Below are 54,827 nucleotides of genomic sequence, written 5' to 3'. Positions count from 1 at the left end.
TCCTGATCCGTCGTCAAAGTGAGGAGTGTCTTGGTCATGCTTGCCCTGCGGGTGATGTGGCGTTGGTAGCTTGACCTATAAGGCGCATGTTTTACAAATTTGTCAAGATGCCGAAAGCCACTCTCGAACGGCAGCCTCCGCCTGGTCCGCGGCATCTTCTTCGGTCTTGGCACGAATGACCGTGACGGGATGCCCTAGCTTCGCAAGCGATGGATGCCGCTCTTTCTGGCTTGCCGTTAACGGCGCGGATCCGACCTTGTTTTCGATCAGGCCAATTCGCCCTTGCGGCAGATAAACGCGCAAGTCCGGCTCGCCTGGCGCCATGCCGGTGGCGACCGCCTGCGCTTGCGCCGTGGCTTTCCGCTTGCCCGCGTTCATGTCGCCGGCGATCAGAAAACGCTTGCCGTATTCCGGCATGGCCTTTAGGCGCCTGACCTGTGCCGCCTGCAGTTCCCACTCGAGCGGGTCGGCTGGAGCGATCATGGTCTTGCCGTTCCTGGTGGTGATCTTGACGCGCCTGCCGTCGATGCGGGTGGTTTGGGTGGTCATCAATAGCACCGAGCCAGATCGCCGGAAAACCACGCCGCCTTGCTGGCGCGGTTGCTGATGCGACGCATCGCTCTGCGGCCAGAGTCGCGCGGGCTTGCCCGCCTCCATGTCGCGCGACCAGAGCCCCAATCGCGCTTGACGAATGCCGCGAATACGCGTTGTCGGCGGTTCATTCCTCGCCCCCATTGCGGGAGGCGCGGGCGGATTTGACCCATTCCGGGTTGGCAGCGCGCCACTCTGCCCAACTTGGGTCATTGAGTTTCCAGTCGGTCCACTCTGGAATGTCGGGCTTTCGTTTGAACGGTCTGGCGGGGATGGCGCACCGCTCACAAACGCCTAGGCTGGCGTCGTCCGGGTAATTAGCCCTGTGCTTTCCGCAGAAGAATAGCCCGCAATTCTCCATCGGGTCGCCACCACAAGCGTAAGACACACCCCTGTGAATGCGTTCGTTGCATCCCGGATGATCGCAGATTGCGGGGACGCCATATCCTTGGTCCCGACCGTTGTGCTCGTAGCACTGATAGCCCATCATACTCTCCTTTCGATTTCGATTTGCGCGAACTTCCTGTCCGCATGATCCAGGGCAATTCCCAGTCCGATCAGGGCAAACCCGAGGATGATGAAGCACCAGACAGGCCAGATGGTCATTGCCGCCTGAGTGCGCGCCTGTTCTTCGGCAAGGTGCTGGCCAACGTGAACCGGGAACGGCTTTGCGCACTCGCAATTGGACGGCTTGCAGGAGCCGTATCGGGGGCAGGTCATTCACTTGCCCCCCTTGTGCTTGGCGAGGGCTGGGGACGGGTCGAGGGTGGCGCGGAGAAGCTGGGCGGCAGATTTGAGGATGGCCTTATTGCCTATCGAGCAGCCCGACCAATCGCACGCTTCAAGCGCATCGGCCACCTTCACCCCATCCTGTGTGGGGCGGGTGGCGGCGATCACATCGCATAACGCTGCGTAGGGTTCTCTGGCTTCTTTCGCCAGCCATTCGCCGTTAGGCTCAGATGAAGGGTCCCGGTACTCCGATGCGATAAACTTGCGGACGAATTCCAGTTTATTCAATTCAGACATATGTTCTCTCCCTCTCGGGTGGTTAGCCGTGTGGATGGCGGCGGAAATGTTCTTCCATCGCGAGTTCTTCGAGGTGCCGCTGTTCCTCCTCGTACTGCTGCTTCTCGTACTCCTCGCGCTCCATCTCTGCGGTGAAGCATTCTTGGCAGTACCCCCAATCGGGATCACCGCCGCTCGCGTAGATGTTCGCCCCACAAGGGCACCGCGCATCCGTCCATCCTGGTTGCAGCCACCAAAGATTGCTCATCTCTCTATCCTCTCAGGCCAGCGGAGCGGGATTGCTCGGGGCGGGTTGGGTGACACCAAGCGACCGCCCCTGTTTCATCCACTCCCCGCACACTAGCATTAACTTTACAAATTTGTCAAGCCGCACAAACGGAATTCCTGCCACATTCTGATTTTTTACCAGATGGTCAGAAAAATAGTTTATGCATTTATCAATGGGGGTCCTTCTATACCCCCTATATACGCGTCAAATTTCTATAACTACTCAATACGATATATAAACTAATAAACTATACTATTATATTGAATTCATTAGATAATTTGGCAATAGTTTATCAATTTCGGAGATTTATAAACGTGTATAAACTCTGCGCCGATCCGAGTTTGTAAATTTTAGGCGGACTTTATCAACGAGTTTATACACGCCGGATGTTGATAAACAGAAGACCCTAATATACTGAATTATGGCGAAACCGTGTCTTTGTTGTGTCGCAGGCAAAGAAAAACCCGCCGAAGCGGGTTGTGTTTTTGGGGCGGATCGGTGTCTGCCCTGCGGTACGCTAGCCTGGAACACCAACGCAACGCGTGTGAAGGTAGCTGCCGCTAGTGTTGCCATCCGATATCTGCGCGGAAATACTCTCACACGTAGGCATGTCGGGGACATCGATTCTCACGGGCTGCGACCCGTGAATCCACACCAGCAATATCACAGATACAAATTCCATGTCCGTCTCTCCTTTGTTGATGACCATTTATCGCACGCTTTACAAATTTGTCAAACACCAAAAAGACAAGAACAAAAAAAGAGGGCCTCAGCCCTCCTTTTCTGTTGCCCCTAAGCCGTCGCCCAAACCAGCCGCCTGGACGGGCGCCCTGTCGGTTTCTGTGGCGCAATGAGCACCTTGCCCGCCTCCATCAAATCCCTGATCAGCTCCTCGCGCTGTCGCGCGTCGATTTGCTTGACGCGGCTGGAAAGCTGCCCGACAGTAATGCCCTTCTTGCCCGCTCCCCGCACCAACGACGCGATGCGCTTGTAATTCGCCTCGCGCTGGTTGTCGGAAAGCCGCTCCGAAACCTGCTCGAGCATCGACGCGGCACACGTCCAAGACAGCGCGGCCGCCCATTCGATATTGGCCTCGGTTACAACGGGCGAATAAGAGTCCTCGCCTACAGCAACGATCAGCGCCAGCTTGATCGCGTTCTCGATAATACGGCGCACGAACGGCCTGTGCTCCGGTTGGTGCATGGCCTCTTGCTGCTTTACAGCCCGCTTGATGCTCTCGAACGTCACAAGCGCGTCGTGCGTCCACGGCACGACGTTCGGCTTGACCACGGCCTTGCCCGGCGGCATTTGCGGCATGTTTCCCATACGCGCCGCCACGACGTTGACGCCCGCAACTGCCGACATGCGCAAAAGCAAGTCCTCCGGCACGTCGTCGATCTTGCGTGACGGCACAACCGCTTCAGGCTCGTCGCCATTGACGCAAAACAGGATAAGCCGCGGCAACAGCCCGTCTTCGGCGCTGGCGCTCGAGAGCGCATTCCAGAACTGGTCCGGCGTCGACGTGCCGTGGATGCAAAGCACAGGGTTGTAAATCCGCTTCGGCGGCGAGCCGCGGTAGGCAGCTCCCTCGAAGAACGTCGAGCTCGCCGAATAGTAATCGCGCAGGTCCGTCGATATTGCTTGCTGGTGCCCGCCCGCGTTGCGGTCTGTGATTGACCGCACGAACCCGCCGAACTCGTCGATCTGGCAGTTGACATACGGGTGGTGCTCAAGCACTTCGCGCAACGCCGAAGCCGACATGATGCGCGCCGGGCCGCTGTATTTCGCAAGCACGTCCTGGTCAGCCATGAACAGCCGCTTGATCTGCGATCGCGCGTGTTCCTTGCCGAAGCCGGATTCGGCAAGCGACACCGTGTATATGTTCGGACGCGTGTCGCGCGTGCCTGTCGAATAGCGTGCGCCCATCAACGCCCCGACAAGCGGCAAGACGGCGGCAAGCGCAAGCGTGCGACTCGGCTGTTCGGCGCTCGAGACAATCCAGTCGATCAGGTCTTCGACGAGCCCGCCAGGGAAGGTCAGGTTTTCGATGTCGTCGACAACCGACAAGCGGTATTCAGCTGCGTCGTCGAGCTCTTCGACCGTCGGCGCGTTCTCGGCTGCCCTTGGCTTGAGCATGCCGGAAAAATCGACTGGCTGCGTGCCGTCGTCTTCGAACTCCGGCGCCGGGATATCGCGCGGCTGCTTAATGCCGGCATCAAGACCGCGGCGGATCTTGGCTTTGATCTCGCGCTCGCCGTCTTTCGCCACGACGCCGTTTGAGCGCGCCGCAGCCAGCAAGCCGGCTTCGGCTTCGTTGCGGCTTAGCGCCCCTGCCCCGACGATCGTGCCAAGCGAGAACGCCGAGCGGTTGACGGCTTCCCCGCGCCCGCCTTGCGCTGTTGCGGCAAGGGCGTCCAGCTCGTCATGAACGGCGCGCTCGACATAGGTGTTGTTTTGGGTGGTCGAGGTGTGGGTGTACGGCGTTGTGCCCTGCGGCTGCTGCGGGAGGACGAGCGACAGAAGCCATTCCGGCGCATTGGCGATCGGCGGAAATCCTTCGCCGTCGTGGTCGACCCAGGTGTATTCGCGGCCGTCGGCGGTGACGCTGCCTGGTGCAATGACATAGCCGCCACTTGAGCGGACGTCGATGCCCGGACCTAATGCGCCGCGGTTACGGACGCCAGGGACATGCTTGAAGTAATAGTGCATGCCTCCGCCAGCCGTCGTGGCGCGCGCCGTGTCTGGCATGTCTCCGTGCTTTTCACAAAGCGCCTCGAGCGTTTCGTAGCCATTGATGACGTTGCCGTCATCGTCCTTGTGTACGTCAACATCAAGAACCCATGCGCCGATTTGCTCGCCAGTCGGTATTCCAACCATGGAATTCGGGTAGCGATCCCAAAACGTGTTGATGATGTATTCTCGCGCGGAAGCTCCCTTGAAGCCATTCGATGTCCGCGGCGTCTTCGCCTTTAGAAACAGAACTTCGCCGGTTTCCGGATCCACGTCGCCGCTGTCTTCGTCTCCCTGCCGACACGGGAAGACCGGAATTCCTTGCGCGGCGTAGGAGAGCGCAAGCTGTTTTTGGGTGTCTATGGTCATTTAGATTCCTGCGGCATAAACTTTGCGATGCGGGCGCCAACCCATGCGAATTTCGGAACCGCCCAAGAATTGCCAAGCGCCTTGTAGCGCGGGCCGTCGGGGCTGGTCGGCTTGCCGCGCCACGGGATGTTCGTGTAATCGTCCGGAAATTCCATAAGGCGCTCGCACTCGACGGGCGTCAGGCGGCGGACGGCGGAGTGCACTAGAGTGGCCGGCACTCCGCCTAGTTCGTTTCCATTTCCTTTTCGGAGTGTGAGCGTGGTATCGCCGTCAATCGCGCCATTGTAGCAATCTACGGCCAACGCAGCCAACACATGCGGTTTGTCGCCGCCGCCCTGACTGGCGCGCAACGCCGTGGCAATAGGTCCGCCTAGCTCCGCTGTTGCGCCGCCCTCTCTGCCGCGAATGGCGACGGTGATGGCGGGAGTCAAAATACCGTTGCCGTTGTCCTTAGCCCCAAGGGGCTGTGCGCATTCGCTTTCATGGATCTGGTCTTGGCGCGTATTGAAAGCAATAACAGGAGTCCCGCGCCCCGTCCCGTCTTCGCTCGCGTCCGCGCCTTCAGCCGTAAGGCTGTGGCTTGTCGTTCCGGTGACGGAGACGGCCACCATGGTCGTCGATTCGTAGTCCTGGCTCGAGCCTTCGCGCGTTGCGTCGCAACGCGCTATTTCGGGGGCATGTATCAGGCCGCCATCTAGCTCAAAGTCTGTTCCGAGTCCGCCGCCGCCCTTAGTGCGCGCGCTAATTGTGGGGGCAGGCTTTTCCCCCGCTTCTCGGCTCGGCGGAGAATTCCCGTGCACGCTTTTGCGCTCAAAAAGAACCGCTGCGGGATCGGCCCCGTTTCCAAAATCTGCGACAAGGACGACACGGCGGCGTCGTTGGGCCAGGCCGAAATATTGTGCGTCGAGAACCCGCCATGCCGCCCTTCCGAGTGGCCCGGCAACCATGCCCGCGTTTGGCCATGCCTTCCCGTCTGGAGTATGCAGGGGATCATCTGCTCCGACAATTCCTGCCAGGAAACATCCGAAGAAATTGTCTTTTGTGCTGAGGGATCCGACGACGTTTTCCCAAACGACGTTTCGAAGTCCATTGCCGTCTGAAAGCTCATGGGCCAACCTTACAAATTCGAGTGAAAGATTACCGCGGGCGTCGCCCATGGAATTACGAAGACCCGCAACGCTAAATGCCTGGCAGGGAGTTCCACCACAGAGAATATCTATGCGTCCCAACTTGGAGGCGTCGATTTTGGTAAAGTCGCCAAGGTTCGGTACGTCGGGGTAGCGGTGCGCAAGAACCGCAGACGGGAACTTTTCGATTTCCGAAAAGGCTACCGCCTTCCAGCCGAGCGGATTCCATGCGACCGAGGCGGCCTCTATACCGCTGCACACCGAAAGAAAGCGCAGAGGCCGTTTGTTGTCGTTGTCTGCTGCTGGAGTAGCTGCGGGTCGCGAGCCCGCCGCCTTATCCGTAACGATTGCCTGCACCTTGTTCCTCGCTTCCAGCGTAAACGCTATATCTTCTTGCCAGCCCTTGCCCTGCGGTCCGGCGTCGGGGTTTTCGGAAACTGCCCGCTCTTGAATGGCGTAGGTTTTCAATTCCACCACTCCCTATCGCATCGAACGCAGCGCAGTCGGTCCCCGGTGCAGAAGCCTTCGTAGAGATACTGCGCTTTGTCCGTGCCGCGACATCTCGGGCATTGCTGGCCGTTATGGTTTGTCACGTAGCTGTCGAACCACATGCGCCAAAACCAATCAAACGGGCGGCGGTATAGCCTCTTGTAAATGGTCAAAACGGCGCCTCCCCATTCACCAACAAATGCCGCAACCGATCGGCGCACCCCTTCCACACGGCTTTGCAAAGCATGCGAGCCGTTTCCTCGTCGTATTCGGACAGGTCGGCGCCGTTCGCCGCAATAAAGTCGCCAGCCGCATCGACGCCACCGTCGAGCGCTTTCAATTCATACGGATCCATGCGCCGCACTTCGCGGATTCGCTCGGCGATAAGCGCGCATTCCGTGCAAAGCCATTTCGGGTCCGCGTTGCGCTGCGCGATGCCGAGGCCGGTGGCGCGAAAGCCGCAGACGTGGCATGTTATGGGCTCTGTCATGCGGCCTTCTCTGCGGCGTTGTCGTTGGCTGGTGAAAACATGTCTAGCGGCTGTGGTTCTTTCGTTGCCTCAACGAACATGTCGCCCTGCGCGTAAGCCTTCTCAATTCGCTCGCAAGCAATGTCGAAATACTTTGGGTCGAGTTCGACGCCGATGAACCGACGACCCATCCTGGCGCAAGCAACGCCTGTTGTGCCGCTGCCCATAAACGGGTCAAGGATAAGTTGCCCCGGATTAGTGAAGTCAGAAAGCAGTTCCCGCATGAGTGGGATTGGCTTCTCGGTCGGATGGCGCCCGTCCCTGTCGCGCTGGTTTGTTAGGTGGGTGTAGACCCCGCGCTTTCCGCCTGCGTTCCATTTTCGATACCCTGGCGCGCACCACGCAGTCACTGCGCACTCGAAGCCTCTCGCCGGTCCCTGCCCATTCATGCGCGGCGTGCTGTCTGGCTTCACCCACGCAATGCATGTGTCGTATTTCGCCTCACGTGCCTGAAGTTCGTCGCGCCACGCCCTGACTCCTTCGGCAAGCGTGAACAGGATCGCCCAACCGTTCGACACGCGCACAACTTCCTTGACGATATCGGCGCGCGACGAGTTGACGCCACCAAAGCCAAGTTCGGTAATCATTTCGCGGCCGTCATTCCGGCGAATGCGGCCGATTGCCTTGTGTAGCTCGTCTTCATACGGCGGGTCGCTAACCACATGGTCGACCTGCTCAAGCCTCGCCATCACCTCCAGGCAGTCGCCATTATAGAGCGTGCAGTCGCCGATCTGTTCAATGCGCATTATGTCTCTCCTGGCGTGGTGTCGTGGTGTCGTGGTGTGGTGTGGCAACCGGCCAAATATGGCTGCTTATGGCTGGTTAGGCGTCAGATTTGGCCGTTTATGTCCGCCTGTTCCAGGCGGCTTTGGCTTGCTCTCGGCTTTCGAATAGGCACGTACTCGCGCTGCACTCCGGCGTGATCCCGTCGTCGCCAGCGTCACAGCAAATCCAGTCCGTATTCTGCCATCCGCTTTCGTCGGGCCGGTGGTAGCTTTTGGCTTTTGCGCCGCAGAACGGGCACGGCAGGAGGTCGGAGTCGTCTGTCATCGGGAAGCCTCATGCGTCTCGATGATGTCGGCAGCTTGTTCAAGAAGGTGCGCCGCCAAGTCCCATCGCGTGATTTCGCCCGTCTCGAACTTCTTGGCGTAGTATCGGAGAGCGCGAGGGGCGTCCGTGTAGGTGAGGTCTGTAGGCGGGCATTTTTCTTGTTGGTCAAGAACGCGCAACAAGGCCGCCGTAAGTGACGTCTTTCCGTTGTCAATGTGCGCGATTGTTCCGATGTGCCTTTTCATCACCGCGCCACCTGCTCGTCCCAGATTCTGAAACCCGGAATGTCACGCTTCCCGCCCCTCACGGCACGCTGCGCCATTTCGGTCGCCATGTCCGTGAATGCGGCCGCGTCCTGCTCGAATGCCCAATCGAGCGCCGCCGCAGCGTCGGTAATGTCGGCGTGCCAAATGGTGCGCAGCCCCAAGCCCGTCGTCGCGGCCTTTCCCGCGCGCTTGGCGTTTTTCTCCAAGTCCTTCGCATAGGAAAGTTGTTCCTCCGCATCGACGCGCGCCGTCAGGTTGCCGCTCGTCTCACGAATTGCGGCCTGCGCGGCTTCCATTTCAGCGGCGGCAAGGTCCGCCTTGCGCTTCGCTTCTGCCGCGAGTTCGTCGGCCTTCTTCTTGCGCCATGCAGCAAGAAGGTCGGACAGTGCCTTTTTGCCCTGTTCGACTTTCGTGGAGTAGGGTTTGAATTTGGCGTCGACGTCTTTGCCGGCCTTGATGATCGGCGCCTTCTCGGCCACGCGCAGCTCCTCGGCGCGCTTTCCGGCTTCGTGCAATCCGTCTTTAAGCTTTGTGATGGCGTCGTGCATCTCGTCGCTGTCGATCGGCTCGCCGTCGGCCCAATTCTTGGCCTCGTCGAACAGGTCGGTGATCTCGGTGAAAACCGCCTCGTCAGCGGGTGGCTGGTTGTGGCCGATGGTTGCGGTCATTACCGATTACCTTGGTCGAAAATATGCCAGACGAAACCGTCAAGCTGGATTGTCCCGATGTAGTAGCCGATCAGCGCGTCGACGAAAGTCTCCCCCGTTGCAAGGACGACAAATCGCCTTGTGGCTTCCTGCTGATGAGGTGCGACTTTCGCCCATATTGTTGGCACGCCGTCCTGCACTTGAAGCGAAAGAATTTCAGCTCCGACCGGCATCCTCACGTCAACCCAATCATCGATTTTGAACGGGTATTTGTAGATTACAGCTCGCATGACTCACCCTCCTTCTCAGCCCGGCGCTTCAGCTTGAGCGCCCGCGCCAGGTCGGCGCAAAGTTCTGGTGTTGATTTCTTGGCGATGCGCCAGCGCAGGAATTCGATTGCGCTTTCGAGTTGCTGGATAAGGTCCATCATTCGGCGGACTCCATGCGGTAAGCAACGATGTCGGACGGGTCATTGTGGTGTTCCCAAATCCAGTGGCCTGCGCGCTGTTTTGTGAATATATCGCCGTCCCGGAATTTGATATCGACGCTCGCGAACGAAGGAACCGGACGCGGTCTTCCATCGTGCGGCGTGAAGTCATCTTCTCGCTTGGTTTCCATGTCGGTCACTCCCCGCGCAGGTATTTGTCGCGTCTCCTGAGCACCACGTCTGTGGTGTCGGTCGGCTTTGGTTGAAAACCAGCCCAGCGCGCCCATGCGGCGACGTGTCGGCCTATTTCGTATTGGATCTGATGAACCGCTGGCAGCCGATCGTAGTCGTACCGCCATGGCTTGCTTGCCGCGCCATCCGCGTAGCCGTGGATGACGGAGGTCATGGGGCGAAAGTGGCAATAACCACTGCGGAGAGCGCGCAGAGTGTTACGATACCGACTAGGGCGGAAAGCCTTTCCGTCAAGGTGTCAACGCGCTCTTCAAGCTTGCGCGCTCGGTCTTCAAGGCACCTGATGCGCAGGCCGATGGGGGGTTCTTCGGTCATGGCTTCACCACGCGATAGGCGATGATGTCGCCGCCAGAAGTTGGGCGACCAGATGTCCCGTGCTGCCATCTCATCTCTTCGGGACGAGGAACGTGCAACGGCCTTTCGTCGTAGCGAAGCTTCACCCATGCAGTGCTACCGAATTCAACCGGGCACTCGCCGCCATTCCATTCAATCCATCCGTCTTCCATGTCCGTCTCTCCTTATCCTGCAATCACCCTAGCGTTAACTTAACAAATTTGTCAAGCTAATTAAAACGGAATCCCGTCGTCGACTTCCGCACCCCAATCCTCGACACTCACCGCAGCAACGGTCTGGCTCAAAACCTGCCAGTATCGGCCATCCGGACGCACCTTGATTTCTTCGGTGTCGGCAAGCTCCGCCTGGCGCTTGATCCACTCTAGCGGCGAGCTCGGTGCCGGATCTTTCCCGCGATGCCTGAACCAATATTGGTCGGCCTTCTGTTTCGCGAAGCCGCTATGCGCCGGACAAACCCACTCGTTGATCTGCGTCAGGCCCGTCATGTAAGCGACCTTGACGCTATCCGGCTTGCCAGCCTTGCCCTCGTGGTAGCGAAACACGCGCTTCGTCACGCGGCGCGTCTCCGGCTCGGCGGTGGACTGCAAAATTGCGACGTCGGTTGGCTTGGCCGAAAACTTTGGCGTCTCGAGAAGTTCGAATTCCCGGAAGCAGTTCGGGCAGACGCGGGCGCTGGCGTGCACCATCTCGCCGCATCCGCCAGCATCTTGCGGGCAGACCTTGATCGGCGCTTCTCCCGTCCCTTTGCCTGGGGCACGAGGTGTAACGCAGTCGATCGGGCCGTGGCGCTCAATGTTGCCTGCAAAATTCATATAGCGGCAGTTCGGTTTTGTGCTGCTTGCTATTGCCGCCTTGCGCCCGGCGGCATCGGTCGAGTCCGGGTTGAAGCCGACCGGCCAAACGACGCGAGTACCGCGCACGGCGCGCTGCACATAGCGGTTGGTCGATTCTGTCGGGGCAAGATCTGCGACGAGGTCAATGCACGGGATGTTCGTTCCGGTCGACAGGACGTTGTCGTTCGTGCAGCCCCAAAGCTTTCCGCTCTTCAGGTCGGAAATAATCTGTCTACGTTCGCCTTTTGGTGTCTTTCCGCTAAGGACTTCACACGTCTTCCCGTGTGCACGTATCTCGTCGCGGACATGCTCCGCGTGCGCGATGCCATTGCAGAAAATGACAGCCGTCTTTCGGTCCTCAAGGTCGGTGTAACGCATGATCTCTGCGACAGCGGCGCGCGTCAGTTCGTCCTTGTCCGTGGCGACGGCAAGGTCTGACTTTTTGAAGTCGCCACCAAGGCGGCGGACTCCGCCCGTATCGTATGTGAAGTCGCACGGCTTGCTTGTCAGTCGGCAGAGATATCCGTCGTCTATGCCCTGCTCTACACTATAGGCGTAGACGACTGCGTCGAATAGTCGATCTTCCCCCTCGTCCAGCCGGCCCGAGTCAAGCCTGTAAGGCGTGGCCGTAAACCCGACAATCTTCATATCCGGATTGATCGCCATCAGGGCGTCAATCAATTTACGGTACATGGTGTTGTTGTCGTTCGGGACGAGGTGCACTTCGTCGACGATCATGACGTCGACGTGGCCTATCTCTTGGGCCTTGTTCCAAACCGTCTGCAACTGCGCAAAAAGAATTTGCGCGTGCGACTGGCGCTTTCCGATGCTAGCGGCGTAGATCCCGGCTGGCGCAAATGGAGCCATGCCGACGAATTCTTCGAAGTTGCCGCCGACCAGTTCCTCAACGTGGACGCACGACAGGATTCGCATATCAGGCCATCCGTCGTAAAGACGCTTGATGAGCATGGCCATGGTGCCGCTTTTCCCGGACCCTCCGGCCATATCGACAAGCGGGTGCCCAGCCGTCGACGACCAGTAGTCGAATATCGCGTCGACCGCCTCAATCTGGTAATATCGAGGGCTGAATTTCATCCCGCTACCACTTTCGTTTGTCGCGCCTGCTTGATGTATTCGGCCGCCGCCATAAACAGGCTGACGTCTTCGCAAAGAAGGCCTATTGCTTGGTTGCATCGCGAACAAAGAAGTCCCCGAACCGCACCGCTCTTGTGGCAATGGTCAACGTGCAGAGGTTGGTCGTTAACGGGGTATTGGGTGCATATTTTGCACTTCCCACCCTGTTCTTTTGCCAACTCTGAATATTCAGAGTTTGTTATGCCGTATTTCTTTTTCAGCCTGGCTTCACGCCGGCTTTCAGCATATTTAACGCGATTTTCCTTGTCGCATTCGACGCAGTTATTTGATCCGGTCCAGCGCAGATAGTGGCCATTCACGCACGGTTTTTCAGGGACATAAACTCGATGGCCGTCAATTGAGGCTAGGGACCTGATTAGGTGGGCTCGAGCGGCGCCTTTTTTGCCTGTCCAGTTTGCGAGCCTATCCCGTTCTGCGGATGCGTGGGCGCACGCGACGCATCTCCCGCCTTTTGCGTACCTTGGCGCGACGTGCCCATGCAGGCACTCAATTCCTGTGTAGAAAAAAACACACCCAATGTCTCGCGCAGCCACCCCCGATGATGGTAGCTTTGAAATGTCCAATCCTGCCCAGAAGTCTTTATCGTTTGCCGCCATTTCAACACTCATCACCCACCCACCTTCTTGCGCAACCGATTTCGCGCCCGCTTGACGCGCTGCTCAATACGCTGCCGCGAAACGCCAAACCGCTCGCCGATTTCGCTGTAGTCGAACCCCGCCGCGTGCTCGATCAGCATTCCGCCGTCAGGAATGTCGGCAAGCGCTTCGCGAACGACGCCAAGGTCGGTTGCCGCGTCCTGGTTTGCGTCGATCGAGATTTCGGCTTCCGTGTCTTCTGTCGAGATTCGCTTCTTGCGGCGCGCCTTGTAGACGGCGGCCCGCATGACAAGGCAGCACCAGCCGTAAAAATTGCGGCCGGGTGTGTAGCTGTGCCAGTGCTTGAGCGCGTGCTCGACCGTGTCGTTGACGATGTCGTCGGCCTCGTGAGGGCTTCTTGCAAAAATCCAGGATCGCTTCTGGATTGCAGGCAGGTGAGCTTTGATGAGTTCGTCATACCAGCCGGGGCGGGCGTGAATGGGCGGCGCGTTAGCCATATCCGTCTCTCCTGTGGTGGTGGTCGATCTAGGCGTTGGTAGCGCCATCAACCCAAATTTCGCCATTCGGCATTCTGTACGTGATCGACTCGTTTTCTTCGTTCACGTCGATTTGCTCGCCGTGTATCAGCGCCGGGATAGTCAGGTGCGCCGGGCATCCTGATTTCTGTTCGTCGATCGACAGCGGTTTAGCCCACCGCGCGCAAGACCAGTGCGCGTCGCCGCCCGGCTCTGGCGTGGCGTGAATACACACGCGGCAAGTGTGTCGCGGCGTCGCCTTGTCGTGGCAGACGGGCTTGTGCTTGCAGAACATGCAGCCGAAGAATTCCGGATCCTTCGAAATGCCGCTAGGCGGTTCCGGCGCGTCAATAATTCGCTGCGCTCGCGCAAGGATGCGCGCACAATAATCGATGTCGTATTCGATCCGCTCGGCGTACCGCGCGTCGTCATTTTTGTTAACAACCAGATATAGCGCGCGCGTTAGCCCGAACATGTGCATTCCGAGCTGGACCTGCCCGTAATGCAGCGGCTTGGCTTCCTTGCAGCCTTTCTTGACGATCTCCTTGAAGCCGGCGTCGTTGCTCGACTTGAACTCGCACAGGTGTTCCGTTTTCGGCGCTTCAGGCACGCCTATGGCGCGTCCATCGATCTTTCCGCGTACATGGCCGCCGAGAAGCCGAATGCGTTCCTGGCTGCCGTAGACGTCGACGCCGATGCGTTCCAGGTCGTCGGTAAGCACCTCCTCCCACCGGTCGCCGGTCCGGAAAATCGAAAGCTTGCGGCCTTCGATCGTTTCCGGCTGCGATGCCCACCGCAACCCGTACCACAGTGCCCTATCACAAGGATTCCCGATCTCGCCGACGCTGATGCCGAGGCTGTCATAATGCCGGTTCGCAGCTTCGTATGCGGCGTAAATCGCTGAGACGGTGCGCGCTTCTGCTTTGGGGATTGGGGCCATTAGGAGGCTCCCCGGTACCCGGCACATGCAAATTCGCCGTGCAGAGTGAGCCGAGCTGCATTGGCGGCTTTTTCAGCCGCCTGCGCATCTTTAAAGTACCCTACGGAAGTGTACTTGCCATTGGCCATGATTTGGCATTGGTAAAGTCCAGATCGCTTATGAAAACTGACACCCTTCACCCCTGAAGTGTTTCTTGAGCTTAATGCGGAATTGTGAGAATTTCCGACCAAATTCGCATCTCGGAGGTTGGAAAATTTATTATTTTTTCTGTCTCCGTCTATATGGTCGACAACTTCCCCAGGGTCGCGACCAGTCATAATTTTCCACGCCAGTCTGTGGGCGGGGTATCGCTTGCCGGAGATCATTATCGACAAATACCCATCTGGCTTCCAAGTCCCGGCGACTTGCCCGAGCTTAGCCCCTCGCCCACGCTTATTAATCGCCCAGGTAAATTCGCCTGTTTCGGAGTCGTAGTTTAGGGACGACAGTATAACTTCTCGCGGGGGCAATGGCTTGGGTGTATTGACCAAAATTTCATCTCCTTGGCGCGCGTGCTAGCCGCTCATAGCCTTGCGGTAAGCTTCGTTCGCCGCGGCCTCGCTCATATATTTCGGAAAGAACTCGAGCTCGAGGATCGTAAGCGCGTCCATCGTGTCGCCGCGACGGATCGCAGCGCAGGCGTCAATCGCCGCTTGGCGCTCATTATCGCCAAACTCAAGCGCGTCCTTTAGGCGGGCGGTCTGTTTTGGCGTCATGGCTTCCAGGATGTCATCAACGTCGACATCCACCTGGATTGTTACGGTACTCATCACGACACCCGAACCGGCATAAGAACACCCCGCCAGCCTTCGACCGCTGGCGAGGTCACGAGCGCCGGCGACATGCCGTCGTTGACGTGAATGTCGATGGGACCGGAAGGCAGGACGGCAAACATCTCGTGCAGGTATTTCGAGTTGAAACCGATATCGACGGGCTCTCCGGTATATTCAGCCGCGATTTCGTCGTCGGCCGTATTGCCGTCTGCCGCCTTCGAGAATGCGATCTGTCCCGGCGCAATAGAAAGCTTGACCGCCGCGCCGCGCTCGGTGGCGATCGTCGAAACGCGATCTGCTGCCGCGGTCATCGCCGCCTTGTCAACGGTGACGATCTTGTCGTTGCTGGTCGGGATGACGCGAATGTAATCCGGGTAGGTGCCGTCGATCAGTTTCGACGTCAGGACGAGCGCCGCCGTTGTGAGGCGGATCCGCGTCGACGAAACGGCAATCGAGACGTTGCCTGCGGGCAGCATTTCGCACAGCTTGCGCGGCACGATGACGCCGGCAAATTCTGCGTCTATCTCGCCAGTGCTTTCCGCCAGGCGGTGGCCATCCGTTGCGACCGCAGCAAACTTGCCGTCCTTGGCGTGGAAGAAAACGCCCTTGAGGTAATAACGCGCTTCCTCGTTGGAGATAGCGAACCGAACCGGCGCGAATGCCGCGGCGATATCCATGTCGAATTCGGCGTCGAACGTGGCGTCGGAGAGCTGCGGGAAGTCCTCGATCGGAAGCGTGCCGAGCTTGAACTTGGACCGCCCGCTCTTGATGATCACCGACCCGTTGACGAGTTCCAGCGTGATTTCCGAACCGCCAGCCTTTGCAACAATGCCGGTAAGCAGTTTTGCGTCAACGCACGCGCTGCCGTCTTCGCCTTCGCAGGCGACCTTTGCGACGGCCTCGATATCAAGGTCGGTCGCGTGAATGGAAAGCGTACCGGTTTCGGAGCGCAGCAAGACGTTTGCGAGAATGGGAAGCGTGTTGCGCGATTCAATGACGCGACCAGCCGCAGTCAACGCGCGCTGCAGCGCGGCGCGCTCGATCGTGATTTTCATTTCGTCTCTCCTGGTGGTGTTGGGCGCCGCAGGTGACGGCGCCCTTTGTGGGTTAGGCGGCTACCCAAAAAGTAGCACGAACCAATAAACCAGACCCATTACGATAAGATGTCCAGCTAATGCGCCGACGACGATCGCGCCGATAAAAGCAGGCCCGCCCATTTCACTTCCCCCAGGGTCGTTTCGTTCCGGCCGCAGCAGCAGCAGCCGGACGCGCCGCAGGCTTCGCAGCCGCACGGTTGTCGTTCGCCGGAGGCGCGGGCTGGTTGTCGTCGATCGCCGGGTTCGGAAGATTGCCTTCGTCGGGGTAGTAGTACTTCTTGATTTCGGCGCGCGCGGGGTACTGCCCGTCCTTCGACGGCTTGCCGAGACCGACCTTGGCCATGAATGCGCGGAAGTGCAGTTCCTCGCTGTCGTCGACGCGTTCGGTGTGACCGATGGCGCGGCAAAGCTGCGCAAACTGCCGCTGTCCGATTTCCTGCGCTTTCGGGTTGTTGTGCTCGAGGTTGTAGTTTCCGAAAAGCTTTCTGCCCTTGAATTCTTCCGGCTCGATGACCTGGAATGTCGTCTTGAGAATGGTGCCGGTGCCGCTGCTGTTCGGGCCGACGTCGCTCACCTCGATTTCGAGCAAATAGTCGCCGTTCGGAAGTTCGCTGTAATCCGGCTGCGCGTCGGTGTCGTGAGCCTGCGGGTCAAAGTCTTGTCCAAGTTTAGCCAATTTCGTCTCTCCGGTTGGTGGTGTGGTGATTGGTTGGTTAGGCGGCTTCGGGCTTTGCGTAGAAGTATTTCGAAAGCTCGGCGTACCCGTTGCCCTTCTTGTACGGGATCGACGCCGGCATATTCAGGCGGTTCTTGGCCAAGAATCCGGCGCGCTCGTCGGTGTAGATTTCCCGCTCAGATCCAGACGCGCCGATGGGCTTGCTTTTCTCCTTGCCGAAAGCCTCCTTTGTGGTCTTGATCGACGGCCGCTTCATCATGAATAGCAGCGCGTCGCTTTTTTCCATGATGATATCGGTCGCGCGTTTTTGAAGCTTCGGACGGTAACGGTCGTAGGAATCGACCATCGGGTCGTCGTGCCTCTTGGCTTCGCTGTGCATGATCTGGACGACATGCATACCCTTGCGCGCCATGGCTTTCACGGCGGCAATGTATTCAAGCCAGTCGTTGTCAGCCTCGAGGTAGCCTTTACCAAACGCTGTCGGAGACCCTTTGTCGTTGCTGTCGATTGTGTCCCATCCCATCCTGGCGCAAGTATGCGCCCAAAGCAGCTTCTCGACCGCGTCAAGCGAGTCGATGATAACCGTCTCGAACTCATGCTCTTCGGTCAGCAACTCGCCAAACACGTTTAGAAGGCCATCGAATGTTTCGATTTCCCCCGACGGGATATCCACATCGGTCGGCGTTTCTTCGCCTTCCGTGTGCAAGTAAACAGGGTTCGGGAATTCGGCAGCAAGACTGGTTTTACCCATGCCGCCGCTGCCATAGATCGCGATAATGGGCGGATGCTTGCGTTTCGACGACTTTAGTTCGCTAAGTGAAATAGCCAATGGGGTCTCCCTAAGTGATGATTTGCAACAAAAGCAAAAGCGCGGCGAACGCGATTACCAGCTTGACGGTGGGTCGCCAGTCGAACGGCGGCCCACCGTTTGCCGTAACGCCGTATTCCTTGGCGTGGATTGTCATGCGGCCCGGCGACGAGCTGCGCAATGCAGGTGTTGCGCCGGTACAGCCGGGTGCCAGTTAACGCGCGCGTTCGCGGCGCGCCGCCGATCGGCTCGCGTCATATTATCGGCGTCGGTCTTCGGATCTTTGGGCGGCATGCGGAAACCTTTGCCGCCGGTCATGTTGCTGAAAAATGTCAGGCGCCGATTGAGTGCCGCCTCGTCTTTCGACGGCTTCCCGAGGCGCATTGCGTCGTCGTGATCGCGCGCGGCGATCTTCTGAAAAATATTCATTCGTCTCTCCGGTGGTGGTGGGCGCGCCGATTGGTGGTCGGCACGCCTTTGGATTAGGCTGCTTTCAAAACCGCTTTGGTCGTCGTAACTGTTTCGGCCTCGCGAACCGCGCCGGGGCTGTAGACCGCGAACCGCTTGCCTGGGTGCTTGAGCGCAAGGCACTCTGCCTCCTTGGTTGCTTCGGCTTCGGAGTAGTGCGGGTGCGGGCTCGCCGATGGCTTCGGGGAGCCCTTGTCGTCGAGCAAACATACTATGTGGGCTGGTTTTGGCTGCGCGGCCTTGACTGTGCCGGTTTTGAGCCAGCCGTCGGCGATGCGATATTCGGCGATCTCGCAGCCGACATCGACTTCGATAACCTTGCCGGTTAGGTCTCCTCCGTACATCCAGTGCTCGCCGGTTACGAGATCGCCGACATTGAAGTGCGGCTGCGGCTTGGTTTCTACGAGTTCGATATGCACATCGCCAACAAAGCCGACGCTGATGCCGTCGAAGCCGACGCTGATGCCGTCGAAGCCTATCTGGTACGGAAGCTCGCCTTCGTCAATGAAGTCGATCGTCGCCTCCATTCCAGGCTCAAACCACCAACCACTCGGCACAGTGTCGAGGATCCGCACGCGGTCGCCGACTTTGAAATTGCTGGCAGGCTTGGCGGGCTCGATGTCTTCCTCGTGAATAGCCCATGCGCAAGTCTGACCATCAAAAATGACGTAAGGGCAAATACTGTTGTTTTCGTCTACGGTCGCCAACGAACCAGCGGCCATAAACCCATCGTGTGTATTCTCGTCCTTCAGCGAACGAACCCGATCGCCCTTTTTAAACTTTGCCATCAGTGGACACTCCCTGCTGCCTTTGCGGCACGATATTCGTCGAGGTTAATGACTTCGGCGGACTCCCCGTCGTCGCCGTCGAAAGGCGGCTCGATCGACAGGAGTTCACAGTTCTCGAACCAGATCGGCGTGACGCTGCCCTTGAGGCGAACGAGGTAGCTTGTGCCCCAATCCTTGTCGCCGATCACGATGCCGTGAACATCGGGCGAAAGGCGCAGGCAGACGAGTTCGCCGCGAAAGAATTCTTCGTGGAAAACGTCGGGGTCGATTTTTGGTGGTGGTGGAGGCGCGGCTGAAGAAGCCCAAGGGCTTTCCGGTTCCGGCGCGTTTGCGGCGGGTGCTTCTGTTTTGGCTTTCGGCTCGTTGTCGATTTCTTCGACCAGTTCGACGCCGTTCTGGCGCTCGTATTCGGCGAGCATTTCCTTGAGGGCAAGGATGCCTTCTGGCGTCAGCTCGCCGCACTGCTCAAGCCAGAAATCTACGCCTTGCTCTGTGTCGCAAAAGGCGAACGCCAAAGAAAGATAGCCCTGGTCTCCGGCCAAGATATTCCGCACCATGCCGGCATTAAAATTACCTGGCAGCTTCATCACGCGGCCTCCGTTTCGGCCGGGCCGTCGATCGTCGGAATGCGAACCAGTGTCGTCGGTCGCATCCCGCTTCGCGTGCTGCAGCCGCCGTTATAGGCGCCGTAGCGTGTCACGCGGTCTGGATGTTTGGTGTTGTCGGGTTGTGGTTCGCGTCTCTTGCGCTCGCCGCCGAGCTTGTAGAAAACAGCAGTCGGCGAAATTCCGAATTCGCGGCCGATTGCGGACAATGATTCACCTTGCGCCTGCATGGCGCGCATTCTCTCAACGTCTGTCAAGATGGTCTCTCCTTTTGGCGTGGTGACATCGATGGGTTGGTGACCCGTCGACGAATGTATGTTAAGCGATTCTAAATGACTTGACAACGCTTAACAAATTTGTCATACCCCGTTTTTAGCGTTAACACGGATATAAGGCAAGTAAAAAATGTCCCGCTTATCGAAAATGTTGGAAAACGAGCAGGCCCGCCGCGGCATGACGGAGCGCGAGATCGCCGCGAAGTTCGGTTGGGGGCAGCAGACTTTCAGTACCTGGAAGAAGGGCAGCGTTCCGCGCCCTATCCGATACCCCGACATTGCCAGCTTTCTGCGCATCAAGCCGGAAGAGGTCGCCGAACTGGCGAACGAAGCGGCGCTGCAGGGTGGCGGCACAAGCACGAAGATGCCGGACATGGGGGCGCCGATCATGGGGCGCGACGTCAACGGCGACCTTCGGTTTGACCGGGCTGCTATCGGCTACGCCAAACCAAACACGCGCGGCACGTATGCGGCTCGAGTTGGCGGGCATCACATCTGGATAAACCCCAAAATCAAGCCCATGCCAGGCAACACAGTCGTGTTTCGCAGCGCCGATGATACCGCGCGAGTCGGTATCTACGATGGAGAGGAATTCGACGGCGAGGTGCATGTTGTGACCCTTATGGAAATGGTATGACACAATGCATCGAGCCCGAAAGTGACATGGTGTCAGATTGAACGGCTTGACAAATATCAAATGCACTGATACGCACATCTTGCCCACTGTGGTGGTGGGTAGCCGGCCACCCGCTGTTTTTGACGCCCGCCCAAAGCGCTCGTCTCTCCGCACGGTATGGCCGCATTGTCAATTGACGGCATTAACGGGTGGTGCCGGCCGCAAGGTTTGCCGTCGATTGACACTAAACAAAGCATGAAAAGCCGGGAGTCGGCGCTCCCAGCCTGTTTCAAGTTGACGCGACGCAATCCGCACAGGTCTGACGATGTGGTAAAGCATAAGCGATTCTCCCCCATGGAAGCTTTCCATGGTCACGCTTTTGCACTATTTTACTTTTGCGGTCAACCAAAAAAGTAAAATTTTCACTATTTTGCATTTACCTGGTGGTATTGATGAAAACTTTAGGGGCAGCAATCCGGCGCGCGCGCGAGGCGCGCGGGTGGTCTCAGACCGAACTTGGCGAGCGCGTGAATTTGAGCGTCGCAGCTATTTCCAAAATAGAAAACGGCGGCACACGCAACCCGCGAAATCTGGCTCGCTTTGCGGAGGTGCTTGGCGTCGACTTTCTAGCGCCGAAGCCCAAGCCAAAGCCGCGTCAAGGAATGACGCCGATAGTGGGGCGCGCGAGCGCTGGCAACCTGTCGCGCATCGTGTCTCTTGATGATCCCGTCGATTGGGCTGAAACTCCGGGTGAACTGGTCAATGTGCCTGGCGGCTACATGGTCTACGTCCACGGCGACAGCATGGCGCCGCGTTACGAGCCAGGTGAACGCATCCACGTCAACCCTACTCGCCCCGTGCCAGTCGGGAAATATTGCGTCATACAGGTTGCGGACGATGGCGTAGGCCCGGCAACGTCAGCTTATGTGAAAATCTATCGCGGACGCGATGACAAAGTCGTGCGCGTCGAGCAGCTAAATCCGCCCGCCGTTATCGAGTTCCCGGCGGAGAACGTGCGCGGAATTCATTTGGTCGTCGGCGCCCGCTACGTCTAATTTCACTTTCCCAGTAAAATTTTATGGGGTTTACGAATTTGTAGCTTTTCGCGACATTTTGATTGACAAATTTGTTAAGTTAACGCTAGGGTGCGAGACTAACCACCACCACAACGGAGAGACATCATGACCATTGTAACAATCGAACGCGCACGCGCCGAATGCATTCCGAGCTGGCGCATTCGCAACGTCGCCGACCACAATCAGCGCCAGGCCGACAGAACCGGCGATCGGCGTCTGCGCGAACAGGCACGCGCCTTGCGCATTTTGGCGATGGAGATCGAGACGGAAGAAATGGCGGCGGCTGTGGGGATGGCGGCATGACCCAGCCAAGACTTGTCAGCCGAATAAAGGCGGCCGCATATTGTGGCCTGTCACCCACTGCGTTTTCGCAGTGGGTCGACAAGGGGCGACTGCCGCGCGCCGTCGCGGGTCGCAAGTGGGATATCGAGGCCATCAAGATCGCGCTGGACAAGATGAGCGGGCTTGATGCGGCGAATGATAATGACCCATTCGAGGCATGGAAGCGCAGCCAGGAGGGTGGCAAATGAATATGGTTGAACGGGTGGCGCGGGCTATTGCGAATGAAGCGCACAAGGGTGGCGATTACGGCATGACTGGAGACGATGCTTACGATCGCCGCCCCGAAGAATTTACAGCATTAGCCCGCGCCGCGATTGAGGCTATGCGCGAGCCGACCAAGGGGATGGAAGACGCGCCATCAGATGCGGAAATTGATTTTGGACCGGGTGGAAGCGGTGACCTAGACGCCTCGCCGTTGAACGTTTGGCAAGCCATGATAGACGCCGCGCTTGGAGAGAAACCACGAACATGATCGAGAAAGTGGCGCGCGGGCAGTCGAAGTTCGACGGGCGCGAATGGCTGTCAATGCCACGCACCGAGCGCGAGCGGTATATGGCGCGCGCGCGGATTGCTGTCGCGGATATGCGCGAGGCGGCGCCAGAAACGACAGATCTAATCGCCGCAGCGCGCGGCAAAATGAGGTCGTTTGTCCCGCCCAACGACAGCACTTTGGGCGCCGCCCTTGATGCCGCAATAAAAGTGCACTTCGACGCCGTCCTCACCGAGCCGCCCGCCCTCAAGGAAGCACCATGACCCGCATCCGACTTAAAGGAGTCCACCGCGTCAAGAAGACGCTCGCAAACGGCAAGGTCCGCGTTTATCACTACGCCTGGCGCGGCGGGCCGCTTGTCGCCGACAAGGACGGGCGTCCGCTGTCCCCGGACGAAGCGAAGTTCGCTGCGGCATACGCCAAGCTGATCGACGCTCGCGACGCCCCTACCGGCGAGACGATGCGGGCGCTTACCGCGCTTTTTCGATCGAGCGAGGATTTCAAGACAAAGTCGCCGAAGACACGCCGCGCCTACGAGCGGTATCTTGACGCGATCGACAAGAAGTTCGGCGCGATGCCGCTCGCTGCCGTACAGGATCCGCGCGCGCGCGGCGAGTTCAAGGCGTGGCGCGACAGTATGGCCACCAAGCCGCGCACCGCCGACTACGCATGGACGACGCTGGCGCGCGTGCTTTCGTTCGCCAAGGACCGCGGACGCATCAGCGTCAACGTCGCCGAGCGCGGCGGACGGCTTTATTCGGCTGACCGCGCCGACAAAATCTGGCAGGCCGAAGACATCGCCAAGATGGTCGCCGCCGCGCCGAAGGAATTGCAGCTTGCGTTGATGCTGGCGCTTTGGACAGGGCAGCGCCAAGGCGATCTGCTGCGCCTGACGTGGTTTGCCTATGACGGCAAGACGATCAAGCTGAAGCAAAGAAAGACCGGCGCGCGTGTCGTTATCCCCGTAGGCACGCCGCTGCGAACCGTGCTCGACGCCATGCCGCGCCGCGAAGGTAATATCCTGCTGAACACGCGCGGCAGGCCATGGACCGAAGACGGCTTCCGCACGTCATGGGGCAAGGCTGCAGGCGCGGCTGGCATCGGGGGGCTGACATTCCACGACTTGCGCGGCACGGCCGTTACGCGCCTGGCGCTCGCCGGCTGTACCGCAATTCAGATCGGCGCCATCACCGGGCACAGCACACGGGACGTCGAAGCCATTCTGGACGCGCACTATCTCGGCGGGCGCATTGAACTTGCCGAGCAGGCAATCGCGAAATTGGAGGGGCGGTGAGACGGCGAAACTTAGTATCAAACCGAATCCGAAAATCGAACTGCCCGCCATCTACGACGAACTAGATTGGCAGCAACGCCGCGAAGTGCGAGAAGAGTACTCGCGAGTCCAGGGCGGGAAGTGCAGCCATTGCGGGGAGTCACTGCTTTCGCAGCCCGCGCCGCACATTACCGCCAAGAAGGTCAACACGAGGCTGTTCCCGCCGAGTTTTTTCAAATACCCTGTTCACCTGCACCACAGCCACGATACAGGGCTGACGATCGGAGCCGTTCACAATTATTGCAACGCGGTCCTGTGGCAGTATCACGGGGAGTAAGGCCACACGTAAAAACCCGTAAAATTTCGCTTGACAAATTTGTAGTCACATCGTAGAACGCTCTTGTCAACCCAAGACAGGAGAGCGTTATGAGCAATAAAAGAAGATGAAAACGGCTGCGGCACTCCCGCCTCCCCCGCAGCCGTAACCTGGCACCCTCGTGAAGCCCGCCTCCCAAGCGGGCTTTTTTCTTTTGTTGGCGTGGGTGTTTTTTATGTTTGACAAATTTGTAAAGATGCGGTATAAGAGGAAATCACCACAATGAAGGAGAGATTGATGAAAATCGACAACGACGTGATCGAGCAAGTGGCTCGCCAACTCTACGAGGATGGACGCAAGCGTGTCAGCGGACGACCCGCGTGGGAGAACCTGGATCCCCGCTGCCCTTATGACATGGGCATGAGGTCCGTCGCCATTGAGCGCGCCACGCGCGAACTCGCCAGCGAGTAGGATGCGGCCATGCATGACATACCAAAAGACACCAATGGCTTGCGTCTGTGCAAGATGGTCGGCGACGATTTGGTGATGTGCGAACCTGTGCAATTCGTCGGCGGAGGCGCGGCTGTAGATACCGTTCTCCGCCGAGCTTCTATCAGCGGGAATGTTGGCCCGGTTGGCGACACCGGTGACTATTGGGCTGACCTTTTAAACGCAGAAGGCGACTGGACCGAAACGATTAAACTGGACAGGCATTCATATGCCGCGATCAAGACAAAGTGGGCTAGATGCAAGATCGACCGAGCCGCCTAAACAGAACTCCACACGAACAAAATCTGTAAACCAAGCCTCAAAAACCGTAAACCACAAAAAACTAATGCGCCAGCCTGACCAGCTAGCGCATTGATTTTATTGGGAGTTTTTGGTGGGTGAGCACGGGCTCGAACCGTGGACCCGCTGATTAAGAGTCAGCTGCTCTACCAACTGAGCTACACACCCACTCGCTCCGCCGTTTCCGGCCGGAACGAGTGGCGATATAGAGGCAATGATCCGGCTTGTCCAGCCGCCAGGGGCAGGAAAATGCAACAAAGGCGAAGTTTGTCAGATCTCCAGTTTTCCGCTGGCGATCTTGACCGCCTGCCCGCCAATTCTGGCGCCTTTCACCGCGCCGCCCTCGCTTTCGATGTGAAGATGGATATAGGACGGCCGACCCATCTCCACGCCCTGCTCGATGATGAGCGGATGGACGCCGTCGAGAAGTCCGTCGAAATGCTGGATCGCGCCGGAAAGGGCTGCAACCGCGGCTCCGGTTGCCGGATCCTCGGGTATCCCCATGCCCGGCGCGAACATGCGCGCGTGGAAGGAGGCGTCATGGCGCTCGCCGCCCCGGCAATAGGCATAGCAATCCGCGGGAATGCCATCGACCTGGGGCGCGAAGCTGAGCCAGCGCTCGGCATTGAACTCGAGCTTCGCCGCAGCCGCGAGATCGTGAACCGGCACCATGATGAAGGGCACGCCTGCACTCCAGAGCGTCACCGTATGGTTCTCGAAACCGACCTCATGCACACCGATGCCGAGCGCGGCGGCCATGTCAGCGGGCTCCAGACTGGCCTCGATCCGCGACGAGATGCGCGGCAGGTCGAATTCGGCAAAGCCCGGCTCGCCCGGCATCAGCCGCACCGCGCAGCGCACCGGCCCCACCTTTTCTTCCAGCATCTCGACAAGATCGATGCCTTCATCGGGAAGCTTGCCTTCCATCCGCCGTTCGGCGAGCGCAATGGAGGTTCCGACGGTCGGGTGACCGGCGAAGGGCAGTTCGCGCCCCGGCGTGAAGATGCGCACATTGGCTGAATGCGGCTGATGTTCGGCGGACCTGACGAAGCTTGTCTCGGAAAGATTGAATTCGCGCGCGATCGTCTGCATCTGCCGGTCGTCGAAACGGTCGGCATCGAAGACCACGGCCAGCGGATTGCCGCCGAATGCGGTATCGGTAAAGACGTCGTAGATCGCGTAGTAGGTCATGGAATCTCCGGTTCTCGTTTTCACCGGATATTAGGCTCGCCGGGAGACGGCGAAAACCCCTGACAAGCTGATGCCCGGATCACATAGAGTGATCGGCATCAGCACCAAAGTGATGATGGAGATAATCGGCCATATAGGGCTTGATGTCGCCCGTCATGTCCTCGGGTCCGCGAATGGCGACCATCTCCGAGAGTTCAGGCTCTTCGTCACCGGCGATATGGCGGCCGATCTCCGCCATCAGCGTCGCGGCATCCCGGTTGAAACGGTGGATGCGAAAGAGCGCGAACAACCCGTCGGCACGGTAGATGAGACTTTCCGATGCGGCCTCGGCGTCCGCCAGATCGAGGCCGGTTTCCTCCGCGACCTCCCGGGCCATGTTGGCATAGACATCGACCCGATCGCCGACGATGTCGCTGCGGTCGAGAGAACCGCAGGGCGAATAGAGCTGCCCGGCATTGATCGTATGGTCAGCCATCCGCCCCAGGAGCACCGCGCCATCCGACGAAACGATCACCGCCGCGCTGAACAGATGGGCGACCCCGGTGTCCCGCCGCCCGTGCCGGATCCAGTAGATCTGGTTGGCATAGCGGGTGACATGGGCGGTGCCGGAGACGTGGCCGTCTTGAAAGCCGACCTCGCTCAGCAACAGCACTTCGCCGTTGAAGATATGGGGATTGGCGGCCTTCTCCATCGCCCACTGCGCCTCCACCTCGGCGCGTCGCGCCTCGGCCCATGGCAAATCGCCGGGCGCCACCCGGATATCTATCGAGCGAATGGTGGCGAAGGAGCGGTTGGGGATCATGCCGGCCTCAACGGATCGGAATATCGATGACGACCGGACAATGGTCGGAGGCCTTGGGACGGTCCCAGCCGATGCGCGGGTAACGCTCGACCTGCTGCGCTTCCGGCATGATGGTCCGGTAGGGCTGCCCGCCACGCACGATCTCGGGCACGGCATGAGGCGCGCTCTCCGCAAGCGCGGGCGACAGGAGAATGTAGTCGAGTTGGCACAGATGGCGCTCGTCCGGGCCGCGCGTGTGATAGAGCGTCCAGCGGTCATCGACCGGTCGCCTCTCCACCGGGTTGACGACGAAGCCGTCGCCCATGAGCACGTCGAGCGACGTCCCGCTCTCGCGGGCAGGCGAAAACTCGAAACCGTTGCGGCGGTCGCCGGTTATCACCAGCTTCTCGTAATAATCGTTGAAATCGCCGCAGATGATGAAACGCTTCCTGTCGGTGCGGCCGAAACGTTCCTCGATGATCCGGCGCACCGCCCGGGCCTCCGCCCGGCGGATCGGCATCGTCCATTCGCGGCCCGGAATTCCGTCGCGGGACGACCCCATCGACTTGAAATGCACCACGTAGAGCGTCAGCGGCTTGCCGCCGATGCGAAAATCGATCTCCAGACAATCGCGTTTGAAGATCCGGTCATGCCGCTCCGCCTTGCCTTCCAGATCGGGCTCCCAGATGTCGAGCATCTCGAACGTCAGATGCGCGTGGCTCTGCATCTGCACGAACTCGATCGGCTGGCCGTCGCGGGTCTTCTCGCGAACCATGACGGCCACGTCGATGCCGCGACTGTCATTGCCCTTGGCCATGTATTTGTGGCGATAGCCGGAACCCACCATCTTGAACAGATAGCCGTATTCGAAGGCGTGGAGCGTATCGAGGCTCTCCACTTCCTGCAGGCAGATGATGTCGGCATCCGCATCGGCGATCGCCAGCGCCGTCATCTGCCGCGTGTCGTCGGTCAGCGCGATCGTGCGGGCAATCTCGACCTGCTTGTAGGTCGGCTCGTGATCGATATCGTAGAGTTGCACCGCCCTGTCGCGTCGCAATTCGTTCCGGAAGCCGGAAAAATCGAACCGGCTCAAGAGGTTCTCGGTATTGAAGGTGGCGATTCTGAGCGACATGCGGCCCTCCCGGCTGATGGCGCGGCGACCATAGGACGCTTCGCTCGCCCAGGGAAACCCCTCATTGCCAACCCCGGAAGGGATCGGGCACCCGACAGTCCCGTCAACCTGATCTCGGCTACGAGAGATCTTCCGCCTTATGTCCCTGCACGAGACGAACGGCCCGGCCCAGTCGGCCGACGCCTTCATCGATCTGGCTTTCGTTCGCGCAGGAAAAGGACAGCCGCAACGTGTTTGCCCCCGAACAATCGGCAAAGAAGGCCTTTCCCGGCACGAAAGCCACATTTTCATGCTTCAGGCTGGCCGCCAGCAGTTCCGCGCCATCCATGCCTTCGGGCAAGGTGACCCAGACGAACATGCCGCCATCCGGCCTGGTCCAGGTCACGCCTTCCGGCATATGTGCCTCAAGTGCCTGCAGCATGCGATCGCGGCGTGACCGGTAGACCGACACGATCTTCTCGATCTGGACGTCGAAAACGCTGCGCGCGACATGATTGATCGAAATCTGGTTAAGCGTCGCGGAATGCAGGTCGGAGGCCTGCTTCATCAGCACCAGCTTCGAGATGACCTTCGAGGACGCACAGACCCAGCCGACACGGAGGCCCGGCGCCAGGGTCTTTGAAAAGCTGCCGCAGTAGATGGTCCGCGCCGCCTCGATCGAGCCGCAGCGCGCGATATCCAGCGACAGCAGCGTGGCCACTTCCTCGCCATCATAGCGCAGCGACTGGTAGGCCGCGTCCTCGATCACCGCTATGTCGAGCTCTTCAGCCAGATCCAGCACACGCTCTCGGGCGGCCTGGCTCAGCGTCTCTCCCGAGGGATTGGCGAAATCGGCGGACATATAGGCGAATTTCACCACCCCGCCCTTCTCCGCGGCCATCTTCGCGTAGTCGCCGGGCTCGCGATTGGAAAAAGGCGCCAGCCGGTCATATTCCGGCTCATAGGCGTTGAACGCCGACAGCGCACCCATATAGCTCGGCCAGGTCACCAGCGCGGTGTCGGACGGCGAGAGAAACAGCTTGCCGAGATAATCGAGCGCCTGCTGCGACCCCGATGTGACGATGATGTTGTCCACGCCGCAGGGCACGCCCAGGCTTTTCATCCGCTCGACCAGCCATTCGCGCAGCGGCAGATAGCCTTCGCTGACCGAATATTGCAGCGCCTGCCCGGCCGCCGGCCCGGTCAGCGCCTGGTTCAGGCCCTCGCGGAACGCCTCAGTCGGAAACAGCGCGGGATCGGGAATGCCGCCTGCAAACGAAATCACCTCCGGCTTGTCGAGAAGCTTTAGCAGTTCGCGAATTTCGGACGCCTTCATCCGTGTCGAACGGGTCGCAAACAAGGACGGCCAGTCAAGGCGCGCGTCTGACTGCGAGGCAAGTGCGGGAGCGTTGGTCATCATGTTCACCGGAGTTGTCCCGGACGAAGGTTCACCGTCCACGGCGGCGCCCTCCGGGATGATCCGATAGACCACGAACGGCAATTTATGTCAACAATGCTGACCTATTTTTCCGTTTGTTGCGCGATCGGCCGAAAGCCTTTGCATTTGCTGCACTGGCGCCTTCTCGCGCCACAATCAAAGCCCCGGAAGAGCAAAACCGCCTCCAAAAATTTTGGAACGGGCCCGGCGGTCGCACGTTGTGTCAGCCAGGCGAGCCTTGGTCCGTTGCGTGCAATGACCTCCCACAGCCCGGGACTTCAAGGCCACCCAGGAAACACGAAACGACAAGAAGAAGGACTATCTTATGAAAACCATTCTTCCCGCAATTCTCGCCCTTGGCACTGCCCTTTCCGCCGCCACTCCGGCGCTTGCAGTTCAGGATGTCGACACCGTCAAGCTGGGCGTCCTCAACTGCACCGTCGAAGGCGGTACCGGATGGGTTTTCGGTTCGAGCAAGGATCTGGCCTGCACCTACGCGCCGGCCGATGGCAGCGCTGAAGAGGTCTATGTCGGCACCATCAACAAGTTCGGCATCGACGTTGGCGTGACGGGCAAGGCTCTGATGAGCTGGGCCGTAGTCGCACCGGCCGACTCGGCCTATGCATCCGGACAGCTTGCCGGCGATTACGTCGGTGCGTCCGCCGAGGCCACGTTCGCCGCCGGTCTTGGCGCCAACGTCCTGGTCGGCAATTCCGACAGCTCGATCGCGCTGCAGCCGGTCAGCATTCAGGCGCAGGAAGGCGTCAATGTCGCAGCCGGCATCGCCGAACTGAAGCTCGTCGGCGTCCAGGGCTGATAGCCCGAGCGCAAGATCTTATGGAAACGGCCCGCATCGCGCGGGCCGTTTTCGCTTGGCGCGAAGGAAATTCAGACCGGTTTGTGACTGACGTCCTGCTGGACGTCCGGCTCGGCGATGTGATCCGCCAGAGGCGCGAGGTTCCTCGCCTCCCCCTGCTTGTGCTTCGGCCAGACGCCATTGAAGAGAAAAGCGGTCAAACGGTTCGAAACGATGATGACGTGAATGCCGTAGGACAGCATCCCCGTTACCGGAACCATGATGAGGAACTCGAGGATCGGCGGCAGGTTGAGGCCGGCGAATATGGCTGCCAGCACCAAAATGATCGGATGGTGAAACAGGTAGATCGAGAACGACGCGTCGGCCACCTTCCGGACCACCCCGCGCGGATGATCGAAATGCTTCTGCGCAAAGGCCTGTATGTAACCGGTGATAAACCAGGCGGCGACAAGTCCCGCCATCATCGCAAAGGCATGAACGCTTGGTTTCTGCGACAGGTTCATGGACAGAACCGCCAGCGCAAAGCCGATTGCAAGCGAAAGACCGTCGCCCTTCGCATGGCTTTCGCGCAATTGAGCATTCACGAACGCCCCCACCCCGACAAGATAAAACGGAAAGTACTGGATGTAGCCGAGCAGCGCACCGGTGCGCGAACCGCCTAAGGCATAGACCGTGGGAAGCATGTAGGCCCAGATCGTGACCGCCAGGGCGATCACTGCAAATGCAACCCACCAGCGGCGCAGGGCAAGCACGGTGATCGCCCTCACCCAGCGCTCGAACCGGTCGAGCTTCAGCAGTGCGACAACGATAGCCAGTCCGGCGGAGAACGCGATCAGCGAGTAGAGAAACCACAGATGCGAGATCCACGGCTCGTCGAAATGGCTCAAGCTGGAGAGAGCCGCGCCGTAGAAATTCGGATAGCCGCCCCCTTGCCCCACCGTTTTCGCCCAGCTCTGCACGAGAATCTGGAACGGCAGGATCAGAAGCGTCGCGGAAATCAGGGGCACGCCAAGCCGCGTGAGACGGGTCGCAAACCACGGCCCCGGTCCCTTGCGTGCCAGCATCATCATCGAGAAGTATCCGGCGATCAGAAAGAAGCCCGGCATGCGGAAGGTGTGGATCATATCCGCGACGAATGTCAGCGTCGGGCTGCGTTCCGGCGACGCTACCGACCAGTCATGATGGGTCGAATAGACAACCGCCGCATGGAACGGGATACCAAGCAGAAGGTAGGTTGCCCGTGCAAAATCCCAGTGATGTTCGCGGTCGCCCTGCGCCATTGCCTACATCCCCTCGGTTTGCCCCTTGTTCTAATCGACGAATTATGAAGCATGGATATTTATAGAATTATAATCCCACCGTATTTAAGATAAGCTGAAACCAGCAGGAGACATTGTCGCCGGTAACTTCCGGATCTTCGCTTATACATAAAGGCAGCCGGAAAGAGCCTGACGAGCGCCTAGGCCTCGCTCGGCAGCGCAATGGCTTCGCCGTCAACTCCCAGATATTCGGCCAGGCACGCCACCACGAAACCATGGTCCTCGCGCTGCGGAATGCCCGATACGGTCACCGTGCCGACGATACCCGTACCTCTGACATGGATCGGGAAACATCCGCCATGCGGAGCCATGTCGATCGACGCCACCCCGCGCCCTTCATCGAGCGTCGCGCCACTCGCGGCAAGCTCCCTGCCCATGCGGTAGGACGACATGTGATAGCGCATCACCACATTGATCTTGCGCCGCACCCAGTCAGGATTGTCGGGCGTGGTGCCGGGCAGCGCGGTATAAAACAGCGGACGCCCTGCGACGCGGATATCGATGACAAGAGGCAGTTTCTTCGCCAGGGCACGTTCACGCATCAGCGCTCCGAGTTGCCAGGCGTCTTCTTCGGAAAATGCATCGAAGCGCAGCACGTCTTCCTGCCGCTTGAGGGCCTCTATGTCGTCGCTGATTATCATGGCGGTTTCCTGCGATTATCGGCTAGATATCCCGCAAAGCTGCCGGCACGCAAAGAAAAAACCGCTGAGCCGCGGACTGGCAATCAGCAAGCCCGCGCATTCGTCCGTCGTTATGGAAGCCCGTGCGATCAGTAGCGGATCGAAAGTCTGGCGCTTCCGCCGATTTGCGTCCGATCACTGGAAAGCAGAGCATCCGCATCGAACGCCAGCGACGCATTTTCCGACAACGCCGCCGACAGACTGCCGCCGAAGCGGAGCCGGTCGCGTGATTCCGCCGGGCCCAGCACGGTCAGGGTGGCCGCGCCGGTCCCCAGCGTCGCCGAGGAGGCAGCATCACCCCACACATGCTCGTAGAACAGGTGGACTTCCGGCTTGACGGCACCGAACGAAGCGTCTGCGGCCGCGAGACTGACACCCAGCGACAGGATCGAGCGATCGAGATCGGTGCCGTCGGAGCTGAAATTCATAGCGGCGGAGCCGGTTTCCGTGAAACCGTCGGTCGAGGTGGATATGAAATCGACCCCGGCGGTCGGAGCGATCACCCATGCGGGGCCTGAACCGGGCTGGACGAGATAGCCGTAGCGCAAATTCGCCTGTGCCGCGAAAGTGCCACCGTCATAGCTTGCCGTAGCGGTGTCGCCCGGCAGAATTGAGCGGCTCGTGTCGAAGTGCTGGAATGCGTAGGCCGCGCCGGCATCGACGCCGAAACCGGGCGTGAAGACATCCGCACCGAAGCGGGCATAGAGGCCGAGATGGAAGGAATCGACTTCACCTCGCTCGCTGCCGCTGAAGGTCTCCATTGATCCTTTCAGCCCGCTATAGCCGACACCGAGACCCGCGACGCCCACGAGACCGCCAAGCTGAATATCCCGCAATTCGACGCCCGCGGACAGGCCGGCGGCACTTGCCTCCCATGCGGAACCGATCCCGTCGCCGTCGACCGATGTGTCGAGCCCGAACACCCCTCCGAAGAAGGATAGACGTGATTGCAGCGGTTCGTCCGCCCCCTGCGCAATCACGTAATGCGCCTTGCCGCCAAGCATGAACGACAGGAAGGATCGCGACACGTCGCCTGCCATGACGAGGCCGTCCGGATAGATCTCGCCGGTGGCGAGCGGTGTCATGATCGCCGAGAAAGCGAGATCCTGAGTGAGCGAATTCCAATCGCTGGATGACAATGCGGAAAAATCGTCGCCGTTGTTGGCGAAGACGAAATAGCCTCCGGTATAGGTTGCATCGGCGACAGATCCGTAACGATAGGCGCCGTTGGCCGCGTTGGCGCCTTCCGTGGTGCTGAAGAAAATCACATATTCCTTCCCCGGTGAAAGAAGCACTCCTCCGACATCGATAGTCACTGCCGTGAAAGTCGGATCCGATGGCGCGGTCAGATTTGCCGAGCGAAAAAGCTCCGGTCCAACGATACGGTTGTTCACGGAATCCCACTCGTAGACATAGGCACGATAATCAGGTGCCGTTCCGAATGTCTGCTGCAGGAAGAAAGTGAACTCGCTGAGGAGGTTCGGACCGGTGCTTGTGATCAGCTGGCCGTAGGTGGCGGTGTCCGGTTCGCCCCAAGTACTGATGAACTGAGAGCCATCCCAGGCGGGAACGGTATCGATCGATTGAGCTTCCGCAGGCGAAACCGCCAGGACCGCAGCCCCGAATGCCATCCAATGCAAACCCCTGCACATCGCCGAAGCCCCATCCCAAGCCAAACGAATTAATGGCAGATTTTTACGAAAAATCTTCTCACTTCCGCAAGAATACAAATGATTTCTGCAAACTATACAAACAATCTATACATTGTTTTTACAATGAATTACTAAACAAAGAAAAAATGCAAACCTTCCCCAACCTTCACGCAAGTCTGAAACCAAAAAGGCCGCGGACTGGACCGCGGCCTTTCAGTTTTATTAATTAAAGCTGATTAGCTAATCAGTTCTTGGCCTTGTCGACCAGTGCGTTCGACTTGATCCACGGCATCATGCCACGCAGCTTTTCGCCGACCTGTTCGATCGGATGCTCGTCGTTCAGGCGGCGGGTCGCCTTGAAGCGGGCGGCGCCCGAATGCCATTCCTGCATCCATTCGGTGGTGAAGCGGCCGGACTGGATGTCCTTGAGAACGCGCTTCATTTCCGCCTTGGTCTCGTCGGTGATGATGCGCGGACCGGTCACGTACTCGCCCCACTCGGCGGTATTGGAGATCGAGTAGTTCATGTTGGCGATGCCGCCTTCATAGATCAGGTCGACAATCAGCTTCACTTCGTGCAGGCACTCGAAATAGGCCATTTCCGGCGCATAACCGCCTTCGACCAGGGTTTCGAAACCGGCGCGGATGAGTTCCACCAGACCGCCGCAGAGGACGACCTGCTCGCCGAACAGGTCGGTTTCGCATTCTTCGCGGAAGTTGGTTTCGATGACACCCGAACGGCCGCCGCCGACGCCGCAGGCATAGGAGAGTGCGAGATCATGGGCGTTGCCCGATGCGTCCTGGTGGACGGCGATCAGGCACGGCACGCCGCCGCCCTTCTGGTATTCGCCGCGCACGGTGTGGCCCGGACCCTTCGGCGCGATCATGACGACGTCGACGGTCTTCTTCGGCTCGATCAGGCCGAAATGGACGTTGAGGCCGTGAGCGAATGCGATGGCGGCGCCGTCACGGATATTGTCGGCGATCTCGTTCTTGTAGATGGCGGCCTGCAGCTCGTCAGGCGTCGCCATCATCATCAGGTCGGCCCAGGCGGCGGCCTCGGCAACGGTCATCACCTTGAAGCCGTCGGCTTCGGCCTTCTTGGCGGTCGACGAACCGGCCCGGAGCGCGACGGCCACGTCCTTGGCGCCGGAGTCCTTCAGATTGAGCGCATGGGCGCGGCCCTGCGAACCGTAGCCGATGATGGCCACCTTCTTGGACTTGATCAGATTGAGATCGGCATCGGCATCGTAATAGACACGCATGTTGGTTTCCTTCCCTTGACTAGATTACGGAAATCTTCGGTTCCCCGGCGGCCGGAGCGTCGCCCGCCCCGCCGGAATTCTTAACTCCGCCCTGCCGGTAGCCGTACAGGGCGAGAAACTGGTTGGCGGCCCGCTTGGCGTCCGCCGCGATCGTGGCCTGATCGAGCGAGAAATCGTCGCCCAGGAGAAGCCGGATCTGCACATCGCGCCCGACGAGACCGAAGAAGGCGCGGAACGCCTCCTCGCTGTCTACGAACTCCAGGAGGCCGGCATTGCGGCCCGCCTCCAGAATGGGCTTCAGCCGCTCGCCGATCGCAAACCGGCCATTGGCGAGCACGATCTGACCGAGCCGGCTCTTGGCAGTCGCCGCGTGACTGACGGCCACACGATTGAGCGCGATCGACGTTTGCGAGGAGATCACCGACAGCCAGTTGGCGGCAAAACCCTCGAGGCTCTTGCGCAATTGCGCGGCGTCGAGGCGCTGGCGATCATATTCCCCTGCCCGGACCCGGCTGGCCTGCCATTGAACGGTCGCCGTGAGAATGCCGTCGCGGTCGCCGAACCACTTGTAGAGCGTTTCCTTCGAACAGCTGGCAGCGCGCGCGATCCGCGCCACTGAAAACCCGTCGCCTTCGGCCACCATCAGGCCGAGCACGACATCGAGCACCTCGCGCTGGCGCTCGGTGAACCCGTTTTCCGTCTCGTCCTGAAGGGCTTCGCTGATCATGCCCGCCATGTACCGTACCGTACGGTACGGCGTCAAGCAGTTGTGAAAGCTGCTGCGCGTTATGACCCGGAAACGGTGGAGATCGGTCTTATTCCTGCAGATGGCAACGGATCATGGTCGTGCCGGGCTCGTCGGCGCGGTTCTGGATCAGAAGCGACTTCTGGTTGACCATGGTGATGTTGATCATGCGCTGGCTTGTCGCACCATCCGCCTCGCAGGATGCCGCCAGGGAGAACGTACCGCCCTGCCCGCTGGCCTGCTCATAGCTGCAGCTATCGGTCGACTGCCGGATCGAGCTCGGTGTTATCACGGCATATCCGTCGAACGTGGTCTGATCCATCTTGCGGCAGCCCGCCTCCTCCGCCGCCCAGACACCGACATAGGGCAGCCCGCTCGCCCGGCGGTCATGTTTGAGCGCTTCCACCGAATCCTTGCGCAAGACCATCTCGGGCGGTGTGACGGCGCCCGGATCGGGGTCGGCCCGTACCCCCTTGAGGGCGGCGGCACCATCGCTGCCGACACATCCGGAAATCGAGGCAAGAACTATCGTGAGGCCGGCCGCGGCGGTGAGGAACGCTACCTTGTTACGCATGACATCCTGAGTATTAAGCCGCCGCCTGCTGCCCCGTCCGGCCGGCTGATTCCACTTCGTTGGGCAATTATGAACACGAACATGTCCGAAAATGGAATACCGCACCGCGAGGATTTCAGGGGATGCACCACGCCGTCAGATCGAGACGGCCGAGAGCGACTATCCCCCTTCGCGGGCATCGAAGGCTGCGCGTGCGGAACGGACGGCCCGGTGGTTGGCCTCCGCCCATTCGAAGACGAACCGGTAGCTCTCGAACATCGAGATGCCCAGGCCGGTCAGGCTGTAGGTCACGCTCGGCGGCTTGGTCGGCAGCACAGACCGGTGGACATAGCCGTCGCGCTCGAGATCACGCAGTGTCTGGGTGATCATCCGCTGGGAAATGTCCGGCACCAGGCGGCGCAACTCGCTGAACCTGTGCGGCCGCTCGGAGAGAAGCTGGAGAAGCAGCGGCGCCCATTTCGAGCCGAGGCGCGATATCACCGTACGCACGGGACAATTGTCGAGGTCCAGCCCTTCGGCCTGCATGGCGCGCAATCGCGCCGAGGTGGGCGATGAGATCTGGTCCATGTCGGTACCCTTTCTGTGCCTTGCTACCGAAAAGATGCCTCCTTTACTCCCTTACTTCAATCTCTATTTTAAATATGGTCTCTTTTTGAGACTTATGGAATTCCAACAGGACAGACAGTATGAGCAAGATCCTCGTCACCGGCGCATCCGGCCATCTCGGCGGCCTCGTCATCAAACATCTTCTCGAAACCGAGAAGGTCAGCCCTTCAGACCTCGTCGCCGGCAGCCGCGATACCGCGAAACTGCGGGAACTGGCCGACAAGGGCATAAAAACCCGCCCGGTCGATTTCGACGACGAAGACGGACTGGCCGAAGCCTTTGCGGGGATCGACCGGCTCCTGATCATTTCCACCGATACGCTCGACACCCCGGGCAAGCGCGTTGCCCAGCATTCCGCCGCCGCCCGGGCCGCCGGCAAGGCAGGTGTCGGGCGCATCGCCTATACGTCGATCCCGAAGCCGGAAACCAGCGCGATCAGCTTTGCCTGGGAACATCGCGACAGTGAGCGCGCCATCGCCAAGACCGGCGCGGCAACCACGTTCTTCCGCAACGGCTGGTACATGGAGAACCTGTTCATGTCCCTGCCACAGGCAATCGCCACAGGCACCTGGCATACGTCAGCCGATACCGGCGGCATCTCCTACATCGCGCGCGAGGATGTCGCCCGCGCGATCGCCGCGAGTCTCGCCGGCGAACAGTCCGGCAACGCCGTCTACACCCTCACCGGCTCGCGACCGATCTCCACGGCAGAAGCCGCCGAGCTCGCTTCCAACGCGACCGGCAAGCCGGTTGCCGTCGATATCCTGACGGACGGGGACTTTTCCGCGGCTCTCGCCCAGGCCGGCCTGCCCGGTTTTCTCATCGAGCTCGTCGTGTCGGCCGATAAGGCCACGCGCAACGGCGATCTCGGCGACGTTACCGAAGACTTCGCCAGGTTGACGGGTCGGCAACCGGCTCGCATCGAGGACTTCTTCGAGGCCAATGCCGCCGCTCTCGCCGGCTGATCTGGAAGGCGGCGCACCAAAACGGAAAAGACCTCCGGCACCAGGATGCGCGCCGGAGGTCTTTCCGTTGATACGAACCTTTCGGCTCTAACGCCCGCAGGCCGCCATCTGGCGCTGATAGTCCCCCGCCATCTTCTCCGCCTTGAGGGCGTAGTTCCGCAGGCTTGAATCGTTGTTGTGACGCCCCTGCCGGTAACCGGCATGGCCGAGATAGTAGTTGAGATAGAGATTGTACGTGTCGTCGAGCGCAATGCCGTTGACGTCATGGCTGAGCTTGTGGTGCCAGCCGACGAAATCGATCGCGTCATCGAAGTTCGAACGCCGCGCGCCCCAGTTGCCGGTTGCCATCCTGTAGCGTTCCCAGGTGCCGTCGAGCGCCTGCGAATAGCCGTAGGCCGTCGAGATATGCTTGCCCGGAAGAAGCCCGAAGAACGTCTTCTTGCGCGGCGGACGGGCCTTGCCGTCGAAGCCGGATTCCATGCGGATGGTCGCAAGCAGCACGTGCCGCGGCACCCCATATTTGCGCTCGGCCTTCAGCGAGGACCGGTACCAGTTGTTGAGGAACCCGTCGCGCTGGTCGAAGACGGCGCAGATATTGTTGATCTTGCTCGGCGGCGTGGCACAACTCGCCAGCAGGAGAAGCGGCAGAATGATGACTAGGGGACGCATGACAAACCTCTGGTTCGACCCGCATCATGCGCAAAACGCTTTAATTTTAGTTAAATGCCGCTGTTAACCATACCGATCGCGCAAAACCCGTAACGAGCGGTCCAGAACTCAGTTTCCGCAGGCGCGGATGAAGCGGCGAACAGTCTCGGCCATGCCATGTTCGAGCGCGTCCGCCGTCAGCCCATGGCCGATGGAGACCTCCCTGAGTTGCGGCAGGGCCTTGGCGAGCGCGGGCATGTTGTCGACCGTCAGGTCGTGCCCTGCATTCACGCCGAGACCGAGGTCGTGGGCGATCCGGCCCGAGGCTTCCAGCCTGGCGAGCTCGCGTTGCGCCGCCGCCGGATCGTCGTAAGTGCCGCCATAGGGTCCCGTGTAATATTCGATACGGTCGGCCCCCGTCGCTTTCGCGGCCTCAAGCGCTGCAAGATCCGCATCGGGATCGCAGAACAGCGAGACGCGCGCCCCGCCCTTCTTCAGCCGGGCGATCACCTTTTTCAGAAGATCGGCATTGCCCGCGAAATCCCACCCATGATCCGACGTCGCCTGCGCCGGATCGTCCGGCACCAGCGTCACCTGCTCGGGCTCATTGGCCTCCACCAGCGCCAGGAAGTCCTCGGTCGGATAGCCCTCGATATTGAATTCAGCGCCGGGAAACTCGTCATCGATCAAAGCGCGAATGGCCGGAAGATCGGAGAAGCGGATGTGCCGCTGATCGGGGCGCGGGTGGACCGTCAGACCGTGGGCGCCGGCTTCGAGCGCGATGCGTCCCAGGCCCGTCACGCTCGGCCACGGCAAGTCCCGGCGATTGCGGAGCATGGCAACGGCATTCAGATTGACGGAAAGTTGGGCGGGCATGGCAGGCATCCGGTTGGTGTTGCCCGCTATATAGCGAAGTTCCCGGCAACCCGGAACACCGGGCCGGGAATATTCAGCGCCGGCCGGACGGCGTCTTCATGCCCCGCCGCAGCTTCGTCGAGTGATCCTTGAGCGAGGCATGATAGGTTTCGATGGCATCGCGGGTCCGCCGCTTGCCGCAGATCGAAAACAACCAGAAGCCCAGCACCATCAGCACGATGAGCCCTATGGAAATGGGCAGCGCAAGATCCTCGAGCTTGCTCGAGCCGAACACTGCCGTGAGAAACGCGTCGATATCCATTGCTGCATCATCCGTTACACTGCCCCCGTCATAAACCGGGAGCGGTTAATCGGCGGTATAGACGTAATAAAGAAGTTGCTTATCTTCGATCGGCCGGCCTGGTTGCGAACGCAATTTCCCGCGACCATTCCGGGAAACCGCCGGTTCTTCGAGCAAAATGCCTTGACCCATGCCCAATATCCTTTCAGGGAAGGCTCCATGACAGGCTGACCACCGCCAATCAGGCCGGTCGCCGACAATGAAAACCGGAGAGCGGGAAACTGGATGCTCTCGGTTCCATCGAGGAAATGCAGGATCGCCTGCATCGACTACCCAACGGAGGACTTATGAAATTCAATCGCAGATCTGCCCTGCTTCTGGCCGGCATGACCGCTCTTGGCTTTGCCGCACCGGCCAATGCCGAGGTCGAGGAAACCACGCTGCGCTTTGCCCACGTGGTCAACGAGCAGGATGTCTATCAGGACGCCGCCGAAAAATTCCGTGACCTTGTCGCAGAACGCTCCGACGGCAAGATCAAGGTCGAGATCTTCCCGAACGCGACCCTTGGCGACGAACGGACCCTGCTTGAAGGCATGCAGATCGGCACTGTCGACATGGGCATCATCACCAACGGCCCGGTGTCGAACTTCGTCGAGGAAATCGCCGTCTTCGAACTGCCCTTCCTGTTTCCCTCGAGGGAAAAGGCTGTGGAAATTCTCGACGGCGAGATCGGCCAGGAAATCCTGGGCAAGCTGGAGAACGTCAACCTCAAGGGCCTGACCTATGCGGAACGCGGCTTCCGTAACCTGACCAACTCCAAACATCCGGTCAAAGCGCCTGCGGACGTGGACGGCCTGCGCATCCGCGTGATGGAAAATCCGGTCTATGTGGACAGCTTCCGCGCGCTCGGCGCCGATGCCATTCCGATGGCGTGGAACGAAGCGCTGACCGCCATGCAGCAGGGCACGATCGACGGTCAGGAAAACCCGATCAACGTCATCTATTCCTTCAAGCTCTCCGAGACGCAGAAGACCATGACGCTGACGCGCCACACCTATGCGCCGGCCATCATCGTCATGGGCATGCCGGCCTGGCAGAAGCTTTCCGCGGAAGCCCAGGAAATCGTGCTCCAGGCGGCCAAGGACGCGGCCAACTTCGAGCGTGAACTGAGCGCCAACTCGGAAGGCGAGCAGCTCCAGGCACTTCGCGACCAGGGCATGGAAATCGTTGAAGATGCGGATCTCGCAGCCTTCTCCGAAGCCGTTGCTCCGGTCTACGAGAAGTATGGCGCCAAATTCGGCGAGTACCTGCCGCGCATCCAGGAAGCGCTGAAGTAACATGCTCAGGACGCTCGAGTGGATTGACCGCATGGTCGCAGTGGTGCTGCGCCCGGTGGTCTTTGCCGGGACGATTGCACTTGCAGCGGTGATCACCTTGCAGATCGTGTCACGCGTTTTCTTCACCTCGTTCGCATGGACCGAGGAAGTGGCGCGTTTCCTTCTGATCTGGATCACCTTTCTCGGCGCCGCTCTGGCGTTTCAGCAGGCACGGCATATCGCGGTCACTTTCGTGCGTGACCTGATGCCCCTCAACCTGCGCCGGATCATCACCGGCGCGGGTATTCTCGTCGCCATCGCCTTTCTGGTGACGCTCGCCATGATCGGCTGGAAATATTCCGGCATCCAGAGCTTCCAGAAATCGCCGTCCCTGCGGATATCGATGTTCTGGGTCTATCTGGTGATGCCCGCAAGTGCTGCCATCATGACCTTCCTCTCGGTCGTCGATCTGGTGCGCCTGCTGGCGGGTCATGATGACCGCACCGCAGCTCCGGAGGGTCTGGAATGAGCCTGGTTCTCGCCCTCCTCTTCGTCGTCTTCATGCTGATGGGATTGCCGATCGCCTTCGTGATCGGCGCCTCGACCATGGGCGCGCTCCAGCTTGGCGGCGTGCCGCTGATGGTCGTTCCCCAGCAGATGTTTTCCGGCATCAACAGTTTCGCGCTCGTTGCCGTACCGATGTTCATTCTCGCCGGCGACATCATGGCCCATGGAGAAATCTCCAAGCGCCTCGTCGCCTTCGCCGACAGCCTCTTCGGCTTCGTCAAGGGCGGACTGTCCGTCGTCTCGGTGCTCGCAGGCATGTTCTTTGCCGCCATTTCCGGCTCCGGTGCGGCAACGACCGCGGCCGTCGGCGCAAGCCTGGTGCCCGAACTCAAGCGCAAGGGTTACGATCCCGCTTCGGCGGCCGCCCTGATTGCAGCGTCCGGCACCATCGGCGTCGTCATTCCGCCCTCCGTGCCCATCATCATCTACGCCGTGATTGCGCAGGAATCGGTCAAGGACCTCTTCCTCAGCGGCTTCATTCCCGGCATTGCGATGGGTCTGGGACTGATGGCCATTGCGCTCGTGCAAGGCCACAGGCGCGCTTATCCGCGCGGCACCGAACTTTCGCTGCGGGCTATCCTGCGCACCCTTCTTTCAGCAAGCTGGGGACTGATGGCGCCGCTCATCATTCTCGGCGGCATCTTCTCGGGCTACTTCACGCCGAGCGAAGCAGCGGTGATCGCCGTGAACTACGCGATCCTCGTCTCGTTCTTCATCTATCGCGACCTGACGCTGACCAGCTTCTACCAGATCGTCCTGCGCGCCGGCGTGACCACGGCCGTGATCCTCTTCGTGATCGCCGCCTCGTCCATTCTCAGCTGGGCGCTCTCGAGCTGGCAGGTACCAAACGCCATTGCCGCCTTCGCGTTGTCGCTGTCAGACAACGTCTATGTGCTGATGTTCCTGATCATGCTGATCATCCTGATCACCGGCGTGTTTCTGGAAACCGCGAGCGCGCTGATCATTCTCACGCCCATGCTTCTGCCGCTGGCCGCGCAGCTGGGCATAGACACCGTGCATTTCGGCATCATCATCGTGGTGGGGCTTGCCATCGGCATGGTTACCCCGCCCATGGCGATCAACCTCTTCGTGGCGTCCAGTACGGCCAACATCCCGATCGAGCGCATTGCCCGCGCGGTCCTGCCCTATCTGGCGGTGCTGATCGTGGTCTATCTGCTGATCGCCTATGCCCCGCTGATGCTGGGCTGACACGAAAATCCCGGGTTCCGTCGGAGCCCGGGCTTGTCTTATCTCACCACCGTCAGCTGTTCGGCGGCACGCGTGATGGCCGTGTAGAGCCAGCGTTCGCGGGTATCGCGGAAAGCCCAGCTCTCGTCGAACAGGACCACGTTGTTCCACTGCGAACCCTGCGCCTTGTGGACGGTGAGCGCATAGCCGTAATCGAAATCGTCGTAGCGCTTCTTGGTCGACCAGGGAATTTCCGTATCCGGCTCCTCGAAGGCAGCCTTCAACAGCTTGATCTTGGCAGCCCCGCGGTCCATGTCATCGTCTTCCGGACGCACGAGCAGGTTGATGCCGGGCTTCACCGTTTCCCTCGACGAGGTCATCACCTGCCAGAGCGAACCGTTGAGAAGTCCCTTTGAAGGGTCGTTCCTCAGACATACCAGCTTGTCGCCGGCCTGCGGATAGGCTTGCGTAAACCCCTTGAGTTCACGCAGACGCTGATTGTAGCGCCGCCGCGTCCGGTTGGTCCCGACAAGCACCTGGTCGGCCGCAAGCACCAGTTCCTGGTTGACGTCGCCCTTGCCGATCACCTGCGCGGCCCCGTAGTCGCCATGCATGATCTCCCGGCCCTCTCTCACCTGCATGGCGAGATCGATGATCGGGTTGTCGCGCGCCTGGCGGTGGATTTCGGTGAGAAGAATATCCGGCTCGTGCTCGGTGAAATAGCCGCCCCCCGAGATCGGAGGCAGCTGCGCCGGATCCCCCAGAACGAGGATCGGCGTGCCGAAGCTCATCAGGTCGCGGCCGAGCGCCTCGTCCACCATCGAGCACTCGTCGATGACGATCAATGCCGCTTTCGCAAGCGGGCTCTGCCGGTTGATCGAAAACATCGGCGAGACGGTAGTCTTGCCGGTTTCCTCGTCGGACACTTCCTCTTCGCCGCGCGGACGATAGATTAGCGAATGGATCGTCTTGGCGTTCTTCGCCCCGCGCGAACGCAGCACCTGCGCAGCCTTGCCGGTAAAGGCCGCGAACAACACCTCGCCGTCGACATGCTCGGCGAAATGGCGCGCCAGCGTGGTCTTGCCGGTCCCGGCATAGCCGAACAGCCGGAACACCGGTGAGCGGCCTTCCTTGAGCCACTTCGAAACCGCCTTCAGCGCGGCGTCCTGTTGGGGGGAGAACTGCATGTCTTCGGCTCTAGCGGATTCGCCCCGCCCCCGCCAGAGCGTTGCGCCCGCTCTATCGCAGCATCGGCCAGAGGCTGAGAACCAGGATCACGGCCATTGAAATGTTGAACCATTTGAGCCGGACGGGATCGGAGAGCCACCCGCGCAATGCGGAGCCGAAGGCTGCCCAGGCGCTCGTCGACAGGAAACTGACGAGAAAGAACCCGGTCGTAATGAGCGCGACGGACAGCGCATAGTGATCCCTTTGCGAGAAGGCGGCTATGGCGCCGAGGATCATCACCCATGCCTTGGGATTAACCCACTGGAAGCTTGCCGCCTGCAGGAAGGTGAACGGCCGGGCGGCATTTCCCGCATCGATATCGGCTTCGGGCACCTTGCGCGCGGTGCCGATCTTCCAGGCGATCCAGATCATGTAGAGCCCGCCCACCACCTTCAGCACGATCAGGAGAACCGGATAACGCTCGAGCACCGCTCCCATCCCCAGCCCCACGCAGGCCACCATCAGCGTGAACCCGATCGTGATCCCCGCCATATGCGGCAGCGTCCGCGAGAAGCCGAAATTCACCCCCGACGCGAACAGCATCGTATTGTTCGGTCCGGGCGAAGCGGCGGCGACGAAGCAGAAGAGAAGCAGCGAGAGAAATGTCTCTATGGGCATGGCGGACGATCCGGCTGGTCAAACGCTGCTTATGTCCCTTCGCCGGCTCTGCGGCCAGACAAAATTGCTCATCGATCCATGAGTTTTGATGATCGGCGGGTCACAAACCGGGCGCGCCGTTTGCCGCGGACCTCAAAAATCCAGCGGCCCGTTCTCCTTCACCTCCTTCATCACGAAGAAGGTCCGCGTCTGGCGCACGCCCGGAAGGGCGATCAACTTCTGGCCATGGAGCGTGTTGAAATCGGTCATGTCGCGCACCCGGATCTTCAGGAGATAGTCGAAATCGCCGGCCACCAGATTGCAGTCGAGAACCTCCTTCATCGGCAGGATCGCCGCCTCGAAGGCTGCGAAACTCTCGGGCGTCGAGCGATCGAGCACGACCCCGACCATGACCAGCGCGCCGAGCCCCACCGACGACGGCGCGATGGCCGCCCGCACGCCGGTGACGTGCCCCTCCTCGAAGAGCCGCTGGGTGCGCCGGTGACAGGTCGCCGGGCTGACGCCGACACGGGACGCAAGCTCCGCATTCGTCAGCCGTCCGTCGGTCTGCAGCGTGCGCAGCAGCCTCATATCGATCCGGTCCAGCTCCAAGCCGGAAGATTCTTCCATATTCCTGAGCCTCTCTGCACTGAAAAACGTTGCAACTAGCCTTCTCAGTTCCTCTTTGCGAATTCAAGCCCCTCATTTCGAGAGCACCTTTCACGGGGATTTGGCTAACATCCGCGCAAACCACCTCAATGGAGAACAGCCGATGTCCCTCTTGGAAAAATTCGAACGCTATCCCCTCACCTTCGGTCCGACGCCGATCGAGCATCTGCCGCGGCTGACCGAGGCGCTCGGCGGCAAGGTCGAAATCTACGCCAAGCGCGACGACTGCAATTCGGGTCTCGCAATGGGCGGCAACAAGCTGCGCAAGCTCGAATATATCGTGCCCGACGCGATTGCCTCGGGTGCCGACACGCTGGTCTCGATCGGCGGCGTGCAGTCCAACCACACCCGCATGGTGGCCGCGACCGCCGCCAAGATCGGCATGAAATGCGTGGTGATCCAGGAAAAATGGGTGCCCCATTACGATGCGGTGTACGACCGCGTCGGCAATATCCTGATGACCCGCCTGATGGGCGCGGATTCCCGTCTTGTCGAGGACGGCTTCGACATCGGCATCCGCAAGAGCTGGGAGGACGCCATCCAGTCGGTGAAGGATGCGGGCGGCAAGCCTTACCCGATCCCGGCCGGCGCCTCGGTGCACAAATACGGCGCGCTCGGCTATATCGGCTTTGCCGAGGAAGTGGCCGAACAGGAGAAGGAACTCGGCTTCAAGTTCGACTATATCGTCGTCTGCGTCGTCACCGGCTCCACCCAGGCGGGCATGATCGTCGGCTTCGCCGCCCAGGACCGCGCCGACCGCGTCATCGGCATCGATGCCTCGGGCACCGTCGACCAGACCCGCGCCCAGGTGCGCGAGATCGTCGACAACTCCGCAAGGCTGGTGGGCCTCGGCCGCACCGTGCGCGACGACGAGATCGTCATCAATCCGGATTACGCCTACCCTGCCTACGGCGTCCCCTCGGAGGAAACGAACGAGGCCATCCGCCTCGCCGCCCGTACCGAGGCAATGATGACCGACCCGGTCTATGAGGGCAAATCCATGCAGGGCATGATCGACCTGACGAAGAAGGGCTTCTTCCCCGAAGGCTCGAAAGTTCTCTACGCCCATCTCGGCGGCGCCCCGGCGCTCAACGGCTACAGCTATTACTACCGCGAGGGTTGAGGTGAACGCGTCCCGCCGGCAACGGCGGGGCGCGCCCCGCGAGGCTCGATCCGTCGCAGCGCCGCGTGCCTGCTATTTTCCGCATGCAAAATCTATTAGCACACAATGTAATGTTGATTAATATGGAGTGAATTCGAATCGGTGTTTTGAGATATCAAATCTGATGAAGGATCAGGAATTTGACTGCCCAGCATCCCGATGAGACGCTTGCTCCCATCCCGAGAATGATTTTCTCCACCAGAGCCGTTGACCGACGCCAGCAATTGGACCTCTGGCGCGAATTCCATGCGGACCTGATCGAATCCGACGCCCTTGCGGAAGACAAATCGAGTTTCGACGGAACGGTCGAGGTCCTCGATCTGGGCGATATCCAGTTCAACCGCTACAAGCAGGCCCCGGCCCAGTTTTCGCGCACCAACGGGCATCTGCGCACATCCGGCATGGATCACTGGGTCTTCAGCGTCATCCGCAAGGGTCAGGTCGATCTGGCCGCCGGGGACAAGACCGTGACGGCCAGGCCCGGATCGCTGGCGCTGCTCTCATCGGCCCAGGCCTATACCGGAAAGATGGTCGAAACCGAATACACCAACATCTTCTTCGCCCGCGACGATTTCTGGGATATCGCCCAAGATCTGGATCGGGCGTCCTTTCAGCTTTTCGACGGCCCGATGGCATCCATCCTGAGCACCTTCATCGTGTCCGTGGACAATCAGATCGACAAGCTGACCGCGGTCGACGGCAAGAGCCTCAACGATGCCTTTTCAGCGCTTCTGAAGGCGGTCGTGCGGCAGGATGCCGGATCGCTTGAAGCCGCGGATTCGGCAATCGGCGGAACGCAGCTTGAAATGGCGCGCCGGTTCATCAACGCCAATCTGCAGTCCCCCGATCTGTCACCCGAGCGGATCTGCGCCGAACTGCGTATTTCCCGGCGCCGGCTGTATTATCTCTTCGAACAGTATGGCGGCGTGGCGAAATACATCAAGACGAGGCGCCTGGCCGCCTGCTACAAGGCATTGGTCACGCTTGAGGGGAGCGAGCATATCAGCACGGTGGCCTACCGCTTCGGCTTCACCAACGTCCCGTCATTCTATCGCCAGTTCAAGGAGCAGTACGGTTTCCGCCCGAGCGAAGCCGGCGAAGCCCACCGCAGTGGCTACAGATCAGATGACGGAGACTTGCAGACCTTCGCGGAGTGGATTTCGCGCTAGCGCTCCGGCCCGCCTCGCATCCCCGCACAATCATGATCGCAAAATGCGATGTCCCCGGATGACCGGGGAAATCCTGCGGCATCTGGCTGTTGCGCCGTCCTATTCCGCGGCCAGCGCGGTGAGACGGTCATAGGTAGCCGCAAAACCCTTCAGCGAAATCGACAGCAACACAGGCTGTTTCGACAGCGCCGTCGCGTTCACCGAAAGCTGCTGCCCGCTGCGCAATGCGGCCAGCTGCGCCGAGGTGACGACGACCGGCACGATGCAGCCGGCGGGAAGGCATGTCGAGAACGGCAGCGGCCCCATGCTTTCGGCCTTGTCGATCTGCAGACTGGTTCCCGCGGCGAGCGCCAGGCCGAACGGCATGACCAGGGCACCGCGAAGCTGCCCATCCAGCAATCGCAGCTCCATGCTGATGACATGCTGACGTTTGTCGGTAACCTGCTGCTGGCTCATCGTGCACAGGGTCTTGGCGGCGGAATCGGTTGCGTCTTTCGCCCTGCCCTTCGCCTGGCGGCACGAAACCGTCCAGTCGCCATGCACCTCGGTAATGGCGCTGGCACCGTTGCTATCCTCCGCCCGCAGCGTCGTCGGCAAGGCCGATGTGATTGCAACAATTGCAGCGGCTATCAGTCTGGACATAGTCAACCTGTCTCTCATTCTCGATTTCGTGTTCGCTAGATTAGCCCTTGAGCCTCAAACGCGAAAGGCCGGCCCATGGGCCGGCCCCGATTGTTTTCGGCTTAGAACCGGGCGTTCAGCTCGGCCGACAGCGCATGGTCCTGCTGGTCGCGGCCGAATGCGCCGGTATAGTCGACGGCGATATCCATCTCAGGCGTGACGGCGAAGTTGAGACCCAGACCGACGAGGCCGACATCGCGCGCGCCGACATTGCCGGCGATGGTGAAGGGCAGGCTTTCCGCCGCAATGACCATGTCGGTGGTCGGCGTGATGTCGCCGAATGTGTGGTTCCAGGCAATCGAACTGGTGAAGGACACCGGCGTGCCGCCGGACAGCCGGCCCAGATCGAAACCGTTGCGGATGCCGAGCGTGGTCACCGCGAGCGTGGTGGAGGCCGAGGAGCCCGTCAGGGCGGAATCGCCCCCCTCTTCGGTAAAGCCGTCGGTATGCTGGTAGACCAGCGCCGCGCCGGCGAAGGGCTCGACCGTGAAGCCGTTCCGGCCACTCAGCGTATAGCCGACCTCGCCGAAGGCCTGGACCGTTGCGGCACGGTAATCGGTGGTCACCGTCTCGTCGAAACCGGAGAAGACGACATTCCGCTCGCTGTCGATGTCGTGGATCCCGGCGGCGGCACCGTACTGAACGCGGAAAGCGCCGTAACGACGGCCGGCATAGGCGCCGGCGGTAAAACTGTCCATGCCGGTCTGCGACTTGAGATCGTCCACATCGGTCTCGGTATGGCTGTAGCCGAGGAAGATCCCGGCGAGCCAGTCGGTGCCATAGCCGGTCTCGATGCCGGTCAGCAGGCCGCCGGTGGAACGTTCGGTCGTGTGGCTCTCGCCGCTGCCATTGGTCTTGCCGTAGGCGCCATAGGCCTGGCCCCAATAGCCGTAGCCGCGTCCGGTTTTCGCCTGCCCGGCGACCTGATCGAAGGCGGCCGGGGTCTTGGCTTCCTCGCCATAGGCAAGGCCCGCATGCGTGCCTTCACCCGAACCGGCCGTGTGGTCGCTCGCCAGCGACGAGCGCAGGCGCCACGTGACCATGTCGCGGGTCAGCCCGGCGCTCTGGATCACCGAAGCCTGGGTCGAGGCATGAACCTCGCCGGAGACTGCGATGACCGCATCGATCACATCGTCCTCGCTGCTCAGGGTGAGGAAACTGTCGAAGACGCCATTGCCCGCGCCGAGGCTGTCGATTGCATCGGCGATGTCGGCCTGGGTCTGCGTCCGGGTGAAATCGGAGAAGGCCGCGTCGTTGCGGTTCACGGTCAGTTCGACACTGTCGTCGTTGAAGCTGAGCGTGCCGTCGAGGAACAGCAGGTCTTCGACGACGGAGCCGAACTCGCCGGCGAGCTCGCCGGTCAGGATCGTGGTGGCGGTGTCGAGTTCGAAGGCGAGCGGCCCCTTGGCCACGAGCCTGACATCGGCGCCGGAATCGATGGTGACGGTGCCGGCCACCTCGAGAACGTCGGTGGAGCCGATATCGACCTGGAAGAAGCCCCCCTCCTCGAATTCGACCTCACCCTCGATGATGCCGCTGCCGGCCAGCGCGCCGCCGTCGAGAACGTTCATCGTTCCGAGAAACTCGGTATCGACGGAGAGAACCCCGCCGCTGATCTCGCCCGTTCCGCCGAATCCCGACCAGTCGCCGGTCAGGTTGGTATTGCCGGCCTCGTGCTTGAGCAGGCCTTCGCCCGACACAATGGCGTCGAAGTCGTAATCCTCATCGGTGTGGTTGAAGACGATGGTACCGTCACCATCGCCGAAATTGATAAGTGCCTGGGCCCCATCGGCCCCTTGCAAGAAACCCGCAGCCTGCGCCTCCTCGCCGGACGCAGCGCCGATGTTCAGCGTACCCTGCGTCAACGAGTAGCTCGCAACAACAAAGGCGCCACCAGCCTCGACCACGCCACTGTTGGACACGGTCAGCGTGCCTTCGGCGCCGTAGTAGCCGATATAGACATCGTTCGTCGCCTTCAGCTTGGAGTCGCGGCCCGACACCGTGATCGTACCAACACCGTCGTTTAAGCGGCCGACCTCAACGGATCCTGTTGCCTGCACATAGCCGCCGTCCAGCACATTCAGCGTGCCTTCGCCCAAATTGCCGACGGTGATGTCACCTCCCGCGACCAGCCGGGAATCCTTGCCGGACACGGTAACCGTGCCGGGCACGCTGTCGTAACCTATGATAAATTCGTCATATGATTGAACAAAGCCGCCGTTGGAGACATTCAGCGTGCCTTCGCCCAAATTGCCGACAACAATATCATCTCCCGCGACAAGCCGCGAGCCCTTGCCGGACACGGTAACCGTGCCGGTGCTGCCAAGATTGGTGCCCACATTAACGTCACCATCGGCACGGACATAACCGCCGTTCAGAACATTGAGCGCGCCTTCGCCGTAATAGCCGACAAGTATACTGGCCTCGTCGACCCACGAACCGCCCCGCGATACGGTCACAGTGCCTTTCGAGCCGTCATTGTTGCTGATGTAGCCGTTGCCACTTTCAAGCTCTCCGCCGTCTGCGATGGTCAGCGTGGCATCGTCGCCATCATCCACGCCGACAAATACGCCGCCGCCATCGAGATCCACCGGCTTATTGATGACTTCCCGGTCCTGGCCGTCGACGATCAGGTCTTCGGCGAAGGCCGGACCGGCAGGCAGGGCGATCAGGGCGGTGGAGGCCAGGAGTGCCGCGCCGAGCAGGCTGCGGCCGGCGATTGCGCGTTTGGATGCACCGCGACGCTTGTTACCGGAGAAAGTGGATGTGGATTTGGCTGAAATCGACCGCATGTCTGTGAGAACCCGCCCTTATCTGAATTCGAGGAGTGCTGTCTTGCCCCCGCAAGCCAGCACCCGGCGCATTGCGGAATCATCCGCAATCTAATTTAGTTTCACCTTAAGCATGGATCGCGCGCGCGCGCTAGGGGGCAAGGCGCAGTTTGCATTCTGTGCGAAAAGAATGCACGCCTCGCAAGGCCGCCGGACCGCAAGCCCGAGGCGGCTAAGACCGTTCCGCCGGCCGAAAAACTAGGCGGGCCGGCGCGACTGGCCGACCCGCCGGTTTTTTGGGATCAGAACCGCGCGGTCAGCCCGGCCGAGAGCGCATGGTCCTGCTGGTCGCGGCCGAATGCGCCGGTATAGTCGATGGCGACGTCCATCGCAGGCGTGACGGCGAAGTTGAGACCCAGGCCGACGAGGCCGACATCGCGCGCACCCACATTGCCGGCGATGGTGAAGGGCAGGCTTTTCGCCGCAATGACCATGTCGGTGGTCGGCGTGATGTCGCCAAATGTGTGGTTCCAGGCAATCGAACTGTTGAAGGAGACCGGCGTGCCGCCGGACAGCCGGCCCAGATCGACGGCGCTGCGGATGCCGAGCGTGGTCACCCCGAGCGTGGTGGAGGCCGAGGAGCCCGTCAGGGCGGAATCGCCGCCCTCTTCGGTAAAGCCGTCGGTATACTGGTAGACCAGCGCCGCACCGGCGAAGGGCTCGAGCGCAAAACCGTCATGATCGGCAAGCGCATAGCCGACCTCGCCGAAGGCCTGCAGCGTTCCGGCACGGTAGTCCGTGGTCACCGTCTCGTCGAAACCGGAGAAGACGACATTCCGCTCGCTGTCGATGTCGTGGATGCTGGCGGCGGCACCGTAATGAACGCGAACCGCGCCGTAGCGGCGGCCGGCATAGGCGCCGGTGGTAAAGCTGTCCATGCCGGTCTGCGACTTGAGATCGTCCACATCGGTCTCGGTATGGCTGTAGCCGAAGAAGATCCCGGCGAGCCAGTCGGTGCCGTAGCCGGTCTCGATGCCGGTCAGCAGGCCGCCGGTGGAGCGTTCGGTGGTGTGGCTCTCGCCGCTGCCATTGGTCTTGCCGTAGGAGCCATAGGCCTGACCCCAATAGCCGTAGCCACGTCCGGCGGGTGCCGAACCGGCGACCTGATCGAAGGCGGCCGGGGCCTTGGCTTCCTCGCCATAGGCGAGCGGTGCGTAATCGCCCTCCGCATCACCGAGCGCGAAGGCCGAGCGGATGCGCGCATTGACAAGGTCGCGGGTCAGCCCGGCGCTCTGGATCACCGAGGCCTGGGTGGAGGCATGAGCCTCGCCGGAGACCGCGATGACCGCATCGACCACATCGTCCTTTTCGGTCAAGACGAGGAAAGCGTCGAAGACGCCATTGCCTTGGCCGAGACTTTCCACCGCATCGGCGATGGCCGCCTGGGTGGGCGTCAGGGTGAAGTCGGAGAAGGCCGCATCGTTGCGGTTCACGGTCAGTTCGACACTGTCGCCGTTGAAGCTGAGCGTGCCGTCGAGGAAGAGCAGGTCTTCCACGACGGAGCCGAATTCGCCGACGAGCTCGCCGGTCAGGATCGTGGTGGCGGTGTCGAGTTCGAAGGCGAGCGGACCCTTGGCCACGAGCCTGACATCGGCGCCGGAATCGATGGTGACGGTGCCGTCCACCACGTCGAGAACGTCGGTGGAGCCGATATCGACCTGGAAGAAGCCCCCCTCCTCGAATTCGACCTCACCCTCGATGATGCCGCTGCCCGCCAGCGCGCCGCCAGCGAGAACGTCCATCGTTCCCAACAACAGGAAATCGACGGACAGCACGCCGCCGCTGATCTCGCCGGCAACATTGTCCCAGGTGCCGGTCAGGTGCGTATCGCCGGCCTCATGGATGAGGGCAAACGTCGCCCCATCAGCCCCGTTCGGGCTTCCATCGAATTCGTAATCCTCATTGGTGTGGTTGAACACGAACTTACCGCCACCTCCGGAGAAGATGATATTGACACCATTGGCCCCCTGCAAGAAACCCGCCGCCTGCGCCTCCTCGCCGGATGCCGCCCCGATATTGATCGTGCCCGCCGAACCGGCCTCGAACCCGGCAATAATGGAGTCTGCTTCGACAACGCCTCCCCGGGAAATGGTCAGCGTGGCTTCGCTGCCCTCATCGTAGCCGAGCGAGACACGGGATGTCGTCAGCTTCGATCCGGCCCCCGACACCGTCACGGCGCCGGTAGAACCATCGCGGGGGGCGACATAAACGCCGGACGGAGCATTAACGTGACCACCGTTCGAGACATTCAGGGTTCCATCGCCAAAACCGCCGACGAACACGAGATCTTCTGCGACCAGCCGCGAGTCCCTGCCCGACACCGTCAAGGTGCCGGTACTGTCGGCGCCGTAAGCTACATAAAGGTTTTTATTCGCACGGGCATAACCGCCGTCCGAAATATTCAGCGTTCCGTTGCCTTCACGGCCGACAAATAATTCGTTTTGCATCGTCAGTTTCGAGCCCGCGCCCGAAACAGTCACGGTGCCAGTGGAACCTTCGTAATAGCCGATGAAAACGCCGAACTGAGAATCCACGTGACCGCCATTCAGCACATTCAAGTAGCCGGTGCCCTTGTAGCCGGCATATATGTCGAAGCGTGATGTCAGCGTCGAGCCTTTGCCCGAGACCGTCACTGTGCCGACGGCATCTTCATAATAGCCGATGAAAACGTCGGATTGCACATACACATCGCCGCGATCCAGCACGTTCAGCGTGCCGTCTCCCGTCCTGCCGACCTGAACTCCGTCTGTTGCGAACAACCGGGAATTCTTGCCGGACACGGTCACCGTGCCGGTGCTGCCTTCCGTGGAGCCTAGCTCGACATTATCCTTGGCAAGGACATAGCCACCATTCAGGACATACAGCTTACCTTCGCCATAGCTGCCGACATACAGGTCGTCCGCAATTGTCAGCGTCGAACCTTTGCCAGAAACCGTCACCGTTCCGGTGGCGTCGGATTCATAACCGATATGCATATCGGTGTAAGCATCCACTTGCCCGCCATTCCGAACATTCAGCGCGCCTTCGCCGTAAAAGCCGACGTTAATATTACCTCCCGCGACCAGCCGCGAGCCTTTACCGGACACGGTAACCGTGCCGGTGCCGCCAGAAAAACGGCCCAGTAATACGTCTTCATCGGCACGCACATAACCGCCGTCCAGCACATTGAGCGCGCCTTCGCCGTTAAAGCCGACAAGTATACTGGCCTCGCCGACCCACGAACCGCCACGCGATACGGTCACGGTGCCTTTCGACCCGGCATCGCTCCCAATATAGCTGTCGCTACTTTCAAGCTCTCCGCCGTTTGCGATGGTCAGCGTGGCATCGTCGCCGTCATCCAAGCCGACGAATACGCCGCCGCCGTCGAGATCCACCGGCACCTTGATGACTTCCCGATCCTGGCCGTCGACGACAAGATCGTCGGCGAAGGCCTGCCCGGCAGGCAGGGCGATCAGGGCCGTGGAGGCCAGAAGCGCCGCGCCGAGCAGGCTGCGGCCGGCGATTGCGCGCCTCGATGCACCGCGACGCTTCTTGCTGGATGAACTGGATGTGGATTTGGCTGAAATCGACCGCATGTCTGTGAGAACCCGCCCTTATCTGAATTCAAGTAGCGCTGCCCTGCCCCCGCAAGCCAGCACCCGAAGCACCGCGGAGTCATCCGCAGCTTAACCTGCGTGCAGCCTGATCATGAATCGGGCGCCCGCAATAGCGGCCCAAGCGCAATTTGCATGGCATGAGAAAAATATGCACGCGTCGCAAAGCCGCTGGCCCGAGACGGCGGAGACCATTCCGCCGGTCGAGAAACATGGCGGGCCGGCACGACTGGCCGGCCCGCCGGTTTTTGGGATCAGAACCGGGCGGTCAGCCCGGCCGAGAGC

General features: G+C 60.3%; 62 protein-coding genes and 1 tRNA gene (1 of these 63 running past the window's edge). 16 read left to right on the top strand and 47 right to left on the bottom strand.

The window, feature by feature from the left end; translation table 11 throughout:
• The 26 genes from E2A64_RS10240 to E2A64_RS10110 form a co-directional block, all read right to left on the bottom strand.
• Positions 1–38 carry the beginning of a hypothetical protein gene (locus tag E2A64_RS10240; RefSeq protein ID WP_133284407.1) on the bottom strand. The gene continues 685 nt to the left of window position 1, outside the view, so 38 of the gene's 723 nt are visible here — the first part of the coding sequence; its start codon is at positions 36–38; its stop codon lies off the left edge, out of view.
• A gap of 64 nt (positions 39–102) precedes the next feature.
• The gene (locus E2A64_RS10235) at positions 103–657 is read right to left on the bottom strand and encodes a PDDEXK family nuclease (protein ID WP_244598244.1); all 555 of its coding nucleotides are present in this window, start codon (positions 655–657) and stop codon (positions 103–105) included.
• A 654-nt stretch (positions 658–1,311) separates the two neighbouring features.
• Entirely contained in the window at positions 1,312–1,617 is a 306-nt protein-coding gene (locus tag E2A64_RS10225; protein ID WP_133284406.1) for a hypothetical protein, read from the bottom strand.
• Between the two features lie 22 nt (positions 1,618–1,639).
• Positions 1,640–1,864, bottom strand: coding sequence for a hypothetical protein (locus E2A64_RS10220; RefSeq protein WP_133284405.1), 225 nt, complete (start codon positions 1,862–1,864; stop codon positions 1,640–1,642).
• Between the two features lie 813 nt (positions 1,865–2,677).
• Positions 2,678–4,984, bottom strand: a complete 2,307-nt coding sequence (locus tag E2A64_RS10215) for a bifunctional DNA primase/polymerase (protein ID WP_133284404.1) — start codon at positions 4,982–4,984, stop codon at positions 2,678–2,680.
• The gene (locus tag E2A64_RS10210) at positions 4,981–6,579 is read right to left on the bottom strand and encodes a DNA cytosine methyltransferase (RefSeq protein ID WP_244598243.1); all 1,599 of its coding nucleotides are present in this window, start codon (positions 6,577–6,579) and stop codon (positions 4,981–4,983) included. The genes E2A64_RS10215 and E2A64_RS10210 overlap by 4 nt, the downstream gene beginning before the upstream one ends.
• A gap of 190 nt (positions 6,580–6,769) precedes the next feature.
• The gene (locus E2A64_RS10205; protein WP_133284403.1) at positions 6,770–7,090 is read right to left on the bottom strand and encodes a hypothetical protein; all 321 of its coding nucleotides are present in this window, start codon (positions 7,088–7,090) and stop codon (positions 6,770–6,772) included.
• Entirely contained in the window at positions 7,087–7,875 is a 789-nt protein-coding gene (locus E2A64_RS10200) for a DNA-methyltransferase (RefSeq protein WP_133284402.1), read from the bottom strand. The genes E2A64_RS10205 and E2A64_RS10200 overlap by 4 nt, the downstream gene beginning before the upstream one ends.
• A gap of 548 nt (positions 7,876–8,423) precedes the next feature.
• The gene (locus E2A64_RS10190) at positions 8,424–9,113 is read right to left on the bottom strand and encodes a hypothetical protein (RefSeq protein ID WP_133284400.1); all 690 of its coding nucleotides are present in this window, start codon (positions 9,111–9,113) and stop codon (positions 8,424–8,426) included.
• Positions 9,113–9,382 carry a DUF7352 domain-containing protein gene (locus E2A64_RS10185; protein ID WP_133284399.1) on the bottom strand — a complete coding sequence of 90 codons (270 nt, stop codon included), beginning with the start codon at positions 9,380–9,382 and terminating at the stop codon, positions 9,113–9,115. The genes E2A64_RS10190 and E2A64_RS10185 overlap by 1 nt, the downstream gene beginning before the upstream one ends.
• Positions 9,370–9,522: a hypothetical protein gene (locus E2A64_RS17825; protein WP_158285735.1), complete on the bottom strand. Its 153-nt coding sequence runs from the start codon at positions 9,520–9,522 to the stop codon at positions 9,370–9,372. The genes E2A64_RS10185 and E2A64_RS17825 overlap by 13 nt, the downstream gene beginning before the upstream one ends.
• Positions 9,519–9,710, bottom strand: a complete 192-nt coding sequence (locus E2A64_RS10180; protein WP_133284398.1) for a hypothetical protein — start codon at positions 9,708–9,710, stop codon at positions 9,519–9,521. The genes E2A64_RS17825 and E2A64_RS10180 overlap by 4 nt, the downstream gene beginning before the upstream one ends.
• A 372-nt stretch (positions 9,711–10,082) precedes the next feature.
• A complete protein-coding gene (locus tag E2A64_RS10175; RefSeq protein WP_133284397.1) occupies positions 10,083–10,277 on the bottom strand; it encodes a hypothetical protein in 195 nt (64 codons plus the stop codon).
• Positions 10,278–10,337: 60 nt separating this feature from the next.
• Positions 10,338–12,053 carry a DEAD/DEAH box helicase family protein gene (locus tag E2A64_RS10170; RefSeq protein ID WP_133284396.1) on the bottom strand — a complete coding sequence of 572 codons (1,716 nt, stop codon included), beginning with the start codon at positions 12,051–12,053 and terminating at the stop codon, positions 10,338–10,340.
• On the bottom strand, positions 12,050–12,709 hold the full coding sequence (locus E2A64_RS18180) for an endonuclease VII domain-containing protein (protein WP_133285016.1): 660 nt from the start codon (positions 12,707–12,709) through the stop codon (positions 12,050–12,052). The genes E2A64_RS10170 and E2A64_RS18180 overlap by 4 nt, the downstream gene beginning before the upstream one ends.
• 11 nt (positions 12,710–12,720) lie before the next feature.
• Positions 12,721–13,206 (bottom strand): sigma-70 family RNA polymerase sigma factor, encoded by a 486-nt coding sequence (locus E2A64_RS10160; RefSeq protein WP_158285734.1) that lies wholly within the window; start codon positions 13,204–13,206, stop codon positions 12,721–12,723.
• A 28-nt stretch (positions 13,207–13,234) separates the two neighbouring features.
• Complete coding sequence (locus tag E2A64_RS10155; protein ID WP_133284394.1) at positions 13,235–14,164, bottom strand: oxidoreductase; 930 nt, start codon at positions 14,162–14,164, stop codon at positions 13,235–13,237.
• Positions 14,164–14,529, bottom strand: coding sequence for an HNH endonuclease (locus tag E2A64_RS18175; RefSeq protein ID WP_133284393.1), 366 nt, complete (start codon positions 14,527–14,529; stop codon positions 14,164–14,166). The genes E2A64_RS10155 and E2A64_RS18175 overlap by 1 nt, the downstream gene beginning before the upstream one ends.
• 189 nt (positions 14,530–14,718) lie before the next feature.
• Positions 14,719–14,973, bottom strand: a complete 255-nt coding sequence (locus E2A64_RS10145) for a hypothetical protein (RefSeq protein ID WP_158285733.1) — start codon at positions 14,971–14,973, stop codon at positions 14,719–14,721.
• The gene (dnaN, locus tag E2A64_RS10140; RefSeq protein WP_133284391.1) at positions 14,973–16,031 is read right to left on the bottom strand and encodes a DNA polymerase III subunit beta; all 1,059 of its coding nucleotides are present in this window, start codon (positions 16,029–16,031) and stop codon (positions 14,973–14,975) included. Before dnaN ends, E2A64_RS10145 begins: the two co-directional genes overlap by 1 nt.
• 163 nt (positions 16,032–16,194) lie before the next feature.
• Complete coding sequence (locus E2A64_RS10135) at positions 16,195–16,749, bottom strand: DUF669 domain-containing protein (protein WP_133284390.1); 555 nt, start codon at positions 16,747–16,749, stop codon at positions 16,195–16,197.
• A 37-nt stretch (positions 16,750–16,786) separates the two neighbouring features.
• Positions 16,787–17,578, bottom strand: a complete 792-nt coding sequence (locus tag E2A64_RS10130; protein WP_133284389.1) for an ATP-binding protein — start codon at positions 17,576–17,578, stop codon at positions 16,787–16,789.
• A gap of 132 nt (positions 17,579–17,710) precedes the next feature.
• Entirely contained in the window at positions 17,711–17,986 is a 276-nt protein-coding gene (locus E2A64_RS10125) for a hypothetical protein (RefSeq protein WP_133284388.1), read from the bottom strand.
• Between the two features lie 53 nt (positions 17,987–18,039).
• Positions 18,040–18,813, bottom strand: coding sequence for a hypothetical protein (locus tag E2A64_RS10120; RefSeq protein ID WP_133284387.1), 774 nt, complete (start codon positions 18,811–18,813; stop codon positions 18,040–18,042).
• Entirely contained in the window at positions 18,813–19,403 is a 591-nt protein-coding gene (locus E2A64_RS10115) for a hypothetical protein (RefSeq protein WP_133284386.1), read from the bottom strand. Before E2A64_RS10115 ends, E2A64_RS10120 begins: the two co-directional genes overlap by 1 nt.
• Positions 19,400–19,675 (bottom strand): helix-turn-helix domain-containing protein, encoded by a 276-nt coding sequence (locus E2A64_RS10110; protein ID WP_133284385.1) that lies wholly within the window; start codon positions 19,673–19,675, stop codon positions 19,400–19,402. The genes E2A64_RS10115 and E2A64_RS10110 overlap by 4 nt, the downstream gene beginning before the upstream one ends.
• 148 nt (positions 19,676–19,823) lie before the next feature.
• On the opposite strand from E2A64_RS10110, the gene E2A64_RS10105 reads away from it, so the two are divergent.
• The 9 genes from E2A64_RS10105 to E2A64_RS10070 all read left to right on the top strand — a co-directional run bounded on the left by E2A64_RS10105 (position 19,824) and on the right by E2A64_RS10070 (position 24,577).
• Positions 19,824–20,330: a helix-turn-helix domain-containing protein gene (locus E2A64_RS10105; RefSeq protein ID WP_133284384.1), complete on the top strand. Its 507-nt coding sequence runs from the start codon at positions 19,824–19,826 to the stop codon at positions 20,328–20,330.
• Positions 20,331–20,704: 374 nt separating this feature from the next.
• The gene (locus E2A64_RS10100; RefSeq protein WP_133284383.1) at positions 20,705–21,364 is read left to right on the top strand and encodes an XRE family transcriptional regulator; all 660 of its coding nucleotides are present in this window, start codon (positions 20,705–20,707) and stop codon (positions 21,362–21,364) included.
• Between the two features lie 126 nt (positions 21,365–21,490).
• On the top strand, positions 21,491–21,688 hold the full coding sequence (locus E2A64_RS10095; protein ID WP_133284382.1) for a hypothetical protein: 198 nt from the start codon (positions 21,491–21,493) through the stop codon (positions 21,686–21,688).
• Positions 21,685–21,915, top strand: coding sequence for a hypothetical protein (locus E2A64_RS10090; RefSeq protein WP_133284381.1), 231 nt, complete (start codon positions 21,685–21,687; stop codon positions 21,913–21,915). Before E2A64_RS10095 ends, E2A64_RS10090 begins: the two co-directional genes overlap by 4 nt.
• Positions 21,912–22,199, top strand: coding sequence for a hypothetical protein (locus E2A64_RS10085; RefSeq protein WP_133284380.1), 288 nt, complete (start codon positions 21,912–21,914; stop codon positions 22,197–22,199). The genes E2A64_RS10090 and E2A64_RS10085 overlap by 4 nt, the downstream gene beginning before the upstream one ends.
• Positions 22,196–22,480: a hypothetical protein gene (locus E2A64_RS10080; protein ID WP_133284379.1), complete on the top strand. Its 285-nt coding sequence runs from the start codon at positions 22,196–22,198 to the stop codon at positions 22,478–22,480. The genes E2A64_RS10085 and E2A64_RS10080 overlap by 4 nt, the downstream gene beginning before the upstream one ends.
• Entirely contained in the window at positions 22,477–23,511 is a 1,035-nt protein-coding gene (locus E2A64_RS10075; RefSeq protein WP_133284378.1) for a tyrosine-type recombinase/integrase, read from the top strand. Before E2A64_RS10080 ends, E2A64_RS10075 begins: the two co-directional genes overlap by 4 nt.
• Positions 23,512–24,103: 592 nt before the next feature.
• Complete coding sequence (locus E2A64_RS17820; protein WP_158285732.1) at positions 24,104–24,277, top strand: hypothetical protein; 174 nt, start codon at positions 24,104–24,106, stop codon at positions 24,275–24,277.
• 9 nt (positions 24,278–24,286) lie between these two features.
• Positions 24,287–24,577: a hypothetical protein gene (locus tag E2A64_RS10070; protein ID WP_133284377.1), complete on the top strand. Its 291-nt coding sequence runs from the start codon at positions 24,287–24,289 to the stop codon at positions 24,575–24,577.
• A 110-nt stretch (positions 24,578–24,687) separates the two neighbouring features.
• On the opposite strand, the gene E2A64_RS10065 is transcribed toward E2A64_RS10070, so the two are convergent.
• The 5 genes from E2A64_RS10065 to E2A64_RS10045 all read right to left on the bottom strand — a co-directional run bounded on the left by E2A64_RS10065 (position 24,688) and on the right by E2A64_RS10045 (position 29,095).
• Positions 24,688–24,763: transfer RNA gene (locus E2A64_RS10065), tRNA-Lys, on the bottom strand.
• A gap of 102 nt (positions 24,764–24,865) precedes the next feature.
• On the bottom strand, positions 24,866–25,786 hold the full coding sequence (locus E2A64_RS10060) for a PhzF family phenazine biosynthesis protein (protein WP_133284376.1): 921 nt from the start codon (positions 25,784–25,786) through the stop codon (positions 24,866–24,868).
• A 79-nt stretch (positions 25,787–25,865) separates the two neighbouring features.
• A complete protein-coding gene (locus tag E2A64_RS10055) occupies positions 25,866–26,588 on the bottom strand; it encodes an NUDIX hydrolase (protein WP_133284375.1) in 723 nt (240 codons plus the stop codon).
• Between the two features lie 7 nt (positions 26,589–26,595).
• The gene (locus E2A64_RS10050) at positions 26,596–27,699 is read right to left on the bottom strand and encodes an endonuclease/exonuclease/phosphatase family protein (RefSeq protein ID WP_133284374.1); all 1,104 of its coding nucleotides are present in this window, start codon (positions 27,697–27,699) and stop codon (positions 26,596–26,598) included.
• Positions 27,700–27,817: 118 nt separating this feature from the next.
• A complete protein-coding gene (locus tag E2A64_RS10045; RefSeq protein ID WP_133285015.1) occupies positions 27,818–29,095 on the bottom strand; it encodes an aminotransferase-like domain-containing protein in 1,278 nt (425 codons plus the stop codon).
• Between the two features lie 346 nt (positions 29,096–29,441).
• Between E2A64_RS10045 and E2A64_RS10040 the strand changes: the two genes are divergently transcribed.
• Positions 29,442–29,933: a DUF992 domain-containing protein gene (locus tag E2A64_RS10040; protein ID WP_133284373.1), complete on the top strand. Its 492-nt coding sequence runs from the start codon at positions 29,442–29,444 to the stop codon at positions 29,931–29,933.
• 71 nt (positions 29,934–30,004) lie between these two features.
• Here E2A64_RS10040 and E2A64_RS10035 read toward each other — a convergent pair whose 3' ends face one another.
• From E2A64_RS10035 to E2A64_RS10005, 7 genes are all read right to left on the bottom strand, one after another.
• Entirely contained in the window at positions 30,005–31,213 is a 1,209-nt protein-coding gene (locus tag E2A64_RS10035; protein ID WP_133284372.1) for an acyltransferase family protein, read from the bottom strand.
• A 179-nt stretch (positions 31,214–31,392) separates the two neighbouring features.
• Positions 31,393–31,893, bottom strand: a complete 501-nt coding sequence (locus E2A64_RS10030; protein ID WP_133284371.1) for a heme-degrading domain-containing protein — start codon at positions 31,891–31,893, stop codon at positions 31,393–31,395.
• 128 nt (positions 31,894–32,021) lie between these two features.
• Positions 32,022–33,563, bottom strand: coding sequence for an autotransporter outer membrane beta-barrel domain-containing protein (locus tag E2A64_RS10025; RefSeq protein ID WP_158285731.1), 1,542 nt, complete (start codon positions 33,561–33,563; stop codon positions 32,022–32,024).
• 265 nt (positions 33,564–33,828) lie between these two features.
• Complete coding sequence (gene ilvC, locus E2A64_RS10020) at positions 33,829–34,848, bottom strand: ketol-acid reductoisomerase (protein ID WP_133284369.1); 1,020 nt, start codon at positions 34,846–34,848, stop codon at positions 33,829–33,831.
• 19 nt (positions 34,849–34,867) lie between these two features.
• Complete coding sequence (locus E2A64_RS10015) at positions 34,868–35,575, bottom strand: TetR/AcrR family transcriptional regulator C-terminal domain-containing protein (protein ID WP_158285764.1); 708 nt, start codon at positions 35,573–35,575, stop codon at positions 34,868–34,870.
• A gap of 88 nt (positions 35,576–35,663) precedes the next feature.
• Positions 35,664–36,167 (bottom strand): hypothetical protein, encoded by a 504-nt coding sequence (locus E2A64_RS10010; RefSeq protein ID WP_133284368.1) that lies wholly within the window; start codon positions 36,165–36,167, stop codon positions 35,664–35,666.
• Positions 36,168–36,326: 159 nt separating this feature from the next.
• Entirely contained in the window at positions 36,327–36,734 is a 408-nt protein-coding gene (locus E2A64_RS10005; RefSeq protein WP_133284367.1) for a winged helix-turn-helix transcriptional regulator, read from the bottom strand.
• A 119-nt stretch (positions 36,735–36,853) separates the two neighbouring features.
• Between E2A64_RS10005 and E2A64_RS10000 the strand changes: the two genes are divergently transcribed.
• Complete coding sequence (locus E2A64_RS10000; protein WP_133284366.1) at positions 36,854–37,738, top strand: NmrA family NAD(P)-binding protein; 885 nt, start codon at positions 36,854–36,856, stop codon at positions 37,736–37,738.
• A gap of 87 nt (positions 37,739–37,825) precedes the next feature.
• Here the strand turns inward: E2A64_RS10000 and E2A64_RS09995 are convergent, their stop codons facing one another.
• The 3 genes from E2A64_RS09995 to E2A64_RS09985 form a co-directional block, all read right to left on the bottom strand.
• A complete protein-coding gene (locus E2A64_RS09995; protein WP_133284365.1) occupies positions 37,826–38,407 on the bottom strand; it encodes a transglycosylase SLT domain-containing protein in 582 nt (193 codons plus the stop codon).
• Positions 38,408–38,515: 108 nt separating this feature from the next.
• Entirely contained in the window at positions 38,516–39,262 is a 747-nt protein-coding gene (locus E2A64_RS09990) for a pyridoxine 5'-phosphate synthase (protein WP_133284364.1), read from the bottom strand.
• Positions 39,263–39,335: 73 nt separating this feature from the next.
• Positions 39,336–39,563 (bottom strand): hypothetical protein, encoded by a 228-nt coding sequence (locus tag E2A64_RS09985; protein WP_133284363.1) that lies wholly within the window; start codon positions 39,561–39,563, stop codon positions 39,336–39,338.
• A 326-nt stretch (positions 39,564–39,889) separates the two neighbouring features.
• Here E2A64_RS09985 and E2A64_RS09980 point away from each other — a divergent pair, with 326 nt between their 5' ends.
• From E2A64_RS09980 to E2A64_RS09970, 3 genes are read left to right on the top strand one after another with little or no spacing between them, the layout of a single operon-like run.
• Positions 39,890–40,879 carry a TRAP transporter substrate-binding protein gene (locus E2A64_RS09980; RefSeq protein WP_133284362.1) on the top strand — a complete coding sequence of 330 codons (990 nt, stop codon included), beginning with the start codon at positions 39,890–39,892 and terminating at the stop codon, positions 40,877–40,879.
• A gap of 1 nt (position 40,880) precedes the next feature.
• Positions 40,881–41,387 (top strand): TRAP transporter small permease, encoded by a 507-nt coding sequence (locus E2A64_RS09975; protein WP_133284361.1) that lies wholly within the window; start codon positions 40,881–40,883, stop codon positions 41,385–41,387.
• The gene (locus E2A64_RS09970) at positions 41,384–42,634 is read left to right on the top strand and encodes a TRAP transporter large permease (RefSeq protein ID WP_133284360.1); all 1,251 of its coding nucleotides are present in this window, start codon (positions 41,384–41,386) and stop codon (positions 42,632–42,634) included. Before E2A64_RS09975 ends, E2A64_RS09970 begins: the two co-directional genes overlap by 4 nt.
• A gap of 38 nt (positions 42,635–42,672) precedes the next feature.
• Here the strand turns inward: E2A64_RS09970 and E2A64_RS09965 are convergent, their stop codons facing one another.
• The 3 genes from E2A64_RS09965 to E2A64_RS09955 all read right to left on the bottom strand — a co-directional run bounded on the left by E2A64_RS09965 (position 42,673) and on the right by E2A64_RS09955 (position 45,067).
• Positions 42,673–43,800 carry an ATP-dependent DNA helicase gene (locus tag E2A64_RS09965; RefSeq protein ID WP_133284359.1) on the bottom strand — a complete coding sequence of 376 codons (1,128 nt, stop codon included), beginning with the start codon at positions 43,798–43,800 and terminating at the stop codon, positions 42,673–42,675.
• A gap of 52 nt (positions 43,801–43,852) precedes the next feature.
• A complete protein-coding gene (locus tag E2A64_RS09960; RefSeq protein WP_133284358.1) occupies positions 43,853–44,458 on the bottom strand; it encodes a LysE family translocator in 606 nt (201 codons plus the stop codon).
• Between the two features lie 132 nt (positions 44,459–44,590).
• Positions 44,591–45,067, bottom strand: a complete 477-nt coding sequence (locus tag E2A64_RS09955) for an Lrp/AsnC family transcriptional regulator (protein WP_133284357.1) — start codon at positions 45,065–45,067, stop codon at positions 44,591–44,593.
• A 142-nt stretch (positions 45,068–45,209) separates the two neighbouring features.
• On the opposite strand from E2A64_RS09955, the gene E2A64_RS09950 reads away from it, so the two are divergent.
• Together E2A64_RS09950 and E2A64_RS09945 are read left to right on the top strand one after the other, a co-directional pair.
• A complete protein-coding gene (locus E2A64_RS09950; RefSeq protein WP_133284356.1) occupies positions 45,210–46,229 on the top strand; it encodes a 1-aminocyclopropane-1-carboxylate deaminase in 1,020 nt (339 codons plus the stop codon).
• Between the two features lie 179 nt (positions 46,230–46,408).
• Positions 46,409–47,437, top strand: a complete 1,029-nt coding sequence (locus E2A64_RS09945; RefSeq protein WP_133284355.1) for a helix-turn-helix domain-containing protein — start codon at positions 46,409–46,411, stop codon at positions 47,435–47,437.
• Positions 47,438–47,536: 99 nt separating this feature from the next.
• On the opposite strand, the gene E2A64_RS09940 is transcribed toward E2A64_RS09945, so the two are convergent.
• From E2A64_RS09940 to E2A64_RS09930, 3 genes are all read right to left on the bottom strand, one after another.
• Entirely contained in the window at positions 47,537–48,034 is a 498-nt protein-coding gene (locus E2A64_RS09940) for an invasion associated locus B family protein (protein WP_158285730.1), read from the bottom strand.
• Between the two features lie 146 nt (positions 48,035–48,180).
• On the bottom strand, positions 48,181–50,910 hold the full coding sequence (locus tag E2A64_RS09935) for an autotransporter outer membrane beta-barrel domain-containing protein (protein ID WP_133284353.1): 2,730 nt from the start codon (positions 50,908–50,910) through the stop codon (positions 48,181–48,183).
• A 281-nt stretch (positions 50,911–51,191) separates the two neighbouring features.
• The gene (locus E2A64_RS09930; protein ID WP_133284352.1) at positions 51,192–54,524 is read right to left on the bottom strand and encodes an autotransporter domain-containing protein; all 3,333 of its coding nucleotides are present in this window, start codon (positions 54,522–54,524) and stop codon (positions 51,192–51,194) included.
• Positions 54,525–54,827 lie beyond the last annotated feature (303 nt).

Origin of the sequence: Pseudohoeflea suaedae, assembly GCF_004354915.1 — a bacterium.
In the GTDB taxonomy this organism is placed as follows: Bacteria; Pseudomonadota; Alphaproteobacteria; order Rhizobiales; family Rhizobiaceae; genus Pseudohoeflea; species Pseudohoeflea suaedae.
This window is presented reverse-complemented; position numbering and strand designations above follow the sequence as displayed.

What these genes read in the sequence shown, in the direction of transcription:
- E2A64_RS10235 (WP_244598244.1), bottom strand. Translation starts at nt 657, where the DNA reads ATGGAGGCGGGCAAGCCCGCGCGACTCTGGCCGCAGAGCGATGCGTCG.
- E2A64_RS10225 (WP_133284406.1), bottom strand. Translation starts at nt 1,617, where the DNA reads ATGTCTGAATTGAATAAACTGGAATTCGTCCGCAAGTTTATCGCATCG.
- E2A64_RS10220 (WP_133284405.1), bottom strand. Translation starts at nt 1,864, where the DNA reads ATGAGCAATCTTTGGTGGCTGCAACCAGGATGGACGGATGCGCGGTGC.
- E2A64_RS10215 (WP_133284404.1), bottom strand. Translation starts at nt 4,984, where the DNA reads ATGACCATAGACACCCAAAAACAGCTTGCGCTCTCCTACGCCGCGCAA.
- E2A64_RS10205 (WP_133284403.1), bottom strand. Translation starts at nt 7,090, where the DNA reads ATGACAGAGCCCATAACATGCCACGTCTGCGGCTTTCGCGCCACCGGC.
- E2A64_RS10200 (WP_133284402.1), bottom strand. Translation starts at nt 7,875, where the DNA reads ATGCGCATTGAACAGATCGGCGACTGCACGCTCTATAATGGCGACTGC.
- E2A64_RS10190 (WP_133284400.1), bottom strand. Translation starts at nt 9,113, where the DNA reads ATGACCGCAACCATCGGCCACAACCAGCCACCCGCTGACGAGGCGGTT.
- E2A64_RS10185 (WP_133284399.1), bottom strand. Translation starts at nt 9,382, where the DNA reads ATGCGAGCTGTAATCTACAAATACCCGTTCAAAATCGATGATTGGGTT.
- E2A64_RS17825 (WP_158285735.1), bottom strand. Translation starts at nt 9,522, where the DNA reads ATGATGGACCTTATCCAGCAACTCGAAAGCGCAATCGAATTCCTGCGC.
- E2A64_RS10180 (WP_133284398.1), bottom strand. Translation starts at nt 9,710, where the DNA reads ATGGAAACCAAGCGAGAAGATGACTTCACGCCGCACGATGGAAGACCG.
- E2A64_RS10175 (WP_133284397.1), bottom strand. Translation starts at nt 10,277, where the DNA reads ATGGAAGACGGATGGATTGAATGGAATGGCGGCGAGTGCCCGGTTGAA.
- E2A64_RS10170 (WP_133284396.1), bottom strand. Translation starts at nt 12,053, where the DNA reads ATGAAATTCAGCCCTCGATATTACCAGATTGAGGCGGTCGACGCGATA.
- E2A64_RS18180 (WP_133285016.1), bottom strand. Translation starts at nt 12,709, where the DNA reads ATGGCGGCAAACGATAAAGACTTCTGGGCAGGATTGGACATTTCAAAG.
- E2A64_RS10160 (WP_158285734.1), bottom strand. Translation starts at nt 13,206, where the DNA reads ATGGCTAACGCGCCGCCCATTCACGCCCGCCCCGGCTGGTATGACGAA.
- E2A64_RS10155 (WP_133284394.1), bottom strand. Translation starts at nt 14,164, where the DNA reads ATGGCCCCAATCCCCAAAGCAGAAGCGCGCACCGTCTCAGCGATTTAC.
- E2A64_RS18175 (WP_133284393.1), bottom strand. Translation starts at nt 14,529, where the DNA reads ATGATCTCCGGCAAGCGATACCCCGCCCACAGACTGGCGTGGAAAATT.
- E2A64_RS10145 (WP_158285733.1), bottom strand. Translation starts at nt 14,973, where the DNA reads ATGAGTACCGTAACAATCCAGGTGGATGTCGACGTTGATGACATCCTG.
- dnaN (WP_133284391.1), bottom strand. Translation starts at nt 16,031, where the DNA reads ATGAAAATCACGATCGAGCGCGCCGCGCTGCAGCGCGCGTTGACTGCG.
- E2A64_RS10125 (WP_133284388.1), bottom strand. Translation starts at nt 17,986, where the DNA reads ATGAATATTTTTCAGAAGATCGCCGCGCGCGATCACGACGACGCAATG.
- E2A64_RS10120 (WP_133284387.1), bottom strand. Translation starts at nt 18,813, where the DNA reads ATGGCAAAGTTTAAAAAGGGCGATCGGGTTCGTTCGCTGAAGGACGAG.
- E2A64_RS10105 (WP_133284384.1), top strand. Translation starts at nt 19,824, where the DNA reads ATGTCCCGCTTATCGAAAATGTTGGAAAACGAGCAGGCCCGCCGCGGC.
- E2A64_RS10095 (WP_133284382.1), top strand. Translation starts at nt 21,491, where the DNA reads ATGACCATTGTAACAATCGAACGCGCACGCGCCGAATGCATTCCGAGC.
- E2A64_RS10090 (WP_133284381.1), top strand. Translation starts at nt 21,685, where the DNA reads ATGACCCAGCCAAGACTTGTCAGCCGAATAAAGGCGGCCGCATATTGT.
- E2A64_RS10085 (WP_133284380.1), top strand. Translation starts at nt 21,912, where the DNA reads ATGAATATGGTTGAACGGGTGGCGCGGGCTATTGCGAATGAAGCGCAC.
- E2A64_RS10080 (WP_133284379.1), top strand. Translation starts at nt 22,196, where the DNA reads ATGATCGAGAAAGTGGCGCGCGGGCAGTCGAAGTTCGACGGGCGCGAA.
- E2A64_RS10075 (WP_133284378.1), top strand. Translation starts at nt 22,477, where the DNA reads ATGACCCGCATCCGACTTAAAGGAGTCCACCGCGTCAAGAAGACGCTC.
- E2A64_RS17820 (WP_158285732.1), top strand. Translation starts at nt 24,104, where the DNA reads ATGAAAATCGACAACGACGTGATCGAGCAAGTGGCTCGCCAACTCTAC.
- E2A64_RS10070 (WP_133284377.1), top strand. Translation starts at nt 24,287, where the DNA reads ATGCATGACATACCAAAAGACACCAATGGCTTGCGTCTGTGCAAGATG.
- E2A64_RS10060 (WP_133284376.1), bottom strand. Translation starts at nt 25,786, where the DNA reads ATGACCTACTACGCGATCTACGACGTCTTTACCGATACCGCATTCGGC.
- E2A64_RS10055 (WP_133284375.1), bottom strand. Translation starts at nt 26,588, where the DNA reads ATGATCCCCAACCGCTCCTTCGCCACCATTCGCTCGATAGATATCCGG.
- E2A64_RS10050 (WP_133284374.1), bottom strand. Translation starts at nt 27,699, where the DNA reads ATGTCGCTCAGAATCGCCACCTTCAATACCGAGAACCTCTTGAGCCGG.
- E2A64_RS10045 (WP_133285015.1), bottom strand. Translation starts at nt 29,095, where the DNA reads ATGACCAACGCTCCCGCACTTGCCTCGCAGTCAGACGCGCGCCTTGAC.
- E2A64_RS10040 (WP_133284373.1), top strand. Translation starts at nt 29,442, where the DNA reads ATGAAAACCATTCTTCCCGCAATTCTCGCCCTTGGCACTGCCCTTTCC.
- E2A64_RS10035 (WP_133284372.1), bottom strand. Translation starts at nt 31,213, where the DNA reads ATGGCGCAGGGCGACCGCGAACATCACTGGGATTTTGCACGGGCAACC.
- E2A64_RS10030 (WP_133284371.1), bottom strand. Translation starts at nt 31,893, where the DNA reads ATGATAATCAGCGACGACATAGAGGCCCTCAAGCGGCAGGAAGACGTG.
- E2A64_RS10025 (WP_158285731.1), bottom strand. Translation starts at nt 33,563, where the DNA reads ATGGCATTCGGGGCTGCGGTCCTGGCGGTTTCGCCTGCGGAAGCTCAA.
- ilvC (WP_133284369.1), bottom strand. Translation starts at nt 34,848, where the DNA reads ATGCGTGTCTATTACGATGCCGATGCCGATCTCAATCTGATCAAGTCC.
- E2A64_RS10015 (WP_158285764.1), bottom strand. Translation starts at nt 35,575, where the DNA reads ATGATCAGCGAAGCCCTTCAGGACGAGACGGAAAACGGGTTCACCGAG.
- E2A64_RS10010 (WP_133284368.1), bottom strand. Translation starts at nt 36,167, where the DNA reads ATGCGTAACAAGGTAGCGTTCCTCACCGCCGCGGCCGGCCTCACGATA.
- E2A64_RS10005 (WP_133284367.1), bottom strand. Translation starts at nt 36,734, where the DNA reads ATGGACCAGATCTCATCGCCCACCTCGGCGCGATTGCGCGCCATGCAG.
- E2A64_RS10000 (WP_133284366.1), top strand. Translation starts at nt 36,854, where the DNA reads ATGAGCAAGATCCTCGTCACCGGCGCATCCGGCCATCTCGGCGGCCTC.
- E2A64_RS09995 (WP_133284365.1), bottom strand. Translation starts at nt 38,407, where the DNA reads ATGCGTCCCCTAGTCATCATTCTGCCGCTTCTCCTGCTGGCGAGTTGT.
- E2A64_RS09990 (WP_133284364.1), bottom strand. Translation starts at nt 39,262, where the DNA reads ATGCCCGCCCAACTTTCCGTCAATCTGAATGCCGTTGCCATGCTCCGC.
- E2A64_RS09985 (WP_133284363.1), bottom strand. Translation starts at nt 39,563, where the DNA reads ATGGATATCGACGCGTTTCTCACGGCAGTGTTCGGCTCGAGCAAGCTC.
- E2A64_RS09980 (WP_133284362.1), top strand. Translation starts at nt 39,890, where the DNA reads ATGAAATTCAATCGCAGATCTGCCCTGCTTCTGGCCGGCATGACCGCT.
- E2A64_RS09975 (WP_133284361.1), top strand. Translation starts at nt 40,881, where the DNA reads ATGCTCAGGACGCTCGAGTGGATTGACCGCATGGTCGCAGTGGTGCTG.
- E2A64_RS09970 (WP_133284360.1), top strand. Translation starts at nt 41,384, where the DNA reads ATGAGCCTGGTTCTCGCCCTCCTCTTCGTCGTCTTCATGCTGATGGGA.
- E2A64_RS09965 (WP_133284359.1), bottom strand. Translation starts at nt 43,800, where the DNA reads ATGCAGTTCTCCCCCCAACAGGACGCCGCGCTGAAGGCGGTTTCGAAG.
- E2A64_RS09960 (WP_133284358.1), bottom strand. Translation starts at nt 44,458, where the DNA reads ATGCCCATAGAGACATTTCTCTCGCTGCTTCTCTTCTGCTTCGTCGCC.
- E2A64_RS09955 (WP_133284357.1), bottom strand. Translation starts at nt 45,067, where the DNA reads ATGGAAGAATCTTCCGGCTTGGAGCTGGACCGGATCGATATGAGGCTG.
- E2A64_RS09950 (WP_133284356.1), top strand. Translation starts at nt 45,210, where the DNA reads ATGTCCCTCTTGGAAAAATTCGAACGCTATCCCCTCACCTTCGGTCCG.
- E2A64_RS09935 (WP_133284353.1), bottom strand. Translation starts at nt 50,910, where the DNA reads ATGCGGTCGATTTCAGCCAAATCCACATCCACTTTCTCCGGTAACAAG.
- E2A64_RS09930 (WP_133284352.1), bottom strand. Translation starts at nt 54,524, where the DNA reads ATGCGGTCGATTTCAGCCAAATCCACATCCAGTTCATCCAGCAAGAAG.